Origin of the sequence: Pseudomonas sp. GM21, from assembly GCF_000282215.1 — a bacterium.
Classification (GTDB): domain Bacteria; phylum Pseudomonadota; class Gammaproteobacteria; order Pseudomonadales; family Pseudomonadaceae; genus Aquipseudomonas.
Genome location: NZ_AKJS01000139.1, coordinates 1 through 57,671, shown reverse-complemented (window position 1 = coordinate 57,671; position 57,671 = coordinate 1). Strand labels below are relative to the sequence as shown.

Below are 57,671 nucleotides of genomic sequence, written 5' to 3'. Positions count from 1 at the left end.
ACTGATTTATCCCTTCCCAACTTGCCTGGCGGTTTGCCCGACAAGCGCCAGGTGGCCGCGTCCTTTTCTCGCGCAGCGGCGAGTTACGACAGCGTCGCTGAATTGCAGCGTGATGTCGGCAGCCAGTTGTTGAGTCGTTTGCCGGCTGATTTTGTCCCCGGTCGCTGGCTGGACCTGGGCTGCGGCACCGGCTATTTCAGTCGCGCGCTGGGTGAACGTTTTCCGACCGGTCAAGGTGTCGCCCTCGACATCGCCGAAGGCATGCTCAATCACGCCCGTCCATTGGGTGGTGCCAACCATTTCATCGCGGGCGATGCGGAGCGGCTGCCGCTGCAGGATTCGACCTGCGATTTGATCTTCTCCAGCCTTGCCGTGCAGTGGTGTGCGGATTTTGAATCGGTGCTTAGCGAAGCGTATCGGGTGCTGAAACCGGGCGGGATTTTCGCGTTTGCTAGTCTATGTGTAGGGACGTTGTTTGAGTTGCGTGACAGTTGGCGTCAGGTGGATGGCATGGTGCACGTCAACCGTTTCCGCGAGTTGGGTGTTTATCAGCAATTATGTGCGGCCAGTGGCTTGAGAACTCTCAGCCTGCAAACGCATCCACATGTGTTGCACTACCCGGATGTGCGTAGCCTGACTCATGAACTCAAGGCATTGGGTGCGCACAACCTGAACCCTGGACGACCGGGTGGTTTGACGGGGCGGGCGCGGATCCTTGGCTTGATCGAGTCTTATGAGCAATTTCGTCAGGCCGAGGGATTGCCAGCGACTTACCAGGTGGTTTACGCCGTGTTGGAGAAACCTATATGAGCGCAGCCTATTTCATCACCGGGACTGACACTGACGTCGGCAAGACCACCGTTGCCGCTGGTTTGTTGCATGCCGCGCGCTCGGCGGGTTTGAGCACGGCGGCGGGAAAACCGGTGGCCTCTGGCTGCGATGTGACACCCAAGGGGTTGCGTAACGCCGATGCGCTGGCGCTGTTGGCCGAGTGCTCACTGCCGTTGACGTATGCCCAGGTCAACCCGGTCGCGTTCGAGCCGGCCATCGCCCCGCACCTGGCCGCGAGGGAGGCCGGAGTGGCATTGACGGTGCAATCACTGTTGGCGCCCATGCGCGAGATTCTCGATTTGCAGGCGGATTTCACCTTGATCGAAGGGGCGGGCGGCTGGCGCGTGCCATTGGCGGATCAGGCCAATCTGTCTGACCTGGCGATAGCGCTGGGTTTGCCGGTGATTCTGGTGGTCGGTGTGCGGTTGGGCTGCATCAACCATGCTCTGTTGACGGCCGAGGCAATTGCCCGGGATGGACTACAGTTGGCAGGCTGGGTCGCCAATATCATTGATCCCAAGACTTCGCGCCTGGAAGAGAACCTTGCGACGCTCGCCGAGCGTATTCCAGCGCCCTGCCTTGGGCGCGTACCGAAACTCAAATTGGTGACGGCAGAATCCGTGGCGGAACATTTGCAGCTGGATTTGCTGGACTAGGTTTTCTCTATGGCAAGGCACTATGCCATTAGTGTTTTTGACGGGCCTTTTGCCATCATGTCTGATTCAATGCTCACTATTGATCCTCCAGGACGTCTCTTCCCATGCAAATCTCAGGAAACACCGCTTTTTATGCTGGTCTGAGTACTATTCATTCAGGGCAGAACCGCGTTGATCAAGCGTCCGGGCAGATCGCCAACATTACCATCGAGCGATCAGTGACCAGCCAGTCTTCCGAGGCTCAGGTGGATCGCTTGCGTTCGGTTGACCGCAGTCAGCTATCCGACTTGGCCAGCCATGTAATCGACATGGCCCAAGGTAAACTTCAGATTGAAGCGGGTGCCAAAGTGGCCAAGGCTTCGGATGAAATGCTCGGAACGTTGATCGACACATTCGCTTGAACCCTCGCTGAATGCTCCATTGACGCCGCGACTGTTCGCGGCGTTTTTCTGTGTAAGTCCTTATCCCTCAACTAATCTTTTCTACACAGCACCTTGTTTGTTCAACGGTGGTGTACTGCTGCGTGTCCGATAGATCGGTGAGGTGATGACAAACGGCTAAAGATCGATGCTTGACAAGATTTGGGCGTAAACGTATGTTTCAAACAACTGTTTGATCGCAGCGACAATTCGACGCGGTCGTTCATCCCCGGTTACATCAGCAGAGGTTTTTCGCTATGCCTGACTACAAGGCCCCCTTGCGTGATATTCGCTTCGTTCGTGACGAATTGCTCGGCTACGAAGCGCATTATCAGAGCCTTCCGGCTTGCGCGGACGCAACTCCAGACATGGTTGACGCCATCCTTGAGGAAGGCGCCAAGTTTTGTGAGCAGGTACTGGCCCCGCTGAACCGCGTGGGTGACACCGAAGGCTGCACCTGGAGCGAGTCCGGTGTTAAAACCCCGACTGGCTTCAAAGAAGCCTACAAGCAATTCGTTGAAGGCGGCTGGCCAAGCCTGGCCCACGACGTAGAGCACGGTGGCCAAGGCCTGCCGGAGTCTCTGGGTCTGGCAGTCAGCGAAATGGTTGGCGAAGCCAACTGGTCGTGGGGCATGTACCCAGGCCTGTCCCATGGCGCGATGAACACCATTTCCGAGCACGGTACGCCTGAGCAGCAAGAGGCTTACCTGACCAAACTGGTTTCCGGTGAGTGGACCGGCACCATGTGCCTGACCGAACCGCACTGCGGCACTGACCTGGGCATGTTGCGCACCAAGGCCGAGCCTCAGGCTGACGGCTCCTACAAAGTCTCCGGCACCAAGATCTTCATCTCGGCCGGCGAACACGACATGGCCGACAACATCGTCCACATCGTACTGGCCCGCCTGCCGGATGCTCCGGCTGGCACCAAAGGCATTTCGCTGTTCATCGTGCCGAAGTTCATGCCGAACGCGGACGGTTCGATCGGCGCACGCAACGCTGTGAGCTGTGGTTCCCTGGAACACAAGATGGGCATCCACGGTAACGCCACTTGCGTGATGAACTTCGACGCGGCCACCGGTTTCCTGATCGGCCCGGCGAACAAAGGCCTGAACTGCATGTTCACCTTTATGAACACCGCACGTCTGGGCACCGCGCTGCAAGGCCTGGCTCACGCTGAAATCGGCTTCCAGGGCGGCCTGAAATACGCTCGTGATCGCCTGCAAATGCGTTCGCTGACTGGCCCGAAAGCGCCGGAAAAGGCAGCTGACCCGATCATCGTTCACCCAGACGTACGTCGCATGCTGTTGACCATGAAGGCATTCGCCGAAGGCAACCGTGCGATGGTTTACTTCACGGCCAAGCAAGTTGACATCGTCAAGTACGGCGTGGACGAAGAAGAGAAGAAGAAAGCCGATGCACTGCTGGCCTTCATGACACCAATCGCCAAAGCCTTCATGACTGAAGTCGGTTTTGAGTCCGCCAACCACGGCGTACAAATCTACGGTGGCCACGGCTTCATCGCCGAGTGGGGCATGGAGCAGAACGTTCGCGATAGCCGCATTTCGATGCTGTACGAAGGCACTACCGGTATTCAGGCACTCGACCTGCTGGGCCGTAAAGTGTTGATGACTCAAGGCGAAGCTTTGAAAGGCTTCACCAAGATCGTCCACAAGTTCTGCCAGACCAACGAAGGCAACGAAGGCGTTCAAGAATTCGTCGCACCGTTGGCTGCACTGAACAAAGAATGGGGCGAACTGACCATGAAGGTCGGTATGGCTGCCATGAAAGACCGCGAAGAAGTCGGCGCGGCCTCCGTGGATTACCTGATGTACTCCGGTTACGCCTGCCTGGCCTACTTCTGGGCTGACATGGCGCGTCTGGCAGCCGAAAAACTGGCTGCCGGCACTTCCGAAGAGGCGTTCTACACCGCCAAGTTGCAGACTGCGCGTTTCTACTTCCAGCGCATCCTGCCGCGTACCCGTACTCACGTTGCAACCATGCTGTCGGGCGCCAACAACCTGATGGACATGAAAGAAGAAAACTTCGACCTGGGCTACTAAGCCTTAACGCAGTCCTTCAAAAAACCGCTGCTCCTTGGGGAGTGGCGGTTTTTTTTTTGCTTTACTGCAACCGCTAAAAAAACCTGCCAAAACGCTCAGTAAGTCGGAGTTTCTGCCGTTACAGTAGGTGGGCACAATGCCATCTATTGTCATGACGGTCGGAGCTTTACCCTTGCCGCGTTCTTCCGCTGTACGTTTCAGCCATTTCCTACCGTCGTTACTGCTCTTACTTGCGGGACTTGCGGCTGCCTACATCAAGGACCTCAACGTTTTCTTCACCTCGCTGTTCAACGTGCTACCGACGCTGGTGCTATTGCTCGGCGGTGCGTACTGCGCGGTGTACCGACGGCAGCGAGAGCTGTTTCTGATGGCCACGGTGTACATCGCCTACTTTTTGCTCGATACCCAGACTGATTATTACCGCGACAACGGCAAAGTCCGTGATGACGCCGCCGTGGTGTTCCATTTGTGTTGCCTGTTGCTGCCGCTGATGTTCGGCGTGTTCGCCGCCTGGCAAGAACGCACCCACCTGTTTCAGGACATGGTGGCGCGCTTCGCTGTGTTGTTGGCCGTTGGCAGTGTGGCGCTGGCGCTGGAGCAAAGTTACCCACAGGCTTTGTTGGTGTGGCTGTCGGAAATCCGCTGGCCGGCGCTGCATGGCGCCTGGATGAGCCTGATCCAGCTGTCCTATCCGGTGTTCATCGCTTCTTTCTTGCTGTTGAGTTGGCAATACTGGCGCAACCCGCGCCCGTTGCATGCGGCTCAGTTGGTTGGTTTGCTCGGGTTGTTCTGGGCGCTGCCGAAAACCTTCATTCTTCCGTTTACCCTCAACATCATGTGCAGTCAGGTGATGTTGATGATTGCTGCAGCGGTCGCCCACGAGGCCTATCAAATGGCCTTCCGCGACGAACTCACCGGCTTGCCGGGCCGTCGCGCCTTGAACGAACGGATGCAACGGTTGGGACGCAATTATGTGCTGGCCATGAGCGACGTCGATCACTTCAAGAAATTCAACGACACCCACGGTCACGATGTCGGTGACCAGGTGCTGCGACTGGTCGCCAGCAAACTGTCGAAAATCGGCGGCGGCGGTAGGGCGTATCGCTATGGCGGTGAGGAGTTTGCGCTGGTGTTCGCGGGCAAGACACTCGAAGAATGTATGCCGCACCTGGAAGTCATCCGCGAATCCATCGCCACCTACAATATTCAGCTGCGCAATCAGGACAACCGGCCTCAGGACGACCAGCAAGGTCGCCAGCGTCGCTCGGGTGCGGGCGCATCCAGTGTGTCGGTCACGGTCAGCATCGGTGTCGCCGAACGCATGGAGCAACGGACGCCCGAAAAAGTCCTCAAGTCTGCGGACGAAGCGCTCTACAACGCCAAGGGCGCCGGGCGGAACTGCGTGGTGGCGTTCGGTAAGACGCGCCGTGGCGCGGTGCGCATGGAGGCCGCCGCGGGTTGAGTGATGATGGCGCATTCAGCGTCTGGACTGTGATTGTGGGGCGTGGTGGGCGGCAGTAGGTTTGAAGCATCTGCTGACGGAGAAACGACCATGCCTGAGTACAAAGCTCCCCTGCGCGACATGCGCTTTCTGATCGACCACGTCTTTGATTTCCACAGCAGCTATGCTGCGCTGGGCGCCACTGACGCCAGCCCGGACATGGTCAATGCGATCCTCGAAGAAGGCGCGAAATTCTGTGAGAGCGTTCTGGCCCCGCTGAATCGCAGCGGTGACGAAGAGGGCTGCCATTTCGACAATGGCGTGGTGACAACGCCTACAGGTTTTAAACAGGCTTTCGCACAATACGTGGAGGGCGGCTGGCATGGTCTGGCGGCGGATCCGACGTACGGCGGCCAAGGCCTGCCGAGTTCGCTGGGGCTGGTGATCGGCGAGATGGTCGGCTCCAGCAACACGTCCTGGGGCATGTATCCGGGGCTGACCCACGGCGCTATGTCGGCGATCCACGCCCACGGCACCGAAGAACAGAAAAACACCTACCTGAGCAAACTCACCGCCGGCCAATGGACCGGCACCATGTGCCTGACTGAAGCCCATTGCGGCACCGACCTGGGCATGATCAAGACCCGCGCCGTGCCTTCAGCCGATGGCAGCTACGCAATCTCCGGCAGCAAGATTTTCATCTCGGCCGGCGAGCACGACATGAGTGACAACATCATTCATCTGGTGCTGGCAAAACTGCCGGACGCACCGGCCGGTACCAAGGGCATTTCGCTGTTTATCGTGCCCAAGTTCTTGCCCGATGCCGAGGGAGAGGCGGGCGAGCGCAATGGCGTTTCCTGCGGTTCGATCGAACACAAAATGGGCATCAAGGCTTCGGCGACCTGCGTACTGAACTTCGATAGCGCCAAAGGTTTCTTGATCGGTGAGCCGAACAAGGGCTTGAACTGCATGTTCACCATGATGAACCACGCGCGCCTTGGCACCGGGATGCAAGGGCTGTGTCTTGGGGAAGCAAGCTTTCAGGGCGCGATCAAGTACGCCAACGACCGCCTGCAAATGCGTTCGCTGACCGGGGCGAAAGCGCCGGAAAAAGCCGCCGACCCGATCATCGTTCATCCTGACGTGCGCCGGATGTTGTTGACCATGAAAGCCTTCAACGAGGGCAACCGCGCGCTGACCTATTTCACGGCGCAACTGCTGGACGTGGCGCATCTGAGTCCGGATGAAACCGCGCGTCAGGACGCCGAAGACCTGTTGGCGTTTCTGACGCCGATCTGCAAAGCCTTCATGACCGACACCGGGCTGGAAGTGACCAATCACGGCATGCAGGTGTTTGGCGGGCACGGGTTCATACGTGAGTGGGGCATGGAGCAGTTGGTTCGCGATTGCCGGATCGCCCCGATCTACGAAGGTACCAACGGTATTCAGGCGCTGGACTTGCTCGGACGCAAAGTGCTCGGCAGTCAGGGCAAGCTGCTGCGCGGCTTCACCAAAATCGTGCATAAGTTCTGCGCGGCGAACGCCGGGCACCCGCAGCTCGCCAGCTACGTGGCGCAACTCAACACGCTGAATCAGCAGTGGGGCGAGGTGACCACCAACGTTGGCATGGCAGCGATGAAGAATGCCGACGAAGTCGGTGCGGCATCCGTGGATTATTTGATGTACAGCGGTTACATCATCCTCGGCTATCTGTGGCTGCGCATGGCGCTGGTGGCTCAGGCGCAGCTCGATGCGGGTAGCGCTGATGCAGATTATTGTCAGGGCAAGCTCGCGACCAACGAGTTTTACTTCAAGCGTTTGCTGCCACGCACCGCCGCTCATCGGGCGGCCATCGAGGCGGGAAGCGATTGTCTGATGAAGCTGCCAGCGGAGTTGTTTTCGCTTTAGTCTTTTAAAATCCGTCACACAGGAGACCCGCATAATTGCGAGTTTTTTAATGACTGAATAGTCGGTGACTAATCATTACAAAATGGTCACGGGCTGACCCTATGTGTCACAAAAGTTGTTGGGTTACACTCGGACTCAACGAACACACCATTCCTACGAATCACCCGTTTAGATCTTGCGAGGTTTGCCATGGCTGACTACAAAGCTCCCCTGCGCGATATGCGCTTCGTCCTCAATGAAGTTTTCGAGGTCGCCAAACTCTGGGCCGAGCTGCCTGCACTGGCCGATACCGTCGATGCGGAAACCGTCGAAGCCATTCTTGAAGAAGCCGGCAAGGTCACCAGCAAAAGCATCGCACCTTTGAGCCGTGCGGCAGACGAAGAAGGTTGCCATTGGGCCGACGGTGCGGTCACCACCCCGGCAGGTTTCCCACAGGCGTATCAGACTTATGCCGAAGGTGGCTGGGTTGGCGTCGGTGGTGATCCGACCTACGGCGGCATGGGCATGCCCAAGGCTGTTTCGGCGCAGGTCGAAGAAATGGTCAACTCCGCCAGCCTGTCGTTCGGTCTGTACCCGATGCTGACCGCCGGCGCCTGCTTATCGATCAACGCCCATGCCAGCGAAGAGCTGAAAGCCGCGTACCTGCCGAACATGTACGCTGGCGTCTGGGCCGGTTCCATGTGCCTGACCGAGCCGCACGCCGGTACTGACCTTGGGATCATCCGCACCAAGGCCGAACCTCAGCCCGACGGTTCCTACAAAGTCAGCGGCACCAAGATCTTCATCACCGGTGGCGAGCACGACCTGACCGAGAACATCATTCACCTGGTGCTGGCCAAACTGCCGGACGCGCCTGCGGGTCCGAAAGGCATTTCGCTGTTCCTGGTGCCGAAGTTCATGGTCAATGCCGATGGCAGCCTCGGCGCGCGTAACCCGGCGAACTGCGGTTCGATCGAACACAAAATGGGCATCCAGGCATCTTCGACCTGTGTGATGAACTTCGACGAAGCCGTCGGTTACCTGGTCGGCGAGCCGAACAAAGGCCTGGCAGCGATGTTCACCATGATGAACTACGAGCGTCTGGGTGTCGGTATCCAGGGCCTGGCGACTGGCGAGCGCTCGTATCAGAACGCCGTTGAATATGCTCGCGACCGTCTGCAAAGCCGTTCGCCGACCGGCGCGCAAAACAAAGACAAAGTCGCAGACCCGATCATCGTCCACCCGGACGTGCGTCGCATGCTGTTGACCATGAAAGCCTCGAACGAAGGCGGCCGTGCGTTCTCGACTTACGTGGCCATGCAGCTGGACACCGCCAAGTTCAGCGAAGACGCGACCACCCGCAAACGTGCAGAAGACCTGGTTGCGCTGCTGACTCCGGTAGCCAAGGCATTCCTGACCGACCTGGGTCTGGAAACCACCGTGCATGGCCAGCAAGTGTTCGGCGGCCACGGTTACATCCGTGAATGGGGCCAGGAGCAACTGGTGCGCGACGTGCGTATCACCCAGATCTACGAAGGCACCAACGGCATTCAGGCGCTGGACCTGGTCGGGCGCAAGATCGTCGGCACCGGCGGGGCGTTCTACAACCTGTTCGCTGACGAGATCCGTCATTTCACCGCGACGGCCGACGCCAGCCTCGCCGAGTTCACCAAGCCGCTGAACGACGCCGTGACCACCCTCGACGAACTGACTGCATGGGTGCTGGACCGTGCGAAAAACAACCCGAATGAAATTGGCGCCGCTTCGGTCGAGTACCTGCAAACCTTCGGTTACGTCGCCTACGCCTACATGTGGGCGTTGATGGCCAAAGCCGCGTTGGGTAAAGAAACGCAGGACGATTTCTACGCGAGCAAGTTGGGTACGGCGCGGTTCTATTTCGCCCGCCTGCTGCCACGCATTCACTCGTTGAGCGCGTCGGTGAAAGCCGGTAGTGAATCACTGTTCCTGCTGGATGCTGCGCAGTTCTGAAAAACATGACGTCATGTAAGCAATCTCTTACATGACGTGCTGCTGTTCTCCCATAGGCGAAGATTGGATCCACAGTTAATCTTCATTACACGGACGTCGCGCAGGAAGCGCAAAGCAACAACACGGACACGTAGGATTCTGCCAGGACGGCGGAGTGAAATGGATGTCAGGGAAACAGTCTGCAAAGCCCCGCTTCGGCGGGGTTTTCTTTTGCCTGCAGAAAAGTCATCAGCTCAGGCCGTAAGGGTTTTCGAGCGGTTAAAGCGTTCATCGGGCCCTTTCATCACATCCTCCCAATAGAAATCGGGCTACAAACATCCCAGCGGCATGGCGCTGAAGTTGCTGAGCATCGTTCAAAAACATGGCCTTGAAATACTGGCCTGAGGCATTGCACTGAACCCTGACGAACGGCACAGGTCGATTAGCTATAGTGCTTACACGAGCCTACTTAAAATCAGGAGCTGCCCCATGGACTTTGTTCGAATCATCATCGCCATTCTGTTGCCGCCATTGGGTGTATTTCTGCAAGTCGGTTTCGGCGGGGCGTTCTGGCTGAATATTTTGCTGACGTTGTGCGGGTACATTCCAGGGATCGTGCATGCGGTTTATATCATCGCCAAGCGTTGAATTTCGCAGCGTCAGCTAGATCGCTATCGCGAGCAGGCTCGCTCCCACACTGGATCTATGGTGTACAGAAATCCCTGTGGGAGCGAGCCTGCTCGCGATGGACGCGCCGCTAATCAGGCATTGTTCCCAAGCGCGATCACCCGCCGATAAAACAACCACTCCTGCTCCAACGCATGGGCCTGATTGCCTGCCTTGCGAAAGCCGTGGCGTTCGTCAGCGTAGTAATGCGCTTCGACCAGAATGCCGTTGTCCTGCAACGCCGTGACCATGTCGCGGGTCTGTTGCGGCACGACCACCGCGTCCAGCTCACCTTGAAAGAAAATCACTGGCACGCTGATGTTGCCCGCATGCAGCAGCGGTGTTCGTGCGGCATAACGCTCGGCATCCTGCACCGGATCGCCGATCAGCCAGTCCAGATAATCGCCTTCGAATTTGTGAGTGGCACGGCCCAGGGCGACGGGATCGCTGACACCATAAAGGCTGGCACCGGCGCGGAAGACGTTGTGAAAGGCCAGCGCACAAAGGGTGGTGTAGCCACCGGCGCTGCCACCGCGAATAAACGCCTTGTCGCCATCGATCAAGCCTCGTTCGGCGAGGTGCGCGACGACCGCGCAGGCATCCTCCACATCCACGTCACCCCAACTCAAATGCAATGCCTGGCGATAAGCCCGGCCATAGCCGCTGCTGCCGCGATAGTTGAGATCGGCCACGGCAAAGCCGCGTTGCGCCCAGTATTGAATGCGTGGGTCGAGTATCGGGTAGCACGCCGATGTCGGACCTCCGTGAATAAATACCACTAGCGGCGGTTTCGCATCGCCGCTCATCGCCGGATAGAAAAACCCATGGGCCTCACCCCGGCCGCTGGGGTAGCGCAGGGTTTGCGGGACGCTGATCTGCTCGGCGGGTAACGGTGCAATGCCGCCGGCCAGTACCTTGACCTGCCGGTTATCACGGTCAATGGCAATGACTGCCGCCGAACTGATCGGCGATGCGGCGATGCAGTATATGAATTGCTCATCCAGTGCGAGATGGCGGAAGCGGCTGTATTCGCCGGTGAAATCGTCACGGGTGTCACCACAAAGACCCAGTCGGCCAAATCCACCTTCGGTCCAACTGGCCAGGTAACTGTTTTCAGTCAGAGGCAGCCAGGTGCAACCGCCCAATTGCCAAGGCGCCGGTCCATGATCCGCTGCGACGCTTGGCAGCGGACTCAAACCGTCAAAAGACTCCACCCATGGCTGCCAGTAACCGCCACGATCCGACAGACAAGCCAGTCGGCCGCTGTCATCGAATCGAGGTTGTTGCAGCGACTCCTGAATATCCTCCCCGGCCACACAGCGAGGTGAGGCAAATCCGCCATTGCTCTGACGTTCGGCAACCATCAGCCGAGTTGCAGTCCAGGGCTGATTCGGGCGGCTCCATTCGATCCACGCGAGGCGTTGCGAGTCTGGGCTCAGGGTCGGCGCCGCGTAGAAGTCGGAACCTTCTGCCAGCAGATGACGCCCACCGTCATTCAGATCAACCGCCACCAACCGATGCCGGTCACGGTTCTCTTCAACCGCCAAAACCTGTCCGTTGGCGAATTGCAGATCGCCGTAACGGTACCCGCTTGACGTCAGCACTTCAGGCGTCTCACCCTTCAGCGACTGCCGATACAACTGCTGGTCTGCCTCGTTGACGAAAACAACCCCGTCATCGGTCAGACAAAACGCGCCACCGCCATATTCGTACACCCGACTGCGCACACTGAAGCCCGCGGGTGTCAGGCAATGCGCCTGGCCATCACGCCAATGCCAGATCCGGCAGGCGGCATCTTCGGGACGGTATTCGTTCCAGAACAGGCCATGTCGGCCGACCTGCAGTTCGGCAAAATCGACACCGGCAGCGACGGCTTTAGCGGCGCTGAAGGGCTCAGCTTTTTGCGATGAGTCGTGAATTTCGTTCATTGCGAAAGGCCAGTTGTTCGATGGTCTGGGTCGCGTGCTCGGCTTCTTCCCGGGCCTTGAGGATCACGCCGTGATGGTACGACTTGCTGCACACCGGGTCAGCGTTGCTCGCATCGCCCGTGAGCATGAACGCCTGGCAGCGACAGCCGCCGAAGTCTTTTTCTTTCTCGTCGCAGGAGCGGCACGGTTCGGGCATCCAGTCATAACCGCGAAAGCGGTTGAAGCCGAACGAGTCGTACCAGATGTGCTGCATGCTGTGGTCGCGCACATTGGGAAATTGCACCGGCAGCTGTCGGGCGCCGTGACAGGGCAGGGCGGTGCCGTCCGGCGTGACCGTCAGAAAGATGCTGCCCCAGCCATTCATGCAGGCTTTCGGGCGCTCTTCGTAATAGTCCGGCGTGACGAAAATCAGTTTGCACGGATGCCCTGCGGCTTCGAGTTTGGCGCGGTATTCGTTGGTGATGCGCTCGGCGCGGACCAGTTGTTCTTGGGTCGGCAACAGGCCGACGCGATTGAGTTGCGCCCACCCGTAAAACTGGCAGGTGGCGAGTTCGACGAAGTCCGCCTCAAGAGCGATGCACAGCTCAATGATCCGGTCGATCTTGTCGATGTTGTGCCGATGGGTCACGAAGTTAAGCACCATCGGGTAGCCGTGAGCCTTCACCGCACGGGCCATTTCCAGCTTCTGCGCAAAGGCTTTTTTCGAACCGGCCAGCAGGTTGTTCACTTGCTCATCGCTGGCCTGAAAGCTGATCTGAATATGATCCAGACCGGCCTTCTTGAAGTCGCTGATTTTCTGCTCGGTCAAGCCAATGCCGGAGGTGATCAGGTTGGTGTAGAAACCCAGCTTGCGCGCCTCGGCAATCAGTTCGGCGAGGTCTTGGCGCACCAGCGGTTCACCACCGGAAAAGCCCAACTGCGCTGCGCCCATCTCCCGGGCTTCGCGGAAGACTTTCAGCCACTGCTCGGTGCTCAACTCTTTGCCTTGCTCGGCAAAGTCCAGTGGGTTGGAACAATACGGGCATTGCAGCGGGCAGCGGTAAGTCAGCTCGGCGAGCAACCAGAGCGGCAAGCCGATGTCGGGTTTGGGCGGTAACTTGTCTGACAGGGAATCAGGCAAGTTCGATCCAGTGCTGAGCACGCGCGACCTCCATGAATTGCTCGATGTCTTCACCGAGCTCGGGTACGCCGGGGAACTGTGCATCCAGTTCGGCAATGATCGCAGCCACGTCGCGCTCGCCGTCGATCAAGCCGCCGATCAGCGCGGCGCTTTCATTGAGTTTGATCATGCCTTCCGGGTAGAGCAGCACATGGCCTTTCTGTGCCGGTTCGTACTGGAAACGGTAGCCGGTACGCCAGGTCGGGGTCTTGCTACGGTCGAAACTCATAAGGTGATTCCTTTGTGCCAGACCCGTTGCTCGGTCACGCTGTGATACGGCGGACGTTTCAGTTCGTAGGCCATGCTCATGGCATCGAGCATGCTCCAAAGAATGTCCAGTTTGAACTGGAGAATTTCCAGCATGCGCTCCTGGCCTTCACGTGTCGTGTAGTGCTGCAAAGTGATGGTCAGACCATGTTCCACATCACGGCGCGCCTGACCCAGGCGAGTGCGGAAATATTCATACCCGGCCGGGTCGATCCACGGGTAATGCTGTGGCCAACTGTCCAGGCGCGATTGGTGGATCTGCGGTGCGAACAGCTCGGTCAGCGAGCTGCTGGCGGCTTCCTGCCAAGGGGCCCGGCGGGCGAAGTTGACGTAGGCGTCGACGGCGAAGCGTACGCCGGGCAGGACCAGTTCCTGCGAGCGCAACTGATCCGGGGCGAGGCCAACGGCCTGGCCCAGACGCAGCCAGGCTTCGATACCGCCGTCTTCACCGGGGGCGCCGTCGTGGTCCAGCAGGCGCTGAATCCACTCGCGACGGATCTCGCGGTCCGGGCAGTTGGCGAGGATCGCAGCGTCTTTCAGGGGGATGTTCACCTGATAGTAGAAGCGGTTGGCGACCCAGCCCTGGATCTGCTCGCGGCTCGCCCGGCCTTCATACATCGCCACGTGGTAGGGGTGATGGATGTGGTAATAGGCACCTTTGGCGCGCAGGGCGGCCTCGAATTCGGCGGGGGACATTGGGGCGTCAGTCATTGTGGTTCTCCGGGGAACAACCGGTGGATTCTTTGGTGTCAGGACCGGCCTCATCGCCAGCAGGCTGGCTCCCACAGTTGATCGCATTCCCCTGTGGGAGCCAGCCTGCTGGCGATAGACCGCGCAGCGGTCTCGATGTCCTACAACACAATACTCATGCCGTCATACGCCACTTCAATATCCCGCCGAATCAGCTCGGCACGCTCCGGCGAATCTTCATCAAGGATCGGATTGGTGTTGTTTATGTGGATAAGCACCTTGCGCTGTTTCGGCAGTTGCTCCAGCACTTCCAGCATGCCGCCGGGGCCATTCTGTGCCAGATGGCCCATTTCCCGGCCGGTGCGAGTGCCGACGCCACGGCGCTGCATTTCATCGTCGTCCCACATCGTGCCGTCGACCAGCAGGCAGTCGCTGCCGGCCATGATCTCCAGCAGCGGCGCGTCCACCTTGCCCAATCCCGGCGCGTAGAACAGTTTGCCGCCGGTGTTCAGGTCTTCGACGATCAGACCGATGTTGTCGCCGGGGTGCGGGTCGAAGCGGTGCGGTGAATAGGGTGGTGCGGCGCTGCGCAACGGCAGCGGCGTGAAACGCAGGCTCGGGCAGGCCGCAATGGTGAAGCTGCGGTCAAGTTCGATCCGGTTCCAGTCCAGCCCGCCATTCCAGTGGGTCAACATGGTGAACAGCGGAAAACCGGTGCTCAAGTCTTCATGGACCATGTCAGTGCACCACACTGGGTGTGGGCAGCCTTCGCGCAGGCTGAGCAGGCCGGTGGTGTGATCGATCTGACTGTCCATCAGGATGATCGCGCTGATGCCGGTATCGCGCAGGGCGCGCCCCGGTTGCATCGGGGCAAAGCTTTGGAGCTGGGCGCGGATGTCCGGTGACGCGTTGCACAGCACCCAGTTCACGCCGTTGTCGGAAATGGCGATGGACGACTGGGTCCGCGCCTTGGCATTAAGGGTGCCATTGCGAAACCCGGCGCAGTTCACGCAGTTACAGTTCCACTGGGGGAAACCACCGCCGGCGGCGGAACCTAGAATCTGGACAAACATGGCCGCTCCATCGTTCGAAACTGAAAATAAAAACGCCTCGGCGAGCCGAGGCGTTGGCACTGCGATACAAAAAAGATTAGCGGCTGGCGAAGTACATGGTGACTTCAAAGCCGATACGCAGGTCGGTGTAAGCGGGTTTGGACCAGGACATGGGAGTGCTCCTTCAGGTGACGGGACGGTGATATCTATACATATAGTCCACCTCCAGCCGGAGATGGTTCAGATAGTTAGGTTGCTATGTTACTCAAAATTACAATGAAGTTGCCCATGAAACTTTGAGAAAGCTAATTGCGCCGCCTGTAATGATCATTTTGTCACTTGCCAAATCTCACTTGGGGCGGGGCAGCTGGCCAGACAGCGCCAGCCGCCAAGCACTTGATTCAATCGTTGCGTTGCGGCCAGTAACGCTTCGTGATCGATCATCAGCATTGCTTCAGGCAGACGCTCCAGATAATCCGACGAGTGGCCAGCCAGCTTGCCCTGCCAGAGCAGTTCGGCTGCCTGATGGACGGGCAGGGCGTTGAGGTCGAATTGATCAACCAGGGACTGACGTTGATGGATGAAGGTGGCCTCGTCGATGCCTTCGATCAGTTGTGGCAACTCACTCAAAAAATGTTCGATGTGCTCCAGCAAACCGGCAGGTGCAACGCTTGGTGATTGCACGCCGAACAGAATTCCGGTCTGCCCATGAATCTGGCGCAACGAGCTGAACACGGCATAGCCCAGTTGTAAGTCCACTCGCAGGCGCTGGTAGAACGGCGTCTGGCACAGGTGCGCGAGTAAGCGCCAGGCGGCTTCATCGGCGATGTCCGGCGTGGCGGTCGGACAGAACAGCAACAGCGCGTGCTCGCTGGAATCGATGTCGAGGGTGCTCCAGAGACGCCGGGAGTTGATCGCAGCGGGCGGCGACCGTTGATGATCCGCAACGCCGGGCACGCGGCTCAGTGCCAAGCCCATTGCCGCTTGGGTCTGTGGCGACAAGCCAACAGCCAGCCCCTCCCATCGCGCGCCTGACCAAAGCAGCTGAAAATCCCCTGAGACAGCGGCGGGTTCAAGGCAATGATCAGGCAGCGCCTTCAGCAGTTGTTTGATCGGCATCAGCGCAACGCCTGGCGGTTCATCCTGTGAGAATCCGGCCGCCGCTGTTGTCAGCTGTTTCAACGCCTGTTCGAGGACAATTGGCATCGCTGCCTGTAGGCCCGTCATTTTCAGCAGCCATTCATTGCCTGCTGCGCTGAAGGAAAAGTCGACGCCGGCCTGACGCGCGTCTTCACGCAATGGCTGCAACTGGTTTTCCAGGTTCGACTGAAGGCTGGCGTGAGGTTTGAAGTCGAGTCGCCAGCGCAGGTAAATCGCCCCTTCATCAGTGTTGTCCGGCAAGGCCTGACTGAACTGCATCGGGGAGTTTTCGCGACGACTGCGCGAACGGTCCTGGGCAAACGTGCGTAGACCACGGTGTTTACTGGTCTGTCCACGAATCAGTCCGGCATTGGTCGCGGGTGCTTCGGTGTGTAAAAACGGATTAGGCGTCGGCAGTTGCCAATCGCCGCTGAAGTTATCCACAGCGCCGATTTTGATCAGGATGTCCTTAAGGGCTGCAACGCCTCGGTCCGATAAGCCGGTTTCCAGCTGTTCGCTGTCCAGTTGGGCTAATTGCAAGGCGCCGCTGACTTGTTGCCGGCGTTGCAGGAGGGCAGCGTATTCTTTGCGCACGGCGGCCCAGTCTAGATGGGAGGCAAAAAAGCCCAGCCAGTCGAGTAACTTCTCGTGGATCACGCTCCCCGGTTGAGTGGTGGTGAATTCGATGTGCAGCAAGGCTTGTCCGGCGAACTGGTAGAGCGGCTCGGCTTTCAGGCTGTCAGCCAGTCCCTGTTCTCGCAGCTTCGCTATCAGACCGCCTGGTTTCGCGGCGTTCAGCCAATGGCACAGAAACGCCAGCGCTTCACGCGATGACTTGGGCAACGCTTCGAGCGCGAACAGAAGATCGAGCCGCCGCTCGCCAGCCTGTTGATAAGTTTTTTCCGAGGTATGCATCAGTGCTGCAGGCGCTTGTTGCGGGACTCGTTGCCCGGCAGGAATCTCGGCGCTAAAGCGCTGAGCCATCTCACGCAACTCATCGAGACTCTGCGGCCCGGCCAAGCTCAATGTCATCTGCCCGGTCTGATAAAACCACTGATGGAAATCCTGCAACGCTTGCTGAAACTCAGGCTGCGGCACGGGCAGGCTGTCGCGGTTTCCGGCATGAAACCCACGCAAGGGATGAGCGGGCGAAAGTCCTTCGAACAACGCCAATTGCTGTTGCGCCGCCGCATCCTGTGACCAGGCAACAAATTCCGCGTGCAGCACTTCCCGTTCCCGCAACTGCTCGTCCGGATTCATACGTGGATGAGCGAGCATGTCTGACAGACGCTCCAGTCCTCCAGCAAATGCCTGAGTCGGCAGTTCGAAAAAGAAGTCGGTGGTGCGCTCATTGGTCCGAGCGTTGACTTGACCGCCGTGACTCTGAACGTAAGCCATCAGCCCTTGGCCAGCAGGAAAACGCTCGGTGCCAAGAAACAGCAAATGCTCAAGAAAATGCGCCAGCCCCGGCCAGGTCAGCGGCACATCGTGACTGCCCGCCGCGACCCGCAGTACCGCCGCACAGCGCTTGATATTCGGGGCATGACGCAGCGTCACCCGCAAGCCGTTGGCCAGGGTTTCAGTGTGGGGGCGAGGGTGATTCAGCGCAGGCATGAGCACTTCCAGAACAGAGAAGCGCTAATGCTAGCGGATATCGAGGGTTCAGCGCTTGTTAAGGTCGCCGTAAAGCTCGGGACGGCGGTCGAGGAAGTAACGATTGGAGGCGCGCGAGTCTTCCATCAACTGACGATCCAGTTCGCCGACAATCAGCGCTTCATCCAGGCCGGCCTGGGCGATGCGGCTGCCATCCGGCGCGGCGATGCTGCTCTGGCCGCAGTAGTGGATCTCGTCTTCATGGCCGCAGAAGTTGGCATAGGCCACGTAACATTGGTTCTCGAAAGCGCGGGCGCGGACGGTGACGTCAGCGATGAAGTCGTAGGGAATCATGTTCGCCGTCGGCACCAGGATCAGTTCGGCGCCGGCCAGGGCCAGACGCCGGGCGTTTTCCGGGAACTCCAAGTCGTAGCAAATCAGGAACCCCAGCTTCCAGCCGTTGAGTTCAACCAGCGGAAAATCATCTGCGCCGGGGCTGAACATCGAGTGATCGAGATCGCCAAACAGGTGAGTCTTGCGGTAGTTGCACAACCGCTCGCCGTTGGCGTCGATCAACTGCACCGCGTTGTAGATCTGCCCATCCTCGGTGCGCTCCGGGTAGCCATACAAAATGGCGATCCCGGCAGACTTGGCAATGCGTGCAATCTGCTGCGCCGACTCACCGTTGTTCACCTCCGCGAGGACACTGACGGCATCGACGCCGATGTTGTAGCCGGTCAGGAACATCTCCGGCACCACCAACAGGTCGGCACCTTTGGCCTCCAGCGCCAGTTGATGCAGGCGTTGCAGATTGCCGGCGACGTCCAGGGGCAGTGGTGGACATTGGTAAAGGGCTACACGCATTTCGGATTCCTCTTACTCAGGCAGGGCGATCGGTCCGATCTCGTTGAACACATCTCCTGGACCCGGGTTCTCGGCGTGAGTTTCACCGCCGAAGTGTTTCATGATGCCCCACACCGCGTTGAGCGAAGTTTGTACCGCGCCTTCGACCCAGGCCGGTGTCCACGAAACGTCGTCACCGGCGATGAAAATCCCGCGCTGCTCGGCGGGCATTTCGTCCTGCATGAAGTGCGCGTACATGCGCTGGTTGTATCGGTAATGGCCGGGCAGGGCGCCTTTGAAGGCCCCGAGGAAGTGCGGGTCGGCTTCCCATGACACGGTGATCGGATCGCCAATGATGCGCGCCGCGATGTCGACTTTCGGGTAGATCTTTTTCAGCGCGTCCAGTGCCAGTTTTACGCGTTTTTCCACCGGATGCGGGAGCATTTTCAGCGCGTCGCTCATCCACGAGTACGACAGGCAAATAACCCCCGGCTTGTCATCGCCGTTGTCGAACAGATAAGTGCCACGGGTCAGGCGGTCGGTGAGGGTCATGCTCATCAGGTCGCGACCGGTTTGCGGGTCCTTGTCCTTCCAGAACGGGCGGTCGACCATCACGAAGGTCTTCGACGATTGCATGTAGCGGGTGCGGTCGAGGGCCATCCACATCTTTTGCGAGAACAGGGTTTCGTCGCATTCGATCTGCGTGGTCAGCAGCCAGCTCTGGCAGGTGGTCAACACGGCGGCGTACTCGCGGGTGTCGCCCCAGTTGTCGGTCACGGCAAAACGGCCATCGGCGGCGTGGGCGATCTTTTTCACCCCGGTACGCGGCGCACCGTTGTGCAGCGAGCTGAGGCTGGTGCCTTCAGGCCAATGCACGCAACGCTCGGGTACATGCCGCCAGATGCCCTGTGGTACTTGTTCCACACCACCGACCACCAAGTGCTGGTGATCGTCGCAGTTGGTCATGACCACGCGGAAGATTTCCAGCATCGAGTTGGGGAAGTCCGAGTCCCAGCCGCCGGTGCCGAAACCGACTTGTCCAAATACTTCACGGTGATGGAACGACAACTTGGCGAAGGCTTTGGAGGTGGCGACGAAGTCGTAGAAGGTGCGGTCGTCCCACAGCGGCACGAGGGTGTTCCACAGTTCTTTGAGGCGTGGCACGTCGCGATCGCGAATCGCTTGCTGGATATCGGAGAACTGCGAGCCGGCTTCCAGAGCATCGGCCCAAGCGTCAGCCACTTCCTGGAACAAGGCAGGAAGATCCGCCAGTTTCTGTGCGTAATGCGTTTTGCCTTCCAGGTCGATCACGGTGCTGCCCGAGGCGGGTGTCAGCGGGTTCGGGAAGGGTTTGGTTTCAAGTCCGAGTTTGTCGACATAGTGATAGAAGGCGGTGGACGAGACCGGAAAACGCATGCCGCCGAGCTCGGCGATGATGCCTTCGGCGCCATTGAACGCTTGCGAGCGCAGGCGACCGCCCATTTTCGAGGCTTCGTAGACGACCGGTTTCAAGCCCAGCTTCATCAATTCGTAAGCCGCCACCAGGCCTGCGATGCCAGCACCGACAATCGCCACCTCGGCGCCGTGGTTGTGCACAGGAATGCTGCCCAGGCCAGCCGGGTGCTCGATCCAGTCGTCGAAGGCGAAAGGAAAGTCCGGGCCGAAAATGGTGACGGGTTTCTTACCGTCTGCAGGATGGCGATTATTCTTGTTCATGGCTGACCTTGCTGGCGACCCGACGCGGAGTGCGCGTCTGAGTATAGGAAAAGATGCCAGCCATTCTAGTGAGCATAGAACACGTTAATAAGACGCAATGTGTCGTCGTTTTGCCAATTAAACAATCAATATGACGATATTTTGATTCAACCTGACGAAACTCATCCCTGTGGGAGCGAGTCTGCTCGCGATGAGGCCTTATCCGCCACCCATTCGCTCAAGCCGCGTCTAAACCGGCTGCCCCCGATCAATCTTGCTACTCAAAATAATCGAGGTCGTGGTCTTCTCCACCCCATCCACACTCCCGATCTGATCCAGCAACTGATCCAGCTGCTCTGGCGAGTCCGTACGCAACCACGCCACATAATCAAATTCGCCACTCACCGCACACAACTGCTGAACCTGCGCCATTGCACTGAGCCGGCGAAGCACTTCCTTGCCTGAGCGCGGTTGCACCGTGATCCCGACATACGCCTGCAACCCGCCATCCACCACACGTTGCCCGAGGCGAACACCGTAACCAGTGATGATCCTGGACTTTTCCAGTCGCGCCAATCGCGAGGTAACGGTCGTACGAGCGATACCCAATTGTCGTGCCAGCATGGCCACGCTCTCGCGGGCGTTGATTTGCAGGGCTGCGATCAATTGGCGGTCGATCTCGTCCAGAACGGGCGGGCGTGTATCAGGCAAGGGGCGTCTCCAGTGGCGTGGAACAATGGCTGAGCATGTTACAGGCTCGTTCGGCGGGGCGCTTGTGGTCGAAATTCGAACTGGGGGTTATGTGATTGCATAGGCATTGCCCAAGTGACGGCTGAATCACGGGCATGAAAAAGCCGCGCAATAGCGCGGCTTTTTTCATTGTGAGAGCCTGAAAGGCTAGTGACCGAACCTTAGATAAACTACTGAGCGTAGTTCTGCGCGAAGGCGGCAATTACTTGGGTCGCCTGGAAGTCGACCAACTGCAGGCCGCGCTCCTGGATGCTCGCTTTCGCGATGTGCACCGCTCTACGGTGGCGGGGTGATTCATTTTCAGATGGGGCGGATACGGGGATTAGTACGTTTTTCAGTTGGATAATCCCTTCCTTTTCAGCGCGTACGAACTTCATCAGCCACTGATCGCAGTGGTCGAGTATCGCGCTTGGCTCAGGCTGATCGAAAGCCAAGGGCTTGATAGCGGCCACTACCTCATTACGGTGAACCAGCGGCAGGTGTAGTTTGGTCAGATCACCAATCAGGGTGTCATCGCGGAAATTACGGATTGATGCTTCCAAGAACATGGTTCGAATTTCTCGAACCATCATCTCTTCACGACGATCACGTTCAATACCTTGGCGCTCGATATAGCGGCTAAAAAGCGTTGCAAGAGTCGTGTCAAAATTTTCCACCAGGATCGAGCGCATGGGACTGAAGCGAATCAGTGATTCCTTCGGCTCGGTCAGGTAACGAAAATGGTTAACGATCTGCGATTCTTGAGCCTCTGTTGTCATGAGGCGAACGCTATCCAGTTCGTTCTGGGCTATTTCCATAGCTTTGGCGAATAGGTTGTTGCACTCGAAGAAGTGATTGACCCGTTTCAGATTTTTACGGGCGAGTCTGTACTCCATGCGTCCGATCGCTGGTGCCGAAAGAACGATGCCGACGTTGGCAAACTCTTCGGTTTCGGCAAAAGGCGCGAAGCGCACGATGCTGTAAAGGCAGGTATATTTCATTGCAGGACGCTCCAGAACTCGTCCGATTGGCAGTGCATCAGGTTACTTTCGATTTCTTCGAGCAGAATGTCGAGCCCCCGTTTGCCAATGGATTCACGCCATTCATCGGGTATGTCCAAGCATAGGTCATGAAATCGCATGGCAGTGTCGTGCATCCGCTGGCTGTATTCAACTCTGTCGACCATATCCAGTTTCCAGGTTCGATTACTCGGACCAAACACATGGCTTTCCGCGAATTTTTGGGCATCCAGAGGCCATTTGAACGCCTGGTTGTGATCGATCAGCTGAAGCTGATTATCAATTCCACACATCAGTAGGTTGGGGCGACCACCGAATGGTCCTAGCTGACGATCACTGTTACCTACCCAGTAATCAAAGATAAAAACGGCTTTTTGCAGGTTACTCGGAACCTGCTGTGCTTGTGAGTACAACAGGTCGGCAGCGTCCGCTACATAGGCCAGAGCATAGCTGTCTCCTGGACCAAGATCGTTGCGTGCCTCTAAGTTGTAGCGCAGCAGAGCAGGGTCAATGTAGATGTAGCCATGTTCGGGGATCGGTAGGCCGAATTGGGCGGCGAGGCGAGCACAAAGCAGCTCGGCAATACGCTCGCTGGGCGGCAATTCCAACCCTTTGGTCACATAGTGCTTGTCATTGCTGGCACGGCACAGGAAGGGACGCGTAATGCCACCCTCCAGACGCCGGATAATCTCAACCGCTTCTATGTAATTACCCACGGCCATCGCCGGCTTCCTTATAAATCAGCTTTCCAGACGATACTTGTCTGGATCCTGCTGCACCATGCCCTAAGCTGATTCTTTAGAGGTATTGCGTAGATTAGATCTGTATGTGAAGAAAATAATCGACTAGTGAGCGATAGCTCTTGTTTATGAAGGTTATCTTCGTCTCGTCAGTACGGACCGGATCCTTGTAAGCAGCGGCGGCCGTGCCCAACGTCTTTCCTAGTCAGTGAGTGGGATAGACGGGGAACCGTGAAAGGAATCGCCGATGCTCTGGTTTACAAAAAGCCCTGATGCAAAAGTATCGGGACTTTTTGCTTTCTAGAAGGAATCCCAGTCGTAAATAGCGGCCCCGAAAGTCGGCGCGCCTATCATGGGTGACTCATCATTACTCCTCTGATTCCATTTCGGTACGAGGAGGTCTAGGTGTCAGCACTTTCACCACATCATCAATTACCGCTTTGCTCATCGCCGTCAGGTAATGCGCGGCCCAAGCATGGCGGTCGGTGTTCTTTGTGTAGGCTGCATCCTTGGCAAATGCCTTGGCCAGGAATAGCAGATCGGAGGCCTGTGCCAATGCTTCGACGATGGGGACGCCGGGGCGGACGTTGAACAACGCCTGGTCCGAGCAGTATATGAACGGCGTGAAGCCAATGGTTTTTAGTTCTGATTGGTTGTTCATGGTCAACTTCCTTGATTTGAGGAGATGCCACTTTCGTTTCCAAGCGAATGGGTGGCAGCTGTGCGCAGGTTGGAAAACCGGGAATCAAGGAACCGGCACGCCCTAAGACGTCCCGCGCACAGCTGCCATAACTCAGGATTGCAGATAAGCTGATGCAATCGTAATCAGGGGCGCTGTTACGTTTTGATTCGACGGGTTTCCAAGCCCGATCACTGCATTGGCAGTGACGTCCGGAGAGTATCCCGTCGAACAAAAGCGCAACAAGGCAGCAAAGTGCCCAAATGCACCCATCACACGATTCTCAGATGTTGCCTACAACCTTGGCGGGCGTCATCTGATAGCTGCGACATACAACTTAAAGAAAACCAACACGTCGCATACGAAAAAGCCGCGCATTTGCGCGGCTTTTTTGTTTGGTGGGCCCACACGGACTTGAACCGTGGACCAAAGGATTATGAGTCCTCTGCTCTAACCAACTGAGCTATAGGCCCTCAGTAGGTCGCGGATTATAGCGATGGTTTCTCTGCTGTGCTATCCGAAAAATCCGATACGGCTATACGAAGAAACATCGCGGCGAATTCTTCGGCGGGAAGCGGCGGGCTGACGATGTAACCCTGGATCTGCCCGCAGCCTTCGGCGGCGAGGAATTCCTGTTGGGCCAGGGTCTCGACACCCTCGGCGATGACGGTGAATTGCATGCTGCGGCCTAACGCGATGATCGCTCGAACGATGGCCGCATCATGTGGATCGTCAGGCAGGCCGCGGACGAACGACTGATCGATCTTGAGAATATCCAGTGGCAGTCGCTTGAGGTAGCTCAAGGACGAGTAACCAGTACCGAAGTCATCGATAGCCAACTGTACGCCCAGCTGTTTGAGTTGATGCAGCACCGCCAGCGCTTCTTCGGCCTGGCTCATGATGAAGTTTTCGGTAATTTCCAGTTGCAAAAGTCCGGGCTGGAGATGGCTGTCCTTGAGCAGTTGCTCGATCCGTCCCAGCAGGTTTGGCTGGCGCAGTTGGGCGCCAGCGAGGTTGACCGAGAGCGGGCCGAGGCATTCATATACCTGACCCCACTCGTGCATCTGGCGACAGGCCGTTTCAAGTACCCAGTCGCCGATCTGCAGGATCATGCCGTTTTCTTCGGCCAAGGGAATGAAGTGCTCTGGCGGTACTGTACCGAAAGTCGGGTGATACCAACGAATCAGGGCTTCGGCACCGACCAGTCGATGGTCATCAAGGCTGATTTTCGGTTGGTAGTGCAGCGCTAGCTCGTTGCGCTCGATGGCGCGCCGCAATTCTTGTTCCAGCGCCACGCGTTCGCTGGCCTGTGCGGTGAGGTCACGGGTGTAGCGCTCAATCCGGTTGCGGCCCTTGGCCTTGGAGCGGTACATCGCGGCGTCGGCGTTTTTGACCAGTGTGGCGACGTCGCAGCCATCCTTGGGGTAAAGGCTAGTGCCAATACTGGCGCTGATGAAAAACTCGTGATCACCCGCCTGGAACGGCGCGGCGAAACAATTGAGCAGCTTGATCGCGATGTTGTCGGCATCGCTGTTTTGTTGCAGGCCCGGTAGCAGGATGATGAATTCGTCACCGCCCAGGCGCGCAACGGTATCGATATCGCGCAACTGCTCCTTGAGGCGCACGGCAATGCCTTTGAGCAGCAGATCACCGACCGGATGGCCGAGGCTGTCATTGATGTGTTTGAAGCGGTCCAGGTCGAGGAACAGCACGGCACCCTGGCCACCATTTTCCTGTTGGGTGTTAAGGGCGGTCAGCAATCGGCTCTCGAACAGTGTGCGGTTTGGCAGGCCGGTCAGCGGGTCGTGGTGTGCCTGGTAGTCAAGTTTGGCCTGGGCGTGTTTGAGGCTGGAAATGTCCGCGAATACTGCAACGAAGTGGGTGATGAACTTGTCCCGGTTGCGTACCGCGCTGATGGTCAGCCAGCTCGGGTAGAGCTCGCCATTCTTGCGGCGATTGGAAATCTCGCCTTGCCAATGACCTTCGGCCGTCAGTTGGTGCCACATTGCGGCGTAAAACGCGCTGTCGTGAAGGCCCGAAGCGAGCAGGCGAGGGGTGTGGCCCAACGCTTCGCTCTCGCTGTAGCCGGTAATCTCCGTAAACGCGCGGTTGACCGCACTGATGTGCTGTTGTGTGTCAGTGATCAACACGCCCTCGGCCGTACTTTCGAACACGGTGGCGGCCTGTTGTAGCTTCTCCTGCATCAGGTGTCGCTCGGTGATGTCCCGGGCAATGGTCAACATGCAGTCATCATCGCCGATCGGCAATGGTCGGCTCGACACCTCGCACAGACGGATTTGTCCGTCGCTGCGGCGGATGTGGCAACTGAAATCACGGACGAAGCCATCCCTGTGCAACAGATCGAGCATCTGTTTGCGTTCATTGAGGTTGACCCATATGCCCAGGTCCAGGGTGGATCGATCAATGGACATCGCGCTGTTGAAGCCGGTAATGCGGCTGAAACCTTCATTGACCTCCAGTAGCAACCCATCGCTCTGTCGCGACAACAACAAACCGTCAGGGGAGGCGTGGAACGCCTTGGCGAATTTCTCTTCGGAGGTTTGCAGTTGTTGCTGGGTTTCTTTGAGCTGGCTGATATCGCGCACCACCACCACGAGGGCTGGAGTGGTGTCTAGATCGAAAGGCTCGGCGGAAATCAGTCCGGTAAACACTTGGCCGTTGCTGCGACGAAAGGGCATTTCCAGGTTGCGGATGCTGCCGGCCTGCAACCGCTGCAACAGCCCCGGCCCAACGCCGGGAATGCCCCAGATATTCAGGTCAGTCGCGGTTTGGCCGATGACTTCTTCGGACTTGAGGCCGATTTGCTCTTCGAACGTTTTGTTCACTTCCAGCAGGCAACCGTCGGACAGTCGTGCGATCACCAGAATGTCCGGGTTTTGCTGGAAGACCGAGGCGAATTTTTGCTCGGAGAGGCGCAATGCCTCTTCAGTACGCTTGGCGTCGCTGATGTCGATCATCAACCCGCGCAACACCGGCTCATGACCATGTTCTATCAGGCTGACGATGTCGCGCACCCACAGGCAGCGGCCATCGGCGGTGATGACCCGGTAATCGACGCTGTAATCGCGCCCGGCCAGCACTTCGTGATCGCAGTAGGTTTGGGCGCGTGTCAGATCCGCAGGGTGGATGATATTGCGCCAGAACCCCGGAATCAGCCAATGGGACAGGGGGTACCCCAACAGGTCTTCGGCGTGCGGCGACACGTAGCTGTAGGTGTTATCGCTCATCCGTGCTTCCCAGGCGATGGCTGACAGACTCTCGACCAGCCCGCGATAGTGGTACTCGCTGCTGCGAAGCTCCTGTTCGAGATCGACCCTGCGCGCAATTTCAGAACTCAGCCTGCGATTGATCCGGATCACCACGGCCAGCATGATCATCAGAAACAGCAATCCTGGCAGGCCGTAAATCAGCACATCCGACCAGAAATTTCGCTGATCCAGGACATTGCCCACCCAGCGCTGCTGAATTGCGCTGATTTCACTCGGGCTCATGTCCGCCAGTGCTTTGTCCAGGATGCCGAGTAACACCTTGTTGTTGGGGGGCACGGCCATTGCCAGTTGAAAGCGATAGGGGGTTTCGCCACTGATATACAGCCCTGCGAGCTTGAGCTGGCGAAGGCTCCAGACGCTTGAGGCGAGGTCGCCCACTACGGCGTCCACTTCGTCGTTGGCCAGTGCTTGCAAGGCCGAACTCACATTGGGCATTGGCACCAGACTCAGATCCGGGTGGTGGGTACGCAGCAGTTCATGGGGCGCATAGTTTTTCACCACGGCGATTTTCAGACCGTACAGATCTTCGAGTTTGTGTGGTTGGGCACCTCCGACGTGGGCCAGGATGACAATCGGAAAGTCGAGATAGGGGCGGCTAAACGACAAGAACGCCTGGCGCTCCGGGGTCGACATGATGCCGGGTATAACGTCCAGTTTGCCTTGCTTGGCCTGTTCCAGCAGAGCGGTCCAGCTGCCCGGTTCGATGGGCGTTAACGTGATGCCCAGCCGGTGACGGATCGCATTGACGTAGTCTTCCACCAAGCCCTGATACCGGCCTTGCTCGTCGCGGAACTCAAATGGTGGCCAGGCGGCATCGACACTCAGGTGTAAATCCGGGTGTGCGGCCAGCCAGCTACGTTCGTCGTCGGTCAGAGTCAGCGCGCCAGCCATTGCGGTCCAGGTTATCAGCGACAGCAAAAAAAGCACGGTCGGCAGTCTGGGCATAACGGTCTCGTTATGGCTCGGAGGAATGTTTCGAGTGTAGACGGGCTGGACGGCAGGAGGGGTATGCGGGGGATTTAATCTGCATAAAGCAAAACCCCCGGCCTGGGCCGGGGGTTCTGTTGTTACTCGTCGAGGAAGGAGCGTAGATGCTCGCTTCTCGTCGGGTGGCGCAGCTTGCGCAGTGCCTTGGCTTCGATCTGACGAATCCGTTCACGGGTCACGTCGAACTGCTTACCAACCTCCTCAAGGGTGTGGTCGGTATTCATGTCGATACCGAAGCGCATGCGCAGAACCTTGGCTTCACGGGCAGTGAGGCCGGACAGTACTTCGCGAGTCGCTTCTTTAAGGCTCTCAACAGTGGCGACATCGATCGGCGACTGCATGGTCGAGTCTTCGATGAAGTCACCCAGATGGGAGTCTTCGTCATCACCGATCGGGGTTTCCATGGAGATCGGCTCTTTAGCGATCTTCAATACCTTACGGATCTTGTCCTCAGGCATTTCCATGCGTTCGCCCAGCTCTTCCGGGGTCGGTTCGCGACCCATTTCCTGCAACATCTGCCGGGAAATACGGTTGAGCTTGTTGATCGTCTCGATCATGTGCACCGGAATACGGATGGTGCGGGCCTGGTCGGCGATCGAGCGAGTGATCGCCTGACGGATCCACCAGGTGGCATAAGTCGAGAATTTGTAGCCGCGGCGGTATTCGAACTTGTCTACCGCTTTCATCAAGCCAATGTTGCCTTCCTGGATCAGATCGAGGAATTGCAGGCCACGGTTGGTGTACTTCTTGGCGATGGAGATCACCAGACGCAAGTTCGCTTCGACCATCTCTTTCTTCGCGCGGCGGGCCTTGGCCTCACCGATCGACATGCGACGGTTGATGTCCTTGATCTCGGCGATCGTCAAACCGGTTTCGGTTTGCAGTGCGGTCAGCTTCTGCTGGCAACGAATGATGTCCGGTTGCAAGCGACCAATGGCTTCAGCGTATTTGCTTTTGCCTTTGGCCAGTGCTTCGGTCCAGCTTTCGTCAACTTCGTTGCCCGGGAACTGGCGCAGGAAGTCGGCACGCGGCATGCGGGCATCACGAACGCAAAGTTGCATGATCGCGCGCTCTTGCTGACGCAGACGATCCAGGGCACTGCGAACACGCTCGACCAGGCCTTCGAATTGCTTCGGAACCAGTTTGATCGGCATGAACAGCTCGGCCAGGGCCAACAGCTCGGCGATTGCCAGCTTGTTGCCACGACCGTGCTTTTTCAGCGCCTTGCGGGTGATTTCCATCTGATCGGAGACAGCGCCAAAACGCTGTGCTGCGATGATCGGATCCGGGCCGCTTTCGGCTTCTTCTTCGTCATCCGTTGCTTCGGCGTCATCGTCGTCGGTGTCGTCGGCAGCTGGAGCGGCTTTCGGATCGATCGGCGGTGGCACTTCTGCAGCAGGCGGCGCAATGCCGTCATCCGGGTCGATATAACCGCTCAGGACGTCGGACAGGCGGCCACCTTCGGTGGTGACGCGAGTGTACTCGGAGAGAATATGATCAACCGTGCCAGGGAAGTGCGCAATTGCGCCCATCACTTCGCGGATACCCTCTTCAATACGTTTGGCGATTTCGATTTCGCCTTCACGTGTGAGGAGCTCTACCGTACCCATTTCACGCATGTACATGCGCACTGGGTCGGTGGTGCGACCAATGTCGGTTTCGACCGCTGCCAACGCTGCAGCTGCCTCTTCGGCCGCGGCTTCGTCGGTATCGGCGTCGGCCAGCATAAGGGAATCCTTATCTGGCGCAACCTCGAATACGTTGATCCCCATGTCATTGATCATGCGGATGATGTCTTCCACCTGTTCCGGATCTGAAATATCCTCCGGCAGGTGGTCGTTGACCTCCGCGTAAGTCAGGTAGCCCTGCTCACGACCAAGTGTGATCAACTCTTTGATACGAGACTGCTGTTGCGCTTTTCCGGACATAACACCCTATCCACTGAAGGTCTTGGCGGGCAAAAAACAAGCCGAGGATTATACCTGAGCTATGACCTCACGCGCCAGTTGAGGTCGGGTTTGATACAGCCATATTGCGTTTTAATAGGTCGCGCATCTGATTTGCGATCTGATTTGCTTCCTCCGGGGTCAATCCCGGCTGCCTGGCTTTCCTGATAAGCACTTCCAGGCTATCTGTGTGTTGAGCGGCCGATAACCTAGTAATGGTGTCTAAAAACTGTTGTTCAAGGTTATCGCCTGCAATCAGCCATTCCTTTTCTGCCAATGCTTTGAGCAATCGTCCCTGTTCGGTCCCGTGCCAGCGAGCCATTAGCTGAATTGAGTTTAGCTTAGGATTTTTTTGCACCGCCTCGATCAGGGCCACGAGCAGTTGTGCGTAGGTATTGCTCTCGTTGGCAAAGTGGTTGGCAGTTTCTACCCGGCCAGCCAGATCCGGATGATGAATGAGGGTGCGCAGTGCGATCAGCGTCGGAGCCTCTACGGCAATCGGTGTGCGCGGGGAACTCGGTTGATCGCGATCGCCGCGCTTGCCATTCTTGTCCCACGGCTTCTTGTCCCACTTCTTGCCGCCAGCGCCGGGTTTCTTCGGCGTCCATTCCTGCTGCGGCACATACATCTCTTGTGACTGCGGCTGATGGTAGTCGCTGTAATCGGGCATGGCGTCGTAATCGATGCCCGGATCGTAAGCCGGTGGCGCGTCCTGAGGAGCGCTTTGCACCAGTTGGCTGACTGCTTCACCGCTAAGGCCGGTGATTTCAGTCAGGCGCTGACGCATCAGGATGCGCAGGTTTGCACCCGGAACTTTGTCGATCAGTGGTGCGGCGAGGGTGGCCATGTGGGCCTTGCCTTCGAGCGAGCGAGGATCCGACTCTTCGGTCAACTGCTGGAAAAAATAATCCGCCAATGGTTGGGCGTGCTGGTTGATCCGCGCCCGGAAAGCATCGGTGCCTTCGGAGCGCACCAGCGTATCCGGGTCTTCGCCTTCGGGAAGGAACAGAAAGCGCGCACGCCGGCCGTCTTGCAGGCAGGGTAGCGTCGCCTCCAGTGCTCGCCAGGCAGCGTTGCGGCCAGCCTGGTCGCCGTCGAAACAGAACAGCACGTTGGGTACGACGCGAAACAGTCGTTTCAAGTGCTCTTCGCTGGTAGCTGTGCCCAAGGTCGCCACGGCATTGCGCAGGCCTTGCTGGGCCAGAGCGATGACGTCCATATAGCCTTCGACGACGATGATTTCGTCGAGGTTGCGGTTGTTTTTGCGTGCTTCATAAAGGCCGTAGAGCTCCTGGCCTTTATGGAATACCGGGGTTTCCGGTGAGTTCAGGTATTTAGGCTTGTCGTCGCCCAGTACCCGCCCGCCGAAGGCGATGATGCGCCCACGACTATCGCGAATCGGGAACATCACGCGATCGCGGAAGCGATCATAGCGTTTGCCGGTTTCGGCGTTCTCGATCAGCAGGCCGGCATCGACCATGGCTTTTTGTTGCAGGGTGTCGCTGCTCAAGTGTTTGAACAGATTGTCCCAGCCCGGCGGAGCAAAGCCGAGGCCGAAGTCGCGGGCAATCTCGCCGGTCAGTCCGCGACCTTTCAAGTAATCCACCGCCGCTTTGCGCGATGGATGGCTTTTAAGTGCCTGGCGGTAAAAATCGGCGGCGGCGGTGAGCAGCGGATACAGCGGCGAATCGGTCGGTTGCCGCGGCTTGTGCGGCCGGCCGCTTTCTTCGCGGGGGATTTCCATGCCGGCGGCTTTGGCCAGTTCTTCGACAGCCTGGACGAAATCCAGGTTGTCGTGGTCCATCATGAAGCCGAGGGCGTTACCGCCAGCACCGCAACCGAAGCAGTAATAGAACTGTTTGTCGGGGCTGACGCTGAAAGACGGGGTTTTTTCTTTGTGGAACGGGCAGCAAGCGGTGTAGTTCTTGCCAGCCTTTTTCATTTGCAGGCGCGAGCTGACCACATCGACGATGTCGGTGCGGTTCAGAAGGTCGTCAATGAAGCTCTGGGGAATTAGCCCGGCCATGGCGTTCTCGTCATCTGCGCTGAAAGGGTCCAAAACGAAGAACGGCCGAACGCGGGTCGTTGTTGGAGGCGCGCAAAATGTGCGGCTCGACCGGTGTCGTCTGCGTAATCGCTGTCGGGAAGTGTATCTGCCGAAAATCCACTGACGTTAATACCAATCAGTTATCGACTGTTTGAAAGTGTTGCGCTGAATCCGCTATGGCCAGTCGATGGCCTCGGATAGCTCAATAAGCGGGCACACAAGCAGGTGCCTTGGGCTGATCGTCGTTAGAGGAGTCAGTGGGTGTGCTCGTCAGTAGCCTTGGAAGGCTCGTCAGAAAAGACGTGCACCGCTGGCAAAAGAGCCAGGTCTGACGCTGTAAAGCAGATTTGTCTCGGTCGCGTCTGCGGCGTCGACAGTGAAGCATCAAGCGTTTTACGCAAATGCCATTAGCCCGGCTGAGGGCCGGGCTTGGCAGAAGCTTGCTACGATCGTCTGTGTATTAGTACAGACGAACGGCGCGGCGCTGTTCGCGCTGAACTTTCTTCGCGTGACGCTTAACAGCGGCTGCTGCCTTGCGCTTACGCTCAGAAGTTGGCTTCTCGTAAAATTCGCGGCTACGAACTTCAGCCAGTACACCGGCTTTTTCGCAGGAGCGCTTGAAACGACGCAGAGCTACGTCGAAGGGTTCGTTCTCTTTTACTTTGACGGCTGGCATCCAGAGCTACCTTCATTCATTACCGGGGTCAACATCCTCGCGGCAAAAGAGCACTTGAAGACGTCGGTTTTTAAGGGTTGCGGATGTTAACCCCTCATCGCTCGGAATGCAAAGCCTCTGATCGAAAACCGCTGGTCGGGGCATCTCGCGGCGACTATTATGCGCGCCTTCGAATTCAGCCTAAACAAGGCGCAAACCCATGCTAGTACTGGGATTAGAAACCTCCTGCGACGAAACCGGTGTCGCATTATATGACAGTGAACGCGGGTTGTTGGCCGACGCACTGTTCAGTCAGATCGACCTGCACCGTGCCTATGGTGGCGTGGTGCCGGAGCTGGCCTCGCGGGACCACGTCAAACGCATGCTGCCCTTGATTCGTCAGGTGTTGGCCGAAGCTGACTGTGTGCCGACCGAAATCGACGCCATCGCCTATACCGCGGGTCCTGGCCTGGTCGGTGCATTGCTTGTGGGCGCTTCATGCGCCCAGGCGCTGGCCTTTGCCTGGGGTATTCCCGCCTTGGGCGTACACCACATGGAAGGTCACTTGTTGGCACCCATGCTGGAGGCGCAACCGCCAGAATTTCCGTTCGTCGCTTTGTTGGTGTCCGGTGGTCACACGCAGCTGGTTCAGGTCGACGGGATCGGTCAGTACACGTTGTTGGGTGAGACTCTGGACGACGCTGCCGGTGAGGCTTTCGACAAGACCGCGAAAATGATGGGGCTCAATTATCCGGGCGGTCCGGAAATCGCGCGCCTGGCCGAGCAGGGCGTTGCGGGACGATTCACTTTCCCGCGTCCGATGTGCGACCGCCCGGGGTTGGCATTCAGCTTCAGTGGCTTGAAAACCTTCGCCTTGAACACCTGGCAGCAGAGCGTCAGCGCCGGGGACGACAGCGAGCAAGCCCGTTGCGACATCTCTCTGGCGTTCCAGCAGGCCGTGGTGGAGACTTTGACCATCAAGTGCAAGCGAGCCCTCAAGCAAGCGGGCATGAAGCGCCTGGTGATTGCTGGGGGCGTCAGCGCCAACAAGGCATTGCGCACCTCGCTGGAGAGAATGCTCGGTGACTTGAAGGGTGATGTGTTCTACGCCCGTCCGGAGTTCTGCACCGACAATGGCGCGATGATTGCGTTTGCCGGTTGTCAGCGCTTGCAGGCCGGCCAGCATGAAAGCCTGGCGATCAGCGTGCAGGCACGTTGGCCGATGGAGCAATTGTCGGCGCTGTAATGAGCGGCGCTCACGCCCGGCATTTAAAAATGCCGTTCGCGCCCGGCAAACAGGTCGCGTAGATTGCCGCGATGACGCCAGACAATCAGTCCCGTGAGCACGCTCATGGGCAGCAAGGCCGCCGGTTCCTGCCAGGCAAGCAATGGCAGGGTCAGTGGTGTGGCGATCAGTGCGGCAAGCGAGCTGGTGCGGGTCAGGTAGAACGTCAGCAGCCAGGCACAGACCGCCAGTAGTGCGGCGGGCGGGTAAAGCCCCAGCAGCATGCCCAAAGCTGTGGCGACACCTTTGCCGCCACGAAATCGGAAGTACACTGGAAACAGATGGCCGATCACCGCGCAGATGCCGATCCAGGCCTGATCTTGCAGCGAAAGACCCGCAAGGCTGGCGATCAGCACGGGCAAAAGGCCTTTGCAGAGGTCGCCGAGCAAAGTCAGGATGGCGAGTTTCTTGCCGGCCAGGCGCAGCATGTTGGTGGCACCGGCATTACCCGAGCCACTCATTCGCGGATCGGGATTCCCGGTCAGGCGGCTGAGCAAAATGGCGAAGGACAGAGAGCCAAGCAGGTAGGCGAGGATCGCCAATAACCAAAACATGCTAACTATTCCGGGCGAGGACGCCTTGATTCTAACGGCGCATTGCGCCCTTGTCGTGCAGTGGAGAAGAGTGCTTGGACAGAGTGTTTATCGAGGGGCTGGAAGTCGACACCGTAATTGGTGCCTACGACTGGGAGCGAGGCATCCGGCAATGCCTGCGTCTTGACCTGAGCTTCGCCTGGGACAATCGCCCGGCGGCAGCCGGTGATGACCTGACCCTGGCGCTCGATTACGCCAGTGTGTCATCGCGAATCCAGGCGTTTGCCGAGCAGACGCAGTATCAACTGGTCGAAACCTTCGCCGAGCGTCTGGCTGAAGTCCTGATGAGCGAATTCAAGATCACCTGGATGCGCCTCAAGCTGACCAAGCCAGGTGCCATTCCAGCTGCCAGGGGCGGTGTGGGCGTGGAGATCGAGCGCGGATGTCGCTGACTCAGGTGTACCTTGGGCTCGGTAGCAATATCGAGCGTGAAACCCATTTGCAGGCGGGGCTGGAGGCCTTGGCGGCGTTTTTGGTGGACATCCACTGTTCGGCCGTGTTTGAAAGCCAGCCAGTGGGCATCAAGAGCGGGCCGTTCTTCAATTTCGTGGTGTCGGCATACACCGATCTGCCGCTGATGGAGTTGGATCGTCGATTGAAATTCATCGAAGCGGACAATGGTCGTTATGCGCCGGACCGCAAGGGTTTGCCGCTGGATATCGACGTGCTGTTGTTTGGTGATCTGGTGGGCAATTTCGATGGATTGATCCTGCCGCGGGCAGAGATTCTGAAGAATGCTTTCGTGTTATGGCCGTTATCGCTGATTGCGCCGGATCGTATGCATCCGGGCGAGGGTAAGAGCTTTGCGACCTTGTGGGGCGAAGCGCAGATTGATCAAGTGTTGGCGCCGGTGGCTTTTGAGTGGCGTGGGGAGCAGCTGACCCCTTCTAATTTGTTGTGATCTGACTGACGTCATCGCGGGCAAGCCCGCTCCCACAAGGGTTGCATCGTACCTGTGGGAGCGGGCTTGCCCGCGATAGCGTTCAAACAGACGCCGCTTCCTTGTAAGCCTTCAGCGCCTTGAGTCGTTCGCGCTTGATCGCCTCACCCAGTTCGGGCCCCTTGAATCCCTTCTCCAGCAACGGCTGAACCGCCACGCTTCGTGCTGCCGTCGCCGCCCCGCGCAAATAATCCGCCTGTGGATAATTTCTCTGTTCCAACCCTTTACGCCCGCGAGCATCCATTTCGCACGCGGCAATAAACTCCTCAAAGCGCTGCGGACGGCGGTATACGTCGAAGCTTTGCAGCAGTTCCAGCAACGTCGAAGGCTTCAGTTCCAGCGCGCGATGACCATGGGTGTGATATTCACCGACCAGCAACGCCAGTTCCTGGCAATCCTTCGGCGCCTTGAAGCGTTCGTTGACCGCTTTTATCAGCTTCAAGCCCTTGTGCTCGTGAGCAATGTGTCGGGGCCAATCTTCCTCGGGTGTCAGTCCTTTTCCCAAGTCGTGTAGCAGACACGCCCAGCGCACAGTCAGTGGTTGTTTGTGTAGTGCCGATTGCTCCAGCACGCTCAAGGTGTGCAGGCCGGTGTCGATTTCCGGGTGGTGAGCTTCCGGCTGTGGAACGCCAAACAGTGCGTCGACTTCAGGCATCAGCACTTTGAGTGCATCGCACGCGCGCAGCACTTCAATGAATACTTGCGGCTGATCTTCCATCAACGCACGGGAGATTTCTTTCCAGCTGCGTTCTGCGGTCAAGGCCTGCAGTTCGCCGGATTCACTGAGCTGACGCATCAACGCCATGGTCTCTGGTGCGACGGTAAAACCCAAAGCTGCATAGCGCGCAGCAAAGCGGGCAACGCGCAGGACGCGGAGCGGATCTTCGGCGAACGCGGGGGAAACATGACGTAGCAGGCGAGCTTCAAGATCGCGCCGGCCATGGTAAGGATCGGTCAGGTTCTGCTGATCATCTTCGGCCATGGCATTGATGGTCAGGTCGCGGCGGATCAAGTCTTCTTCGAGGGTGACCTCGGGACTGGCGTGAAAGGTAAAGCCGCCATAGCCGCGTCCGCTTTTGCGTTCTGTGCGGGCAAGGGCGTATTCCTCACCGCTTTTTGGATGAAGGAATACCGGGAAGTCCGCGCCCACCGGGCGAAACCCTTTGGCGAGCATTTCTTCGCTCGTGGCCCCCACCACCACCCAGTCGATATCGGTGACAGGTTTGCCCAGCAGGCGATCACGTACGGCACCGCCGACTTTATAAATCTGCATAAAAAACCTCCGTTAGCTCGACAGAATAACCGTTGCGCCGAACTTTCGGAGGTTCAAACCCGCTCAAAGATGAATGACGGCCAAGTCCAGCCGCCCGTAATCTCCTTCGCTGTGCTCACTTCTGGGGGGGACGTGATGGGTTTTCATCACCTGATCCCCTTGCAAGGTTTCCAGGTGGATATCAAAACCCCACAGGCGGTGCAGGTGCTTGAGCACTTCCTCGGTGGACTCTCCCAGCGGCTTGCGATCATGTTGCTGGTGCCGCAGGGTCAGGGATCGGTCGCCACGCCGGTCAATGCTGTAAATCTGCACGTTAGGCTCGCGATTCCCCAGGTTGTATTGCGCCGCGAGGGTTTCACGGATGATGCGATAACCCTCTTCATCGTGGATCGCTGGCACCAGCAGGTCGTCCTTCTGGTCGTCATCGAGAATGCTGAACAACTTCAGGTCGCGGATCACTTTCGGTGACAGGTACTGCAGGATGAAGCTCTCGTCCTTGAAGCTGCTCATGGCGAACTTGATAGCCGACAGCCAGTCGGTGCCGGCGATTTCCGGGAACCAGTGGCGATCTTCCTCGGTGGGTTCTTCGCACATGCGCCGGATGTCCCGGTACATGGCAAACCCGAGGGTGTAAGGGTTGATTCCGCTGTAGTAAGGGCTATCAAAGCCTGGCTGAAAGACCACGCTGGTGTGGGACGTCAGGAACTCCATCATGAACCCGTCGGTAACCAGGCCTTCGTCGTACAGGTCGTTCATCAGCGTGTAATGCCAGAACGTAGCCCAGCCTTCGTTCATCACCTGGGTCTGGCGTTGAGGATAAAAGTATTGAGCAATCTTGCGCACGATCCGCACGATTTCCCGCTGCCAAGGCTCCAGTAGTGGCGCGTGTTTTTCGATGAAGTACAGGATGTTTTCCTGAGGTTCGGCGGGGAAGCGCGCGTTGTCCTTGTCGCTGTACTTGTCCGCACCTTTCGGAATGGTCCGCCATAGATCGTTGATCTGTTTCTGCAAATGCTCTTCCCGATCCTTTTGCCGGCGACGTTCTTCTTCGGCGGAAATCGGATACGGGCGTTTGTAGCGATCGACCCCATAGTTCATCAGGGCGTGGCAAGAGTCCAGCAGGTCCTCGACCGCGTCGATACCGTGGCGCTCTTCGCACTGCATGATGTATTGCTTGGCGAAGACCAGGTAATCGATGATCGAACTGGCGTCGGTCCAGGTGCGGAACAGGTAATTGCCTTTGAAGAAACTGTTGTGCCCATAGCAGGCATGCGCCACGACCAGCGCCTGCATGCAGATGGTGTTTTCTTCCATCAGGTAAGCGATGCATGGGTCTGAGTTGATCACGATCTCGTAGGCCAGCCCCATCTGCCCGCGACTGTAAGATTTTTCAGTGCTGAGGAAGTGTTTGCCGTAGGACCAATGGTGATAACCCAGCGGCATGCCGACGGAAGCGTAGGCGTCCATCATCTGTTCGGCGGTAATCACTTCGATCTGGTTGGGGTACGTATCGAGTGCGTAGCGAGCCGCCAGACGACTGATCTCTTTGTCGTAGGCCTGGATCAGCTCGAACGTCCATTCGGAGCCGGTGGAAATGGGTTGGCGCTTCTGCTCTTTGGCGGTCATGTCACTAACCTGCGCTGGAATAGTTCACGGAAGACCGGGTAGATATCCCCGGCCGAGACCAGTTGCTGCTGGGCAAAAGTGTCAGAGAAGGCTTCGGCGATGCGTTCGTACTCGAACCACAGGGCCTGATGTTCGCGCGGGGTGATCTCAACGTAAGTGTAGTACTGCACGAACGGCATGATCTGATTGATCAGAATGTCGCGGCAGATCGGCGAGTCGTCGTTCCAGTTATCGCCGTCGGACGCCTGGGCGGCATAGATGTTCCACTCGTTGCTCGGATAGCGCTCGGCCATGATCTCCTGCATCAGTTTCAAGGCGCTGGACACGATGGTGCCGCCGGTTTCGCGTGAGTAGAAGAACTCTTCTTCATCCACTTCCCGGGCACTGGTGTGGTGACGAATGAACACGACGTCGATCTTGTCGTAGTTACGCTTGAGAAACAGGTAAAGCAGGATGAAGAAGCGCTTGGCGATGTCCTTGGTCGCCTGCGTCATGGAGCCGGATACGTCCATCAGGCAGAACATAACCGCCTTGGAGCTGGGGTTGGGTTGCTTGATGAGCAGGTTGTATTTGAGGTCGAACGTGTCCAGGAATGGCACGCGATGAATCCGCGCACTGAGTTTTTCGATTTCTGCTTCGATTTTCTGGATATCGCCGAAATTGTCTGGTTCTTCCTGCTTGAGTCGCAGCAGTTCCTCTTTGGCTTCGCGCAGTTTTGCACGGCTGCTGCCGGACAGGGCAATGCGCCGCGCATGGGCCGAGCGCAAGGTCCGAATGATGTTGATCCGCGATGGGTTGCCTTCGTTGCTGATCCCTGCACGCACTGTTTTGAAGGTGTCGGTGCCAGTCAGGTTGCGTTTGACCAGGTTCGGCAGTTCGAGATCTTCGAACATGAACTCGAGAAATTCCTCCTGAGTGATCTGGAAGACGAATTCGTCCATTCCCTCGCCCGAGTTGCCCGCCTTGCCGGGGCCTCTGCCGCCGCCACCGCCAGGTGGACGGGCAATGTGCTCGCCGCTGGTGAATTCCTTGTTGCCCGGGTGCACGACGGTCTGTTTGCCACCGCGACCGTGATGAAGCACCGGCTCGTCGATGTCGCGGCCGGGAATGCTGATCTGTTCGCCGTGTTCCATATCGGTGATGGAACGCCGGCTGACCGCCTCTTCGACAGCCTTTTTGATGTGATCACGGTAACGTCGCAGAAACCGCTGACGGTTCACCGTGCTCTTGTTCTTGCCATTGAGACGTCGGTCGATCACATAGCTCATAGGCCCCTCCGGGGAGCTTCAAGTCGTAAGCTTCAAGCTGCAAGCGAAAGCGCCGTGAGCTCCCGGAATTGGGAGTTTACCCGCTTTTCTCTTGCAGCTTGTAGCTAGAAGCTTGCAGCTGCTTCACTGCGACTTCCGGACCCGTAGGTACCATTCGGAAAGAAGCCGTACCTGTTTGTCGGTGTAACCACGCTCGACCATCCGTGTGACGAAGTCGTTGTGCTTCTGCTGGTCCTCTTTGCTGGCCTTGGCGTTGAAGCTGATGACCGGCAGCAGGTCTTCGGTGTTGGAGAACATTTTCTTCTCGATGACCACCCGCAGTTTTTCGTAGCTGAGCCAGGTCGGGTTCTTGCCGTTGTTGTTGGCCCGGGCGCGCAGCACGAAGTTGACGATTTCGTTGCGGAAATCCTTCGGATTGCTGATGCCGGCCGGTTTTTCGATTTTCTCCAGTTCTTCGTTCAGGGCGACGCGGTTGAGGATTTCCCCGGTTTCCGGGTCGCGGTATTCCTGGTCCTGGATCCAGAAGTCGGCGTACAGGACGTAGCGATCGAAGATGTTCTGGCCGTACTCGCTGTACGACTCGAGGTAAGCGGTCTGGATCTCCTTGCCGATGAACTCGATGTAGCGCGGTGCCAGGTATTCCTTGAGAAATCGCAGGTAGCGTTCACGTGTTTCGGCCTGGAACTGTTCCTGTTCGATCTGTTGTTCCAGCACGTACAGCAAGTGCACCGGGTTGGCGGCGATTTCGTGCGGGTCGAAGTTGAACACCTTCGACAGAATCTTGAACGCGAAGCGGGTAGACAGGCCGTTCATGCCCTCGTCGACACCGGCGTTGTCGCGGTATTCCTGAATCGACTTGGCTTTCGGATCGGTGTCCTTGAGGTTTTCACCGTCGTACACACGCATCTTGGAGTAGATGTTCGAGTTTTCCGGTTCCTTGAGGCGTGAGAGCACCGTGAACTGGGCAAGCATCTTCAAGGTGTCGGGCGCGCAATGGGCCTTGGCCAGAGAGCTGTTGAACAGCAGCTTGTCGTAGATCTTCACTTCGTCGCTGACCCGCAGGCAGTACGGCACTTTGACGATGTAGATCCGGTCGATGAACGCTTCGTTGTTCTTGTTGTTACGGAAGGTGTGCCACTCCGACTCGTTGGAGTGGGCCAGCAGGATCCCGGTAAACGGAATCGCGCCAAGGCCTTCGGTACTGTTGTAGTTACCTTCCTGTGTGGCCGTCAGTAATGGGTGCAGCACCTTGATCGGCGCCTTGAACATTTCGACGAATTCCATCAGGCCCTGGTTGGCCCGGCACAGTGCGCCCGAGTAGCTATAAGCATCGGCGTCGTTCTGTGGATATTCTTCCAGTTTGCGGATATCGACCTTGCCCACCAGGGCCGAGATGTCCTGGTTGTTCTCGTCTCCCGGTTCGGTTTTGGCCACGGCGATCTGATTGAGGATCGACGGATACAGTTTCACCACCCGGAACTGGCTGATGTCACCGCCGAATTCGGCCAGGCGTTTGGTGGCCCATGGCGACATGATGGTGTTGAGGTAGCGCCGTTGGATACCGAAGTCTTCTTCGAGGATCGCGCCATCTTCAGTGGCGTTGAACAGACCCAGTGGCGACTCGAATACCGGAGAGCCCTTGATCGCGTAGAAGGGCACTTTTTCGATCAGCTGTTTCAGCTTCTCGGCCAGGGATGACTTACCGCCACCGACAGGGCCGAGCAGATAGAGGATCTGTTTCTTCTCTTCCAGGCCCTGAGCGGCATGGCGGAAATACGACACGATCTGGTCGATGCATTCTTCCATCCCGTGGAAGTCTTCAAAGGCCGGATAGCGGCGGATCACTTTGTTGGAAAAGATTCGCGACAGTCTCGAGTTGGTCGAGGTGTCGAGCAGCTCCGGTTCTCCGATGGCCAGCAATAGACGCTCGGCGGCGGAGGCGTAGGCGCTGCGGTCCTGCTTGCACAGTTCAAGATACTCTTGCAGCGAGAGTTCTTCCTGGCGTGTGGACTCGAATCGTTGTTGGAAGTGGCTAAAGATACTCATGACGTCACCTCGCTCGATACGTGGAGCCGACGCCGGATCACTCAGTCGATGCTGGCAGCAACCGAACAGGCGGTCGCTGTTTACCCCCCAGAACTCTCACGGAGCTGACCACTCCGAAAGCTACTCCCGATGACCCGCGCGCCGGTGTACCGGCTCTCCCCTGTTTTGGATGGCCTGCGCTTAAGGATAGTTGGGAATTCAGGAGGTAAAGGCGAGATACGTAATTAGTTGTGGCAGACCGTTCGTCTGCCACCGCGCAAGCCCGCAGGGGGCGGGGCTTGCACGTTACAAAAAAATTATTCCGGGGTACCTTGAGCTGTTTCCGCAGGATACGTCGTGCGCCACAGCTCAAAGCCACCATCCATGCTGTAGACGTCGGAGAAACCCTGGCTGATCAGGTACGCCGCGGCACCCTGGCTGGAGTTGCCGTGGTAGCAAACCACTACAGTCGGTGCGTCCAGATCTGCGCCCTGAATAAAGGCATGCAGGGAATGGTTGTCCAGATGTTTCGAGCCGCTGATGTGCAGCGCGGCGAAGGTGGCAGGATCACGGACATCGACCACCACTGCGCCTTGTTCACGCAGGGCCTGGGCCTGTTCCGGGGGGATACGTTTGAATTCGCTCATGGCGGGCTCCTGTGGCTTGGCTGATAGAGCAGCCTAGCGCGGGTCGCTGGCTGGGGGCTGTTCGGTAATGGTTTGGGCGACGGCGGGTTCGCTGTGGCCCTTATCGTTGCACTGGCAATGCAGGCGCTCAAAGGTGTCGACGTTCATCAGGGTCATCGCTCCACCCCAGACACAACCGGAGTCGAGCGCGAAGATCCCCGGTTCGTCACATTGGCCTTCGAGGGCCGCCCAATGGCCAAAGATGATCTTCAGGCCCTTGGTCTTGCGCTCCTTGTACGTGAACCATGGCTTATAGCCCGGTAGCGCCGTGCCGACGCCTTCCTTGCTCTTGAGGTCGAGTTTGCCCTCGCTGGTGCAGAAGCGCATGCGGGTGAAATAGTTGGTGATGACGCGCAGGCGCGTAACGCCCTTGAGATCGTTGTCCCATTTCGCCGGGTCGTTGCCATACATGCCGTCGAGGTACGGGGCGATACGGTTGTCGTCGCGCAGGACTTCTTCAACTTCAGCTGCGCACTTCATGGCTTTGCGCAGTGACCACTGTGGTGGAATGCCGGCATGCACCAGGGCAATGTCGCGCTGTTGGTCGTAGTGCATGAGCTTTTGCTGGCGCAACCACTCCAGCAGCTGCGCGCAATCGGGTGCTTCGAGAATCTCGCGCAGGGTGTCATTTTTTTTCAGGCGTTCGATGTTACGCCCGGCGGCTAGCAAGTGCAGGTCGTGGTTGCCCAGTACGCACACCAGCGATTCGCGAATGTCATAAAGAAAGCGCAGGGTTGCCAGCGACTGCGGGCCCCGGTTGACCAGATCGCCCACCAGCCAGAGGCGATCCTTGGCCGGATCAAAAGCGACTTGCTTGAGCAGACACTGCAGTGGCTCGAGGCAGCCTTGCAGGTCGCCTACGGCATACGTCGCCATTAGTGCAAGACTCCGGGCACCGCCAGGCGGAATGGAGCGATGATGGCGTCGAAATGCTTACCGTCATCGGCAACCATCTGGTAGGTCCCTTGCATGGTGCCGACTTTGGAGGTCATGACCGTGCCGCTGCTATAGGTGTGACTCTGGCCCACGTCGATCAGCGGCTGCTGCCCAACCACGCCAGCGCCACGAACCTCCTCGACATGCCCGTCACCGTCGGTGATCACCCAGTGCCGCGACAACAATTTGGCCGGTAGCTCGCCGTTGTTGTGCACGGTAATCGTGTAAGCGAAGGCAAAGCGGTTCTGCTCGGGTTGCGATTGTTCTGCCAGATAGCGGGTGACGACGCTGACGTCGACCTGATAACGAGGATCGGACATGCAAGAGGCCTTAAAAACGAAGCGGGACGCGGGGCATAGCTGATGGAGATCAGTCTAGGCCAAGTACCGGGTAGTAAACCAGACATCGCGTCTGGCGTCCTACCCGATAACGCTTGTCACCTGTCAGTCGGCGGCGGGCGGGTTCAAGGCTTGTTCGCTGAGCTTGTCGGCCAGGCGCACGAAGGCGGCCAGGTCGAGCTGTTCGGGGCGCAGGCTGCCATCGACGCCGGCGGCTTCGATTTCGGCATTGCTCAGTAGCAACTTGAGGGTGTTGCGCAGGGTTTTGCGGCGCTGGTTGAAGGCTTCGCGAACGACACGCTCCAGCAATTTATGGTCTTTGGCCGGGTGTGGCAGCACCGTGTGGGGCACCAGGCGCACGATGGCCGAATCAACCTTTGGTGGCGGATTGAACGCGCCCGGACCGACATTAAACAGATGCTCGACCCGGCAGTGGTACTGAACCATGATTGACAGACGACCCCAGTCACCGCCCCCCGGGCCAGCTGCCATGCGTTCGACCACTTCTTTTTGCAGCATGAAGTGCATGTCGCGGATCAGGCTGGCGTTGTGCAGCAGGTGAAAAATTAGCGGCGTGGAAATGTTGTACGGCAGGTTGCCGACCACACGCAGGCTACCCGGCGCGGCATTCAGGCTGGTGAAGTCGAATTTCAGCGCATCACCCTGATGCAGACTGAAATTACTCTTGCCAGCGAACTGCTGATTGAGGATCGGGACCAGGTCCTTGTCCAGCTCCACCACGTCCAGTTGCGCGCCACTGTTGAGCAAGCCTTGAGTCAGAGCACCCTGGCCCGGGCCGATTTCCAGCACGCGGTCTTCGGTTTTGGCGTGGATAGAGCGCAAGATACGGTCGATAACGCCGGCATCGTGCAGGAAGTTCTGGCCAAAGCGTTTGCGCGCCTTGTGTTGATAATGCTCGGTCATAAACGGGTCTCGGCCATCTGGTAGGCGGTTTCCAGGGCGACTTGCAGGCTGCCGGTGTCGATTTTACCGCTGCCGGCCAGGTCCAGGGCGGTGCCGTGGTCGACTGAAGTGCGGATGATCGGCAAGCCGAGGGTCACGTTGACTGCCGCGCCGAAACCTTTGTACTTCAGCACGGGCAAGCCCTGGTCGTGGTACATCGCCAGCACTGCGTCGCAGTGCTCCAGATATTTTGGGGTAAACAGAGTGTCGGCGGGCAGGGGGCCGCGAAGGTCCATGCCTTCACCGCGCAGGCGCTCTAATGTAGGTTCGATAATGTCGATTTCTTCATGGCCCAGGTGTCCACCTTCACCGGCATGCGGGTTGAGCCCGCAAACCATGATGCGTGGCTGGGCGATGCCGAATTTTTCTTGCAGGTCGGCGTACAGGATTCGCGTGACCCGCTCCAGGCGCTCCGGCGTGATCGCATCGGCAATCTCGCGAAGGGGCAGGTGAGTGGTGACCAGCGCCACGCGTAATCCACGCGTGGCCAGCATCATCACCACTTGTGCGGTATGGGTCAGGTCGGCAAGAAATTCGGTGTGCCCGGAGAAGGCTATCCCGGACTCGTTGATGACGCCCTTGTGTACGGGAGCGGTGATCATGCCGGCGAAATGCCCGTCCAGGCAGCCTTGACCCGCACGGGTCAGGGTTTCCAGGACGAAAGCGGCATTGGCCTTGTCCAGTTGACCGGCGCAGACCGGCGCATTGAGCGGCGTATCCCAGACATACATACTGTTAGCGGGTGCAGGAACATCCGGCCAGCAGTCTGGCGTTACCGGCAACAGATTGACAACCACGCCCAGCTGCACGGCCCGCTCAAGGAGCAGGTCGGCGCTGGTAATGGCAATCAGGGGATGTGGCTGGGCTTGCGAGGCGAGCAGCAGGCACAGGTCTGGACCTATGCCGGCCGGTTCGCCGGGTGTCAGCGCGAAACGCTTGGGTTTCACTGTGCTGCCTGGCTTGCACCAGGGAGTTTGATTTCTACGTACGCTTCGTCACGGATCTGACGCAACCAGGTTTGCAGCTCTTCGTCGTATTTGCGGTTACGCAGTACGGTCATGGCCTGTTGCTCGCGAGCCTGGGCAGTGCTGTCGGTGGCGCGACGGCCAAGTACTTCCAGAACGTGCCAGCCATACTGGGTCTGGAACGGCTTGGACAGCTTGCCTTGCGGGGTGCTGGCCATCACTTCGCGGAATTCCGGTACCAGTGCGTTCGGGTCGATCCAGTTCAGGTCGCCACCATTGAGCGCAGAACCCGGGTCTTCCGAGTAGTTCTTGGCCAATTCGCTGAAGTCTTCACCCGCTTCGATACGCGAGTAGAGCGACTGCGCCAGGGCCTTGGTTTTTGCTTCGTCGCGGATCGGGCTTGGTTTGACCAGGATGTGACGCACGTGCACTTCGTCGCGCACCTGGGTTTCACCGCCGCGCTTGTCGAGGATCTTGAGGATGATGAAGCCGCCGGGTGTGCGCATTGGCTGGGTGACATCACCTACGGGCATGGAGCTCAACATGCGATCGAACGGAGGTGGCAATTGAGCCGCTTTACGCCAGCCCATGTCGCCGCCTTCCAGTGCGGTTTCGCTGGCAGACTTCGCCATGGCTAATTGACCGAAATCAGCGCCTTGCTTGAGTTGCTGGTAAATCGCGTCGGCCTGCTTGGCGGCACTCTGAATCGCTTCGGAGTTGGCGCTTTCCGGCGTAGGAATCAGGATATTGGCCAGACGAAACTCTTGAGACAATTGCATCTTGCCCAGGTCGGAGGCGAGGAAGTTCTTCACTTCCTGTTCGGACACCTGAATGCGTTCTGCCACGCGACGCTGACGCACACGGCTGATGACCATTTCACGGCGAATCTGTTCACGGGCGTCGTCGTAAGACAGACCGTCGTGAGCCAGCGCGGCGCGGAATTGATCCACCGACATGTTGTTGCGCTGGGCAATGGTGCCCACCGCCTGGTTCAGTTCTTCATCGGTAATGCGGATGCCCGAACGTTCGCCGATCTGCAATTGCAGGTTTTCGACGATTAAACGCTCCAGCACCTGCTGCTCCAGCACGCTGGCTGGCGGCACGGCAGAGCCACGCTTGGCAATGGTTTGCTGAACTTCATGAACGCGCTGGTCCAGTTGGCTCTGCATGACTACGTCGTTGTCGACGATGGCCACCACTTTGTCGATGGACTGTACGGCGGCATTGGCCGCGGTACCCAGAAACAGCGCGCCCAGCAGTAGCGGGCGCAGACAATCAGAAAGCTTGGTTTTCACGTTCACGATAACCTTGGATGCCTTTGTCGAGGAAGCTCTCTACTTTTGAGCCGGTGAGGCCGCCGAGTCCCTTCAGAACAATTTGGAGGAAGACGCCGTGGTCGCCCTTTTCGTTTTGTGGAGCATCTTGGCTGAACTCGTCGTAATCAACGAAGTAGCGGTTGATCAAGCGCAGTTTCCAGCAGCAATTGTCGTACTCGAAACCACCGAAGGCTTCCAGGGTACGGTTTTGGTTGTAGTCATACTGCCAGCGGCTGATGGCGTTCCACTGAGGCACGATCGGCCAGATCACCGAGAAGTCGTGCTGCACGATCTTGTAGTAGTCCTTCACGAAACCCGGCTGGCCCTCAACGCCATAGTCACCTCCGAACTGCCACTTACCGGTGTTCTGGTTGTAGAGCACCTGGTCGTTGCGATAGCGATAGCCGGCGTTGACGATCTTGTTCGGGTTGTCTTCAGGCTGGTAGTGGAACATCGCGCTACCCGAGCGTGGGCTGCGGCTGTCCGGGTCCCAGTTGTAATCGGCCGTGGTGCGCCAGTCGCGGTTCCAGCGGTATTCGTATTCCAGGGCGTACGGCGAAACGTCGGCGGTAGAATCGGCACGGGTACTGTCGATGCCTGGCATCTGTACTTTGCGATCCTGGAAGTAAAAGGCCTGGCCTACGCTGATGCGTTGCCGTTCAAAACCGTTGTCTTCGATCCAGCGGTTGGTGATGCCCAGCGACAGTTTGTTCTCGTCGCCGACACGGTCGGAGCCGGAGAAACGGTTGTCACGGAACAACGATGCATAGCTGAAGGTGTATTCGCTGGTGTCGAAAACAGGAATGTCTTCCTGATCTACCTCTGGTACATAGAGGTAGTAAAGGCGCGGCTCAAGGGTCTGGCGATAATTCTTGCCGAACCATTGGGTTTTGCGATCGAAATACAAACCGCTGTCGATGCTCGCGATTGGTACGCCACGGTTCTGGTTGCTGTCAAAGGTACCGAGGAGTTTGTCTGACTCCGCGGTCTGAGCGTCAATCTGGGATTTGCCGATGCTGTCCAGGTCCAGTTGGTACTGGGTATATTGGTACTTGAGCGTCGGCTTCAGGAAGCCATAAGTCCAGTCCAGCGGCAGGCTGACGGCGGGTGCCAGGTTGAGGCGGTCGCCGTTAGCGCGCGCCAGACCTTGAGTGTTGGTGTCCAGCTGAGGGCTCACATTGCCGTCTTCATCGGTGAACGTGCCATTTTTCAGGTCACGATCAAACCGCACGATTTCAGTGTTGTAGCTGAAATTCAGGCCACCTGGCTGATAAGGCAGCGCACCATCCAAGGTGATCTGTGGCAAGCGATCGTAAGGGGTGACGTTCGCAACTGTCCCCAACTGAAATGCCTGAGCATTCACGCGCGCCACATAGCTGTCACCGCGGTAGCTGACCGAGCCTTGCTGATTCACGTAGTCAGCGCTTTTCACACCAATCTGGTCGGTCTGAAGATCCTGGAAGTAATAAGGATCGCTGATCTTGGTGTAGTCGACTTGCGTGAGTACGCGCGAATCAAGACCACCCTTGTGCTGCCAGTTATACATGTAGCGGTCTTTGCGGTAGTCGGTCTGTTTGCTGCGCTGGGTGTCTTCGTCGTCGAGGTACGCAGCACCGAACTGACCTTCGCTGGATTCGGTGAGGTAGCGGAATTCGCCTTCCATCAACAAGCCATGCTTTTCCATGTAACGCGGGTACAACGTGGCATCGTAGTTCGGTGCCAGGTTGAAATAATACGGTGTGACCAGCATGAAGCCGGTATCGGTGCCGGTGCCTATGGTCGGCGGCAGGAAGCCGGACTGGCGACGGTCATCGATCGGGAAGTAGATGTACGGCGTGTACAGGACGGGTATGTCCTTGACTCGCAATGTCACGTTGGTCGCGGTACCGAAGCCGGTCGCCGGGTTCAGGGTGATGTTGTTGCCCTTGAGCTGCCAGGCGTTGCTGTCCGGTTCGCACGTGGTGTACGTACCATCCTTGAGGCGGATGATCGCGTTTTCGGCACGCTTGGCGTACAGCGCGTTACCGCGGATACGGGATTTGTGCATCACGTATTCGGCGTTGTCGACCTTGGCTTCACCAGTGTCCAGTTGCACTTCTGCACGGTCGCCCACGATCAGTGCGCCGTTGTCGCGGATACGCACGTCGCCATTGAGTTCGGCGCGGCTCTCGGCCTGATACAGGCTGGCCTCGTCGGACTCGACCTGCATGCTGCCCTGACGCAACACGACGTCGCCGGCCAGCGTGCCGACCTGATCTTCAGTGTTGTAGCGCGAGGCTTTCGCGCCGATAAAGGTAGGCGCGTCACTTTTGTTCGTCTTGTCATTCATGCCAGGACGAATCGGTTCGACATAGGCGCCCGCGCAGTAAGGGCCGGTTTCGGCCAACTGTGCTGCAGTGAGATTTTCGCGTGGCACCCAGTCGAGGTGGCTGTAATCTTCGCTACGGGACTTCAGGCCGCGGCCGTTGGACTCGGTAACCAGTACAGTCTTGGCGCCAGCCTCTTCGCTGGAACCGCTCTGGACTGCAGTTTCGCCAGTGGCGGAAACTGCGCTGTCTTCATGGACAGGGCGCGGTGGTAATGTCGCCGTCGTCGCTTTTGGCGCGCAGCTCCAGGCACCCGAAGCGGAGGCTGAGCAGTCATACTGTTCCGCGGCGACCACGAATGAAGTAGCCAGGGGTTGCAGGGCCAGCAAACTGCCGGTAACCAACAACGGAAATTTTTTACGAAACGCGGGGGATTTCAATGCCATCTTATTAGTCCGGGCTTCCTGCGTGCCATCTGCCCGCGGTGTGGGCCGCACGCCTCTCGATGGTCTGAAAAAGATGCTGGATAATAAAGCATGACCCGCTTGACGGCTAGCGCCGTCGGAGACCCTTGCAATGCCTGATCAAGATGTACGTTTGCAGCAACTGAAAGTTTGGCTCGATGAGCAGTTGGCGATTCTCTTTGCAGCACAAGGATGGGGTGCCGTACCCCCGGCCACGTTGACTGCGGCCAGTAGCGACGCGAGCTTTCGGCGCTATTTTCGCTGGGAAGGCGAGGGTAAAAGCTTCATCGTGATGGACGCTCCACCGCCCCAGGAAAACTGTAAACCCTTCGTGGATATCGCTTTTTTGCTGGCGAAATCGGGAATAAATGTACCGAAAATTTATGCCGAAGACCTCGAGCGCGGTTTTCTTTTGCTCAATGACTTGGGCAACAAGACTTACCTGGACGTGATCGACAGCAAAAATGCCGACGATTTATTGAAGGATGCCCTGCAGGCGCTGTTGGCTTTTCAGCAGTTGCCAATGGTTGCGCCGTTGCCGAGTTATGACGTCGCACTGTTGCGTCGCGAGCTGGAATTGTTTCCCGACTGGTACGTAAAACAGGAACTGGGCATCGAGTTCGACGCGGCGCAGAAAATGCTCTGGCAGAACGTGACCGATCTGTTGATTGATAGCGCCTTGGCCCAGCCCAAAGTGCTGGTGCATCGCGACTACATGCCGCGCAACTTGATGATCAGCGATCCGAACCCGGGTGTGCTGGATTTCCAGGATGCGGTTTATGGTCCCGTGACCTACGACGTGACCTGCCTGTTCAAGGACGCCTTCCTCAGCTGGCCTGAAGAGCGTGTGCGCGGCTGGCTTGAGCAGTACTGGCAGCAAGCCGGCGCTCTCGACATTCCGGTTCAGCCGGATTTCGAAGACTTCCTGCGAGCCAGCGACTTGATGGGCGTGCAGCGTCACCTGAAAGTCATCGGCATCTTCGCCCGCATCTGCCATCGTGACGGCAAGCCGCGCTACCTCGCCGATGTGCCACGCTTCTTTGCCTATATAGAAGCGGTGATCGCCCGCCGGCCTGAACTGGCGGAACTGGATGTGTTATTGCTAAGTCTGCGTGCCGGAGCCCATGCATGAAGGCCATGATTCTGGCGGCAGGCAAAGGCGAGCGTATGCGTCCGTTGACCTTGACCACCCCCAAACCGCTGGTTCGCGCCGGCGGCGTGCCGCTGATCGAGTATCACCTGCGCGCCCTGGCGGCAGCCGGGTTTAGCGAAATTGTGATCAACCATGCCTGGCTCGGTCAGCAGATCGAAGATTATCTGGGCGACGGTTCACGCTACGGCATCACCATCCAGTATTCACCGGAGGGTGAGCCGCTGGAGACCGGCGGCGGGATTTTTCGCGCGTTGCCGTTACTGGGGGACGATGCTTTTGTGGTGGTCAACGGTGATATCTGGACCGATTACGACTTCAGCGTGCTGCATCAGCCCGGCGCCGGGTTGGCTCACTTGGTACTGGCGGATAACCCGGCCCATCACCCGGCCGGCGATTTCACGCTGGTCGACGGCCACGTGCGCGACGGACAGCCAGGCATCACAACCCTGACGTACAGCGGCATCGCAGTGTTGCATCCGCAGCTGTTCGACGGTTGTTCTGACGGGGCGTTCAAGCTAGCGCCGCTGTTGCGCAAAGCCATGGCCGACGGGCAAGTGACGGGCGAACGGTTGAAAGGCCAGTGGGTGGATGTCGGCACGCACGAGCGCCTGGCCGAAGTTGAAGCATTGATAGAAGCGAGCCGCTGAGATGTTGTGGCCAGGGACTCTGATCGGAGCCGGAGCAGGCTATGCCATAGCCAGCATTCCGGGGGCCATGCTCGGCGCGTTGTTGGGGCAGGCGCTGGATCGGCGCTTGCACTTGCAAAGCTTTGGGCATCTGATTGAAAAGCTCGGCGGTCGTCCGATGCTGCGCAATGATGAGCTGCTTTTCGTGTTGTTGGGGCGGTTGGCCAAGAGTGATGGACAGGTGATGGAGGGCCACATCCAGCAGGCCCGTCAGGAAATGCGGTCTTTGGACATGACGGAATCGGCGCAACGTCGTGCCATTGTCGCGTTCAATCGCGGCAAATCGGGTAATGACCGATTACGCGGCTATCTGCGGCGCTTGAGTGCTCAGCCTCATGCCGCAGAAGGTGTGTTGCGCGCCTGTTGGCGGATGGTCTGGGCCGATGGCCGTGCCGGTAGTCGTGAGCGCGAGTTGATTGCCCAATGGGGTAAGTGGCTGGGCTGGACGCCGCATCAGGTGCAGGCATTGGCCGCCGATTATGAGCAACACAGGCGGCCAAAGGTCAGCGGCGCCATCAGCTATCAAGATGCGCTGCGGCTTTTGGGGGTGTCGGCAACCAGCGAGCCGGAGCAGATCAAGCGTGCTTATCGGCGCCTGCTGAGTCGCCACCACCCGGACAAGATTGCCGGCAGCGGGGCGACGGCATTGCAGGTGCGTGAGGCAACGGACAGGACTCGCGAGTTGCATACGGCTTATACGTTGATTCGTGAGCGGCGGGATTTTCGATAGGGCTAGGGGTTGTGTCGCCTGTGAGGACGCCTTCGCGAGCAAGCCCGCTCCCACGAGCAAGCCCGCTCCCACATTTGATCTCGGTGCACACGAATTCTGTGTCAACTGAAGATCTAGTGTGGGAGCGGGCTTGCTCGCGAATGGGGCACCTCGGTCTATCGGTCCGCCACATTCTGCGGATTCAACCAGCCACGCACCCGGCGTACCAGCTGGTCCTGCTCAGCCTTGGCATTCCCCGGCAGCGCTTTCAACGAAACCTGATTGAATGCCGACGTCTTCAAACGCTTGCTGGCCTGCAAACGCTCCAGCGCTGCTTTGCGATCCAGCGGCTTATCCATATAGAAAAGGTCCGCCGTCGCGAGCTTCAACGTCGGCGTCAGTTCGGCCAGCGCAGGCGTTGCAGCAACCGGTGCCTGGGCTGCGACCATCACGAACTTCTCCACTTGCGAGGGTTGTCTCTCACTCAGGTAGCGCGCGGCCCAGTAAGCGCCAGTGCCATGGCCTAGCACGACAATGCGGCGGGCGCTTTGTTGTTCGGCATAAGCAATGGCAGCCTCAATACGCGCGAAGATGCGTTCAGCGTCGGCTTTTACCTGCTCCTCGCTGGTTTCGGCGATGACCTTGTCGACCACTTCCGCTTCACCGCTGGCGGCCTGTTCGATGGGCGCTGCGGTGGTGGAATCCTTGCTGGCGGTATCCGGTGCTTTTGGCGCGGGTGCGACTTCGACGTTACGTGGCGCAATGGCGTCGCTTTGCAGATCGGGCAAGGTGATACTCAGGCTGCTCCACTGGGCGTCTGGCAATTGGCGGCGCAAAGGGCCGATTGCTTGCGGCCAGTCAGCGGTTTCGCCAGCACCGGGGATGATAATCACCGCGCCCTTGGGCTCGGCGGTATTGGCCGGTTTCCACAAGGCTAGAAAGGTGTCGGTGCCGGCTTGCAGCTGTTGCTGTTCCTGAACAGGGATTTTTCGCTCAAGTGCTGTCGCTTCTTCCTGACTACGCTCAAGCAATGGCTGGCGTTCGGCCGGTTTTTCTTCTGTGGTTTTTTCTGCAGTTTCTGGCGCCGGGTCGGTGATCTCGGCAGAAAAGGCACAAGGCAGGATCAGCGACAGGCACAATGCTGGCAGTGCCAGACGGTAGACAGGGGGCATCGGATATTCCAGGCCAGAAGTGTTTCCGGCAGCCTAATGGGTTAGTCAGTGTTTGTCAGTGTGTGAGACTTCGATGATGTTTTTTCGCTGCCTGTGGGTTATCGGCTGTTTGTGGTTTCCCTTGATGGGGTGGGCGGCGTCTGCGCCCCAGGTGCATGCCGCGCCATTGTCGCCCGAGCAAAAACAATGGCTGGCAACCCATGGTGAACTGCGGGTCGGTGTGGTCTTGCAGGCGCCTTATGCGCAATACGATCGCCGTTTGCAACGCTTGTCCGGGGTGAACGTCGAGCTGATGAAATGGTTGGCCAATGCGCTCAAAGTTGAGCTCAGCTGGCGCAATTTTCCGGATGGCGCGCAACTGGAAGACGCTGCACGTGCGGGTGAAATCGACATCGCTGTGGGACTGATGCAAACCCCTGCCGGTTTGCGCCTGTGGCAATTTACCGATCCGTACATGCGAGTTCCGCAACTGGTGGTCAGCGACCAGAAAGGCACCGGTGTCGTGGAACTGGAGAAGCTCGACAGTCAGACCCGTGTCGCGGTGCGGATGCCCAGCGCGACCGCCGATTATCTGCGCAGCAACTATCCACATTTGAACCTGCAAGGCGTGCCCATTGAGCGTCAGGCGCTGCAATTGTTGCTGAGTCAGCAAGCCAGTTACGCCGTGGTCGATGAGGCCCAGCTGGGCCGATTATCCGCCGAGCCTGAGTTCGCCGGACTGGTCGTGGTGGGCGACATCGGCCTGCCGCAATTGCTGCGAGTGGCCACTCGCCGGGATTGGCCGGAGCTGGCCGGCATTGTCGAAAGTGCGCTGCGGGCGATCCCGGCCAAGGACTTGGAGCAACTGCATAACCAATGGTTACAGCCTAAATACCCAAGGCTTTCCGAATCCCCGGGGTTCTGGCAAAACCTTTGCCTGCTGTTTGCCGTCATGCTGCTGAGCAGCATGGCCATCGTGTTCTGGCAGCGACGGCAACAGCACAGTCTGGAGCAACGCCTGTTGGCTGCGCGCGAAGACATTGCGCTGCGTGAAGCCAGTGAAGAGGCGCTGCGCCTGACGCAGTTTTCCATCGATCAAAGCACCGTCGGCATTCTCTGGGTCAACTGGGACAGCCATGTACGTTACGCCAACCGCGCTGCCGAAAGCATGCTCGGCTACCCGCCGGGCGGGATCATCGAGCGACCGCTCATCGACTTCGAGCCCGGTTTGCACATGGATCGCTGGCTGAATCTGTGGAAACGCGCGCGGGCCAGTGAGGAGGGACCGCTCAGTTTCGAAACTAACTGCGTGCGGGCTGACGGCAGCATTTTGCCGACGGATGTGTCGTTGAGCTTCCTGCGGTTTCGCGATGGCGAATACCTGGTTGTTTATCTCAACGACGTGACCGAACGCCGCCGCGCACTGGCCGCGTTGCAGGAAAGCGAGGCGCGGTTGCAGGGGATTGCCGCCAACGTTCCAGGGCTGGTCTTTCGCCTTGAGCGCGCACCGGTGACCGGGCAGATCGACTTTGCCTACATTAGTGAAGGCAGTGAAAGCCTGGTTGGGTACTCGCCGGCCACCCTGGCCCATCGCGATAAAGGTTTGCGCAGTCTGGTGCACCCGGACGACAAGGCCAGCTATCACCAGACTCAGGACCATGCGCTGGATACCGACAGTGACTGGTCCTGGCAAGGGCGGATCTTGACCCGTTCGGGCGAACAGCGTTGGGCCGAGATCAAAGCCATCACCCGTCGACTCGAAGACGGCGCTTACGTTTGGGACGGTATCGTCTGGGACATCAGCGAGAGCAAGCGTATTGAGCTGGAACTCGCCAGCTCCCGCGAACAGCTGCGTGAGTTGTCCGCGCACCTGGAGAGCGTGCGCGAAGAGGAAAAGGCGCGCATCGCCAGGGAAGTTCATGACGAACTGGGCCAGATGCTGACCGTGCTCAAACTGGAAACGTCCATGTGCGAATTGACCTACGCCCAACTCGACCCTGGACTGAACGAGCGCTTGAACAGCATGAAGCGCTTGATCGCTCAACTGTTTCAACTGGTGCGCGATGTGGCCACGGCGCTGCGACCACCGATTCTCGACGCCGGGATCGCGTCTGCCATCGAGTGGCAGGCCCGGCGTTTCGAGGCGCGCACGCAGATTCCGTGTCTGGTGCAGGTGCCGGACAATCTGCCGGTGCTCAGCGATGCCATGGCCATCGGCTTGTTTCGGATCCTTCAGGAAGCGCTGACCAATGTCATGCGCCATGCCCAGGCGCATACTGTTGAGCTCACTTTGGCGCTGGAAGGCGACGAGTTGTGTCTGACCGTCAGTGATGATGGCGTAGGATTTGTCCCCGCCACCGGTAGGGCAACATCTTTCGGAGTGGTCGGCATGCGTGAACGGGTGTTGATCATGGGCGGGCAGCTTTCGCTTGAAAGTGAGCCGGGGGAGGGCACGACGTTGAGTGTTCGTGTGCCGCTGGATGCAGCCTGAAGAATGTGTGTTGACTGTACTGACGACTTGCCCGCGATAGATCCTGGCTCTGAAATAAAAAGAATGGAGAAGAACGTGATCCGTGTACTGGTAGCCGAAGACCACACCATCGTCCGCGAAGGCATCAAGCAATTGATTGGCCTGGCCAAGGATTTGCTGGTGGTGGGGGAGGCGAGCAATGGCGAGCAGTTGCTCGAGACCTTGCGGCATGTGCCGTGCGAGGTGGTATTGCTGGATATCTCCATGCCGGGCGTGAATGGCCTGGAAGCAATTCCGCGGATTCGTGCACTGAACAATCCGCCCGCCATCCTCGTGTTGTCGATGCACGACGAAGCGCAAATGGCCGCCCGGGCATTGAAAGTCGGCGCTGCGGGTTACGCGACCAAGGACAGTGATCCGGCACTGCTGTTGACCGCTATCCGTAAAGTGGCGGCGGGTGGGCGCTACATCGACCCGGACCTCGCCGACCGCATGGTTTTCGAAGTCGGCTTGACCGATTCAAGGCCGTTGCACTCATTGCTGTCGGAGCGCGAATTTTCGGTGTTCGAACGTCTGGCCCAAGGCGTCAACGTCAATGACATCGCTCAGCAACTTGGGTTGAGCAGCAAAACCATCAGCACCCACAAAGCGCGTTTGATGCAGAAGCTCAACATCACCTCGCTGGCGGAATTGGTGAAGTACGCGATGGAACACAAACTCCTCTGACACACCTCCCACGAGGGACTGTGTGCATATCCAATAACGACGTACATTTCAGCCGCCTGCAGCTGTTCTTGCGGCTTGCAGCGGACAGCTTGCCGCTGCGTTTGTCAAAACGCGCCATCCTTGTAGGGCAATCCCTACCCCCAACCTTCCATCCGGCTGAGGCGATTCTCTCCTGCCCCCCGATTTGCGCGGTCGGCAGTGTCCACTAGGCTTAGTCCACAGCAGTTATCAACAACAAAGGTGCGGGTATGAGCCAGGTCGATTCAAGCGCAGGGGCCAGCGACATTCTGGTCAGCTTTCGTGGAGTGCAGAAAAGCTACGACGGCGAGAACCTGATCGTCAAAGACCTCAACCTGGACATTCGCAAAGGCGAATTCCTCACCTTGCTCGGGCCGTCCGGCTCCGGCAAGACCACCAGCCTCATGATGCTCGCCGGTTTTGAAACACCGACCGCGGGCGAAATCCTGCTGGCCGGGCGTTCCATCAACAACGTGCCGCCTCACAAGCGTGACATCGGCATGGTGTTCCAGAACTACGCGTTATTCCCGCACATGACGGTCGCCGAGAACCTCGCGTTCCCGCTGACCGTGCGCGGCATGAACAAGAGCGACGTCAGTGCCAAGGTCAAAAAAGTCCTGAGCATGGTGCAGCTCGACGCCTTTGCGCAGCGCTATCCGGCACAACTGTCCGGCGGTCAGCAGCAGCGTGTGGCATTGGCCCGGGCACTGGTGTTCGAGCCGCAATTGGTGCTGATGGACGAACCGCTCGGTGCGCTTGATAAACAACTGCGCGAACACATGCAGATGGAGATCAAGCACCTGCATCAACGCCTCGGCGTGACCGTGGTTTACGTGACCCACGACCAGGGTGAAGCCCTGACCATGTCCGACCGGGTAGCGGTGTTCCATCAAGGCGAGATTCAGCAGATCGCGCCGCCGCGCACCCTCTACGAGGAGCCGAAAAATACCTTCGTCGCCAACTTCATCGGCGAGAACAACCGCCTCAACGGCCGCCTGCACAGCCAGACCGGCGATCGCTGCATCGTTGAGCTGGGTCGTGGCGAAAAAGTTGAAGCCCTGGCGGTCAACGTCGGCAAGACCGGCGAACCGGTCACGCTGTCGATTCGTCCCGAGCGCATCAGCCTCAATGGTTCCAGCGAGTCATGCGTCAACCGCTTCTCAGGGAGGGTGGCGGAATTCATCTATCTGGGCGATCACGTCCGGGTTCGCCTGGAGGTCTGCGGCAAGACCGACTTCTTCGTGAAACAACCGATTGCCGAGCTCGATCCCGCGCTGGCTGTTGGCGACGTGGTACCGCTTGGCTGGCAGGTCGAACACGTTCGCGCGCTCGACCCGCTAGGGGACGCTCCCACTTAGTTTCCACACCGCGCCGGGTCTGCTGT

General features: G+C 58.3%; 48 protein-coding genes, 1 tRNA gene and 1 pseudogene (2 of these 50 only partly in view). 19 read left to right on the top strand and 31 right to left on the bottom strand.

The window, feature by feature from the left end; genetic code table 11:
* A protein-coding gene (locus PMI22_RS06855) for an alpha/beta fold hydrolase (protein WP_007947831.1) crosses the window boundary here: on the top strand, positions 1–5 show its 3' portion. The gene continues 727 nt to the left of window position 1, outside the view; only the last 5 of its 732 coding nucleotides appear in the window; its start codon lies off the left edge, out of view; the stop codon is at positions 3–5.
* Positions 1–810: the 3' portion of a malonyl-ACP O-methyltransferase BioC gene (gene bioC, locus PMI22_RS06860; RefSeq protein ID WP_007947830.1), read on the top strand. It extends 3 nt beyond the left edge of the window; the window shows 810 of its 813 coding nt (coding positions 4–813); its start codon lies beyond the left edge, outside the window; the stop codon is at positions 808–810. Before PMI22_RS06855 ends, bioC begins: the two co-directional genes overlap by 8 nt.
* Positions 807–1,487, top strand: coding sequence for a dethiobiotin synthase (gene bioD / locus PMI22_RS06865; protein WP_007947829.1), 681 nt, complete (start codon positions 807–809; stop codon positions 1,485–1,487). Before bioC ends, bioD begins: the two co-directional genes overlap by 4 nt.
* Before the next feature lie 104 nt (positions 1,488–1,591).
* Positions 1,592–1,888: a hypothetical protein gene (locus tag PMI22_RS06870; protein WP_007947828.1), complete on the top strand. Its 297-nt coding sequence runs from the start codon at positions 1,592–1,594 to the stop codon at positions 1,886–1,888.
* Positions 1,889–2,163: 275 nt separating this feature from the next.
* Positions 2,164–3,969 (top strand): phenylacyl-CoA dehydrogenase, encoded by a 1,806-nt coding sequence (locus tag PMI22_RS06875; RefSeq protein WP_007947827.1) that lies wholly within the window; start codon positions 2,164–2,166, stop codon positions 3,967–3,969.
* Positions 3,970–4,141: 172 nt separating this feature from the next.
* The gene (locus tag PMI22_RS06880) at positions 4,142–5,431 is read left to right on the top strand and encodes a GGDEF domain-containing protein (RefSeq protein WP_007947826.1); all 1,290 of its coding nucleotides are present in this window, start codon (positions 4,142–4,144) and stop codon (positions 5,429–5,431) included.
* Between the two features lie 90 nt (positions 5,432–5,521).
* The gene (locus PMI22_RS06885) at positions 5,522–7,318 is read left to right on the top strand and encodes an acyl-CoA dehydrogenase C-terminal domain-containing protein (protein WP_007947825.1); all 1,797 of its coding nucleotides are present in this window, start codon (positions 5,522–5,524) and stop codon (positions 7,316–7,318) included.
* A 189-nt stretch (positions 7,319–7,507) separates the two neighbouring features.
* Positions 7,508–9,286 (top strand): acyl-CoA dehydrogenase C-terminal domain-containing protein, encoded by a 1,779-nt coding sequence (locus tag PMI22_RS06890; protein WP_007947823.1) that lies wholly within the window; start codon positions 7,508–7,510, stop codon positions 9,284–9,286.
* Between the two features lie 300 nt (positions 9,287–9,586).
* Positions 9,587–9,670: pseudogene (locus PMI22_RS32115) on the top strand (helix-turn-helix domain-containing protein); the annotation flags it as partial.
* Positions 9,671–9,754: 84 nt separating this feature from the next.
* Positions 9,755–9,913 carry a YqaE/Pmp3 family membrane protein gene (locus PMI22_RS30805; RefSeq protein WP_007947822.1) on the top strand — a complete coding sequence of 53 codons (159 nt, stop codon included), beginning with the start codon at positions 9,755–9,757 and terminating at the stop codon, positions 9,911–9,913.
* A gap of 113 nt (positions 9,914–10,026) precedes the next feature.
* Here PMI22_RS30805 and PMI22_RS06900 read toward each other — a convergent pair whose 3' ends face one another.
* From PMI22_RS06900 to rpsU, 18 genes are all read right to left on the bottom strand, one after another.
* On the bottom strand, positions 10,027–11,859 hold the full coding sequence (locus tag PMI22_RS06900) for a S9 family peptidase (protein WP_007947821.1): 1,833 nt from the start codon (positions 11,857–11,859) through the stop codon (positions 10,027–10,029).
* Positions 11,825–12,967: a pyrroloquinoline quinone biosynthesis protein PqqE gene (pqqE, locus tag PMI22_RS06905; RefSeq protein ID WP_162131655.1), complete on the bottom strand. Its 1,143-nt coding sequence runs from the start codon at positions 12,965–12,967 to the stop codon at positions 11,825–11,827. The genes PMI22_RS06900 and pqqE overlap by 35 nt, the downstream gene beginning before the upstream one ends.
* 4 nt (positions 12,968–12,971) lie before the next feature.
* A complete protein-coding gene (pqqD, locus tag PMI22_RS06910) occupies positions 12,972–13,247 on the bottom strand; it encodes a pyrroloquinoline quinone biosynthesis peptide chaperone PqqD (protein ID WP_007947819.1) in 276 nt (91 codons plus the stop codon).
* Positions 13,244–13,996: a pyrroloquinoline-quinone synthase PqqC gene (pqqC, locus tag PMI22_RS06915; protein WP_007947818.1), complete on the bottom strand. Its 753-nt coding sequence runs from the start codon at positions 13,994–13,996 to the stop codon at positions 13,244–13,246. Before pqqC ends, pqqD begins: the two co-directional genes overlap by 4 nt.
* A gap of 140 nt (positions 13,997–14,136) precedes the next feature.
* Entirely contained in the window at positions 14,137–15,048 is a 912-nt protein-coding gene (gene pqqB, locus PMI22_RS06920; protein ID WP_007947817.1) for a pyrroloquinoline quinone biosynthesis protein PqqB, read from the bottom strand.
* A gap of 76 nt (positions 15,049–15,124) precedes the next feature.
* The gene (gene pqqA / locus PMI22_RS30800; RefSeq protein ID WP_009045898.1) at positions 15,125–15,199 is read right to left on the bottom strand and encodes a pyrroloquinoline quinone precursor peptide PqqA; all 75 of its coding nucleotides are present in this window, start codon (positions 15,197–15,199) and stop codon (positions 15,125–15,127) included.
* 155 nt (positions 15,200–15,354) lie between these two features.
* Positions 15,355–17,781 (bottom strand): pyrroloquinoline quinone biosynthesis protein PqqF, encoded by a 2,427-nt coding sequence (pqqF, locus tag PMI22_RS06925; protein ID WP_007947816.1) that lies wholly within the window; start codon positions 17,779–17,781, stop codon positions 15,355–15,357.
* Between the two features lie 48 nt (positions 17,782–17,829).
* Positions 17,830–18,624 (bottom strand): carbon-nitrogen hydrolase family protein, encoded by a 795-nt coding sequence (locus PMI22_RS06930; protein ID WP_007947815.1) that lies wholly within the window; start codon positions 18,622–18,624, stop codon positions 17,830–17,832.
* Positions 18,625–18,636: 12 nt separating this feature from the next.
* On the bottom strand, positions 18,637–20,319 hold the full coding sequence (locus PMI22_RS06935; protein WP_007947814.1) for a flavin monoamine oxidase family protein: 1,683 nt from the start codon (positions 20,317–20,319) through the stop codon (positions 18,637–18,639).
* A 228-nt stretch (positions 20,320–20,547) separates the two neighbouring features.
* Positions 20,548–21,009, bottom strand: coding sequence for an Lrp/AsnC family transcriptional regulator (locus PMI22_RS06940; protein ID WP_007947813.1), 462 nt, complete (start codon positions 21,007–21,009; stop codon positions 20,548–20,550).
* A 209-nt stretch (positions 21,010–21,218) separates the two neighbouring features.
* Positions 21,219–22,028: a DUF3037 domain-containing protein gene (locus tag PMI22_RS06945; RefSeq protein WP_007947811.1), complete on the bottom strand. Its 810-nt coding sequence runs from the start codon at positions 22,026–22,028 to the stop codon at positions 21,219–21,221.
* Positions 22,025–22,768, bottom strand: coding sequence for a HipA family kinase (locus PMI22_RS06950; RefSeq protein ID WP_007947810.1), 744 nt, complete (start codon positions 22,766–22,768; stop codon positions 22,025–22,027). The genes PMI22_RS06945 and PMI22_RS06950 overlap by 4 nt, the downstream gene beginning before the upstream one ends.
* Positions 22,769–23,153: 385 nt before the next feature.
* Positions 23,154–23,447, bottom strand: coding sequence for a DUF3077 domain-containing protein (locus PMI22_RS06955; RefSeq protein WP_007947809.1), 294 nt, complete (start codon positions 23,445–23,447; stop codon positions 23,154–23,156).
* 414 nt (positions 23,448–23,861) lie between these two features.
* Positions 23,862–23,938 (bottom strand) — tRNA-Ile (locus PMI22_RS06960).
* A 15-nt stretch (positions 23,939–23,953) separates the two neighbouring features.
* Positions 23,954–27,700 (bottom strand): bifunctional diguanylate cyclase/phosphodiesterase, encoded by a 3,747-nt coding sequence (locus PMI22_RS06965; RefSeq protein WP_007947807.1) that lies wholly within the window; start codon positions 27,698–27,700, stop codon positions 23,954–23,956.
* A gap of 122 nt (positions 27,701–27,822) precedes the next feature.
* A complete protein-coding gene (rpoD, locus tag PMI22_RS06970; protein WP_007947806.1) occupies positions 27,823–29,670 on the bottom strand; it encodes an RNA polymerase sigma factor RpoD in 1,848 nt (615 codons plus the stop codon).
* Positions 29,671–29,737: 67 nt separating this feature from the next.
* A complete protein-coding gene (gene dnaG, locus PMI22_RS06975; RefSeq protein ID WP_007947805.1) occupies positions 29,738–31,714 on the bottom strand; it encodes a DNA primase in 1,977 nt (658 codons plus the stop codon).
* Between the two features lie 481 nt (positions 31,715–32,195).
* Positions 32,196–32,411 carry a 30S ribosomal protein S21 gene (gene rpsU / locus PMI22_RS30795; RefSeq protein ID WP_002551877.1) on the bottom strand — a complete coding sequence of 72 codons (216 nt, stop codon included), beginning with the start codon at positions 32,409–32,411 and terminating at the stop codon, positions 32,196–32,198.
* A 199-nt stretch (positions 32,412–32,610) separates the two neighbouring features.
* On the opposite strand from rpsU, the gene tsaD reads away from it, so the two are divergent.
* Positions 32,611–33,636, top strand: coding sequence for a tRNA (adenosine(37)-N6)-threonylcarbamoyltransferase complex transferase subunit TsaD (gene tsaD, locus PMI22_RS06980; RefSeq protein ID WP_007947804.1), 1,026 nt, complete (start codon positions 32,611–32,613; stop codon positions 33,634–33,636).
* A 23-nt stretch (positions 33,637–33,659) separates the two neighbouring features.
* Here tsaD and plsY read toward each other — a convergent pair whose 3' ends face one another.
* On the bottom strand, positions 33,660–34,229 hold the full coding sequence (gene plsY / locus PMI22_RS06985) for a glycerol-3-phosphate 1-O-acyltransferase PlsY (RefSeq protein ID WP_007947803.1): 570 nt from the start codon (positions 34,227–34,229) through the stop codon (positions 33,660–33,662).
* Between the two features lie 74 nt (positions 34,230–34,303).
* Here plsY and folB point away from each other — a divergent pair, with 74 nt between their 5' ends.
* Complete coding sequence (folB, locus tag PMI22_RS06990; protein ID WP_007947802.1) at positions 34,304–34,660, top strand: dihydroneopterin aldolase; 357 nt, start codon at positions 34,304–34,306, stop codon at positions 34,658–34,660.
* A complete protein-coding gene (gene folK / locus PMI22_RS06995) occupies positions 34,651–35,169 on the top strand; it encodes a 2-amino-4-hydroxy-6-hydroxymethyldihydropteridine diphosphokinase (RefSeq protein ID WP_007947801.1) in 519 nt (172 codons plus the stop codon). Before folB ends, folK begins: the two co-directional genes overlap by 10 nt.
* Before the next feature lie 82 nt (positions 35,170–35,251).
* Here the strand turns inward: folK and PMI22_RS07000 are convergent, their stop codons facing one another.
* The 11 genes from PMI22_RS07000 to PMI22_RS07050 form a co-directional block, all read right to left on the bottom strand.
* Complete coding sequence (locus PMI22_RS07000; RefSeq protein WP_007947800.1) at positions 35,252–36,481, bottom strand: multifunctional CCA addition/repair protein; 1,230 nt, start codon at positions 36,479–36,481, stop codon at positions 35,252–35,254.
* A gap of 63 nt (positions 36,482–36,544) precedes the next feature.
* A complete protein-coding gene (locus PMI22_RS07005; RefSeq protein ID WP_007947799.1) occupies positions 36,545–38,107 on the bottom strand; it encodes a SpoVR family protein in 1,563 nt (520 codons plus the stop codon).
* Entirely contained in the window at positions 38,104–39,375 is a 1,272-nt protein-coding gene (locus tag PMI22_RS07010; RefSeq protein ID WP_007947798.1) for a YeaH/YhbH family protein, read from the bottom strand. Before PMI22_RS07010 ends, PMI22_RS07005 begins: the two co-directional genes overlap by 4 nt.
* Positions 39,376–39,498: 123 nt before the next feature.
* The gene (locus tag PMI22_RS07015) at positions 39,499–41,421 is read right to left on the bottom strand and encodes a PrkA family serine protein kinase (RefSeq protein ID WP_007947797.1); all 1,923 of its coding nucleotides are present in this window, start codon (positions 41,419–41,421) and stop codon (positions 39,499–39,501) included.
* 296 nt (positions 41,422–41,717) lie between these two features.
* Positions 41,718–42,047: a thiosulfate sulfurtransferase GlpE gene (glpE, locus tag PMI22_RS07020; protein WP_003228847.1), complete on the bottom strand. Its 330-nt coding sequence runs from the start codon at positions 42,045–42,047 to the stop codon at positions 41,718–41,720.
* Between the two features lie 33 nt (positions 42,048–42,080).
* A complete protein-coding gene (locus PMI22_RS07025) occupies positions 42,081–42,962 on the bottom strand; it encodes a symmetrical bis(5'-nucleosyl)-tetraphosphatase (RefSeq protein ID WP_007947796.1) in 882 nt (293 codons plus the stop codon).
* Positions 42,962–43,342: a Co2+/Mg2+ efflux protein ApaG gene (apaG, locus tag PMI22_RS07030; RefSeq protein WP_007947795.1), complete on the bottom strand. Its 381-nt coding sequence runs from the start codon at positions 43,340–43,342 to the stop codon at positions 42,962–42,964. The genes PMI22_RS07025 and apaG overlap by 1 nt, the downstream gene beginning before the upstream one ends.
* A 123-nt stretch (positions 43,343–43,465) precedes the next feature.
* Positions 43,466–44,284, bottom strand: a complete 819-nt coding sequence (rsmA, locus tag PMI22_RS07035; protein ID WP_007947794.1) for a 16S rRNA (adenine(1518)-N(6)/adenine(1519)-N(6))-dimethyltransferase RsmA — start codon at positions 44,282–44,284, stop codon at positions 43,466–43,468.
* The gene (gene pdxA, locus PMI22_RS07040; protein ID WP_007947793.1) at positions 44,281–45,270 is read right to left on the bottom strand and encodes a 4-hydroxythreonine-4-phosphate dehydrogenase PdxA; all 990 of its coding nucleotides are present in this window, start codon (positions 45,268–45,270) and stop codon (positions 44,281–44,283) included. Before pdxA ends, rsmA begins: the two co-directional genes overlap by 4 nt.
* On the bottom strand, positions 45,267–46,589 hold the full coding sequence (gene surA, locus PMI22_RS07045) for a peptidylprolyl isomerase SurA (protein WP_007947792.1): 1,323 nt from the start codon (positions 46,587–46,589) through the stop codon (positions 45,267–45,269). The genes pdxA and surA overlap by 4 nt, the downstream gene beginning before the upstream one ends.
* The gene (locus PMI22_RS07050; protein ID WP_007947791.1) at positions 46,564–49,356 is read right to left on the bottom strand and encodes an LPS-assembly protein LptD; all 2,793 of its coding nucleotides are present in this window, start codon (positions 49,354–49,356) and stop codon (positions 46,564–46,566) included. The genes surA and PMI22_RS07050 overlap by 26 nt, the downstream gene beginning before the upstream one ends.
* Before the next feature lie 130 nt (positions 49,357–49,486).
* Between PMI22_RS07050 and PMI22_RS07055 the strand changes: the two genes are divergently transcribed.
* From PMI22_RS07055 to PMI22_RS07065, 3 genes are read left to right on the top strand one after another with little or no spacing between them, the layout of a single operon-like run.
* Positions 49,487–50,506, top strand: a complete 1,020-nt coding sequence (locus PMI22_RS07055) for an aminoglycoside phosphotransferase family protein (RefSeq protein WP_007947790.1) — start codon at positions 49,487–49,489, stop codon at positions 50,504–50,506.
* Positions 50,503–51,174, top strand: a complete 672-nt coding sequence (gene murU / locus PMI22_RS07060; protein ID WP_007947788.1) for an N-acetylmuramate alpha-1-phosphate uridylyltransferase MurU — start codon at positions 50,503–50,505, stop codon at positions 51,172–51,174. Before PMI22_RS07055 ends, murU begins: the two co-directional genes overlap by 4 nt.
* Before the next feature lies 1 nt (position 51,175).
* Positions 51,176–51,943 (top strand): TerB family tellurite resistance protein, encoded by a 768-nt coding sequence (locus PMI22_RS07065; protein ID WP_007947787.1) that lies wholly within the window; start codon positions 51,176–51,178, stop codon positions 51,941–51,943.
* Positions 51,944–52,098: 155 nt separating this feature from the next.
* Here the strand turns inward: PMI22_RS07065 and PMI22_RS07070 are convergent, their stop codons facing one another.
* On the bottom strand, positions 52,099–53,094 hold the full coding sequence (locus PMI22_RS07070) for an alpha/beta hydrolase family protein (RefSeq protein ID WP_007947786.1): 996 nt from the start codon (positions 53,092–53,094) through the stop codon (positions 52,099–52,101).
* A gap of 73 nt (positions 53,095–53,167) precedes the next feature.
* Between PMI22_RS07070 and PMI22_RS07075 the strand changes: the two genes are divergently transcribed.
* The 3 genes from PMI22_RS07075 to PMI22_RS07085 all read left to right on the top strand — a co-directional run bounded on the left by PMI22_RS07075 (position 53,168) and on the right by PMI22_RS07085 (position 57,645).
* Complete coding sequence (locus PMI22_RS07075; protein WP_007947785.1) at positions 53,168–55,564, top strand: PAS domain-containing sensor histidine kinase; 2,397 nt, start codon at positions 53,168–53,170, stop codon at positions 55,562–55,564.
* Between the two features lie 75 nt (positions 55,565–55,639).
* Positions 55,640–56,269 carry a response regulator gene (locus PMI22_RS07080; RefSeq protein ID WP_007947784.1) on the top strand — a complete coding sequence of 210 codons (630 nt, stop codon included), beginning with the start codon at positions 55,640–55,642 and terminating at the stop codon, positions 56,267–56,269.
* A 248-nt stretch (positions 56,270–56,517) separates the two neighbouring features.
* Complete coding sequence (locus PMI22_RS07085) at positions 56,518–57,645, top strand: ABC transporter ATP-binding protein (RefSeq protein WP_007947783.1); 1,128 nt, start codon at positions 56,518–56,520, stop codon at positions 57,643–57,645.
* Positions 57,646–57,671: the final 26 nt, after the last annotated feature.

What these genes read in the sequence shown, in the direction of transcription:
- bioD (WP_007947829.1), top strand. Translation starts at nt 807, where the DNA reads ATGAGCGCAGCCTATTTCATCACCGGGACTGACACTGACGTCGGCAAG.
- PMI22_RS06870 (WP_007947828.1), top strand. Translation starts at nt 1,592, where the DNA reads ATGCAAATCTCAGGAAACACCGCTTTTTATGCTGGTCTGAGTACTATT.
- PMI22_RS06875 (WP_007947827.1), top strand. Translation starts at nt 2,164, where the DNA reads ATGCCTGACTACAAGGCCCCCTTGCGTGATATTCGCTTCGTTCGTGAC.
- PMI22_RS06885 (WP_007947825.1), top strand. Translation starts at nt 5,522, where the DNA reads ATGCCTGAGTACAAAGCTCCCCTGCGCGACATGCGCTTTCTGATCGAC.
- PMI22_RS06890 (WP_007947823.1), top strand. Translation starts at nt 7,508, where the DNA reads ATGGCTGACTACAAAGCTCCCCTGCGCGATATGCGCTTCGTCCTCAAT.
- PMI22_RS30805 (WP_007947822.1), top strand. Translation starts at nt 9,755, where the DNA reads ATGGACTTTGTTCGAATCATCATCGCCATTCTGTTGCCGCCATTGGGT.
- PMI22_RS06900 (WP_007947821.1), bottom strand. Translation starts at nt 11,859, where the DNA reads ATGAACGAAATTCACGACTCATCGCAAAAAGCTGAGCCCTTCAGCGCC.
- pqqD (WP_007947819.1), bottom strand. Translation starts at nt 13,247, where the DNA reads ATGAGTTTCGACCGTAGCAAGACCCCGACCTGGCGTACCGGCTACCGT.
- pqqC (WP_007947818.1), bottom strand. Translation starts at nt 13,996, where the DNA reads ATGACTGACGCCCCAATGTCCCCCGCCGAATTCGAGGCCGCCCTGCGC.
- pqqB (WP_007947817.1), bottom strand. Translation starts at nt 15,048, where the DNA reads ATGTTTGTCCAGATTCTAGGTTCCGCCGCCGGCGGTGGTTTCCCCCAG.
- pqqF (WP_007947816.1), bottom strand. Translation starts at nt 17,781, where the DNA reads ATGCCTGCGCTGAATCACCCTCGCCCCCACACTGAAACCCTGGCCAAC.
- PMI22_RS06930 (WP_007947815.1), bottom strand. Translation starts at nt 18,624, where the DNA reads ATGCGTGTAGCCCTTTACCAATGTCCACCACTGCCCCTGGACGTCGCC.
- PMI22_RS06935 (WP_007947814.1), bottom strand. Translation starts at nt 20,319, where the DNA reads ATGAACAAGAATAATCGCCATCCTGCAGACGGTAAGAAACCCGTCACC.
- PMI22_RS06945 (WP_007947811.1), bottom strand. Translation starts at nt 22,028, where the DNA reads ATGAAATATACCTGCCTTTACAGCATCGTGCGCTTCGCGCCTTTTGCC.
- PMI22_RS06950 (WP_007947810.1), bottom strand. Translation starts at nt 22,768, where the DNA reads ATGGCCGTGGGTAATTACATAGAAGCGGTTGAGATTATCCGGCGTCTG.
- PMI22_RS06955 (WP_007947809.1), bottom strand. Translation starts at nt 23,447, where the DNA reads ATGAACAACCAATCAGAACTAAAAACCATTGGCTTCACGCCGTTCATA.
- PMI22_RS06965 (WP_007947807.1), bottom strand. Translation starts at nt 27,700, where the DNA reads ATGCCCAGACTGCCGACCGTGCTTTTTTTGCTGTCGCTGATAACCTGG.
- rpoD (WP_007947806.1), bottom strand. Translation starts at nt 29,670, where the DNA reads ATGTCCGGAAAAGCGCAACAGCAGTCTCGTATCAAAGAGTTGATCACA.
- dnaG (WP_007947805.1), bottom strand. Translation starts at nt 31,714, where the DNA reads ATGGCCGGGCTAATTCCCCAGAGCTTCATTGACGACCTTCTGAACCGC.
- rpsU (WP_002551877.1), bottom strand. Translation starts at nt 32,411, where the DNA reads ATGCCAGCCGTCAAAGTAAAAGAGAACGAACCCTTCGACGTAGCTCTG.
- tsaD (WP_007947804.1), top strand. Translation starts at nt 32,611, where the DNA reads ATGCTAGTACTGGGATTAGAAACCTCCTGCGACGAAACCGGTGTCGCA.
- plsY (WP_007947803.1), bottom strand. Translation starts at nt 34,229, where the DNA reads ATGTTTTGGTTATTGGCGATCCTCGCCTACCTGCTTGGCTCTCTGTCC.
- folK (WP_007947801.1), top strand. Translation starts at nt 34,651, where the DNA reads ATGTCGCTGACTCAGGTGTACCTTGGGCTCGGTAGCAATATCGAGCGT.
- PMI22_RS07000 (WP_007947800.1), bottom strand. Translation starts at nt 36,481, where the DNA reads ATGCAGATTTATAAAGTCGGCGGTGCCGTACGTGATCGCCTGCTGGGC.
- PMI22_RS07005 (WP_007947799.1), bottom strand. Translation starts at nt 38,107, where the DNA reads ATGACCGCCAAAGAGCAGAAGCGCCAACCCATTTCCACCGGCTCCGAA.
- PMI22_RS07010 (WP_007947798.1), bottom strand. Translation starts at nt 39,375, where the DNA reads ATGAGCTATGTGATCGACCGACGTCTCAATGGCAAGAACAAGAGCACG.
- PMI22_RS07015 (WP_007947797.1), bottom strand. Translation starts at nt 41,421, where the DNA reads ATGAGTATCTTTAGCCACTTCCAACAACGATTCGAGTCCACACGCCAG.
- glpE (WP_003228847.1), bottom strand. Translation starts at nt 42,047, where the DNA reads ATGAGCGAATTCAAACGTATCCCCCCGGAACAGGCCCAGGCCCTGCGT.
- PMI22_RS07025 (WP_007947796.1), bottom strand. Translation starts at nt 42,962, where the DNA reads ATGGCGACGTATGCCGTAGGCGACCTGCAAGGCTGCCTCGAGCCACTG.
- apaG (WP_007947795.1), bottom strand. Translation starts at nt 43,342, where the DNA reads ATGTCCGATCCTCGTTATCAGGTCGACGTCAGCGTCGTCACCCGCTAT.
- rsmA (WP_007947794.1), bottom strand. Translation starts at nt 44,284, where the DNA reads ATGACCGAGCATTATCAACACAAGGCGCGCAAACGCTTTGGCCAGAAC.
- PMI22_RS07050 (WP_007947791.1), bottom strand. Translation starts at nt 49,356, where the DNA reads ATGGCATTGAAATCCCCCGCGTTTCGTAAAAAATTTCCGTTGTTGGTT.
- PMI22_RS07055 (WP_007947790.1), top strand. Translation starts at nt 49,487, where the DNA reads ATGCCTGATCAAGATGTACGTTTGCAGCAACTGAAAGTTTGGCTCGAT.
- murU (WP_007947788.1), top strand. Translation starts at nt 50,503, where the DNA reads ATGAAGGCCATGATTCTGGCGGCAGGCAAAGGCGAGCGTATGCGTCCG.
- PMI22_RS07065 (WP_007947787.1), top strand. Translation starts at nt 51,176, where the DNA reads ATGTTGTGGCCAGGGACTCTGATCGGAGCCGGAGCAGGCTATGCCATA.
- PMI22_RS07070 (WP_007947786.1), bottom strand. Translation starts at nt 53,094, where the DNA reads ATGCCCCCTGTCTACCGTCTGGCACTGCCAGCATTGTGCCTGTCGCTG.
- PMI22_RS07075 (WP_007947785.1), top strand. Translation starts at nt 53,168, where the DNA reads ATGATGTTTTTTCGCTGCCTGTGGGTTATCGGCTGTTTGTGGTTTCCC.
- PMI22_RS07085 (WP_007947783.1), top strand. Translation starts at nt 56,518, where the DNA reads ATGAGCCAGGTCGATTCAAGCGCAGGGGCCAGCGACATTCTGGTCAGC.